At 61.5% G+C, this 57671-nt stretch carries 50 protein-coding genes and 1 pseudogene (1 of these 51 running past the window's edge); 24 read left to right on the plus strand and 27 right to left on the minus strand.

From position 1 onward, the window contains the following. Nucleotides 1–285: transposase (locus BM321_RS04825; RefSeq protein WP_139218362.1), on the plus strand; the 285-nt coding region annotated here is incomplete at its 5' end. Nucleotides 286–384: 99 nt separating this feature from the next. On the opposite strand, the gene BM321_RS04830 is transcribed toward BM321_RS04825, so the two are convergent. From BM321_RS04830 to BM321_RS04880, 11 genes are all read right to left on the minus strand, one after another. After that, a complete protein-coding gene (locus BM321_RS04830; RefSeq protein ID WP_092441714.1) occupies nt 385–1464 on the minus strand; it encodes a tartrate dehydrogenase in 1080 nt (359 codons plus the stop codon). 34 nt (nt 1465–1498) lie between these two features. Next, nucleotides 1499–2956, minus strand: coding sequence for an NAD-dependent succinate-semialdehyde dehydrogenase (locus BM321_RS04835; protein WP_092441715.1), 1458 nt, complete (start codon nt 2954–2956; stop codon nt 1499–1501). A gap of 207 nt (nt 2957–3163) precedes the next feature. Beyond that, a complete protein-coding gene (gene argE, locus BM321_RS04840; protein ID WP_092441716.1) occupies nt 3164–4321 on the minus strand; it encodes an acetylornithine deacetylase in 1158 nt (385 codons plus the stop codon). 69 nt (nt 4322–4390) lie between these two features. Then, a complete protein-coding gene (locus BM321_RS04845; RefSeq protein WP_092441717.1) occupies nt 4391–6232 on the minus strand; it encodes an ABC transporter ATP-binding protein in 1842 nt (613 codons plus the stop codon). 1 nt (nt 6233) lies between these two features. Further along, nucleotides 6234–7109: an ABC transporter permease gene (locus BM321_RS04850; protein WP_053121195.1), complete on the minus strand. Its 876-nt coding sequence runs from the start codon at nt 7107–7109 to the stop codon at nt 6234–6236. After that, complete coding sequence (locus tag BM321_RS04855; RefSeq protein WP_092441879.1) at nt 7106–8062, minus strand: ABC transporter permease; 957 nt, start codon at nt 8060–8062, stop codon at nt 7106–7108. The genes BM321_RS04850 and BM321_RS04855 overlap by 4 nt, the downstream gene beginning before the upstream one ends. A 40-nt stretch (nt 8063–8102) precedes the next feature. Next, entirely contained in the window at nt 8103–9749 is a 1647-nt protein-coding gene (locus BM321_RS04860; RefSeq protein WP_092441718.1) for an ABC transporter substrate-binding protein, read from the minus strand. Nucleotides 9750–9827: 78 nt separating this feature from the next. Further along, nucleotides 9828–11102: an NAD(P)/FAD-dependent oxidoreductase gene (locus BM321_RS04865; protein ID WP_092441719.1), complete on the minus strand. Its 1275-nt coding sequence runs from the start codon at nt 11100–11102 to the stop codon at nt 9828–9830. A 36-nt stretch (nt 11103–11138) separates the two neighbouring features. Then, on the minus strand, nt 11139–11807 hold the full coding sequence (locus tag BM321_RS04870; protein WP_072405582.1) for a haloacid dehalogenase type II: 669 nt from the start codon (nt 11805–11807) through the stop codon (nt 11139–11141). Nucleotides 11808–12163: 356 nt separating this feature from the next. Then, nucleotides 12164–13489: an NAD(P)/FAD-dependent oxidoreductase gene (locus BM321_RS04875; RefSeq protein WP_092441720.1), complete on the minus strand. Its 1326-nt coding sequence runs from the start codon at nt 13487–13489 to the stop codon at nt 12164–12166. Nucleotides 13490–13952: 463 nt separating this feature from the next. Further along, nucleotides 13953–14837, minus strand: a complete 885-nt coding sequence (locus tag BM321_RS04880; protein ID WP_092441721.1) for a LysR family transcriptional regulator — start codon at nt 14835–14837, stop codon at nt 13953–13955. A gap of 96 nt (nt 14838–14933) precedes the next feature. Between BM321_RS04880 and BM321_RS04885 the strand changes: the two genes are divergently transcribed. From BM321_RS04885 to BM321_RS04895, 3 genes are all read left to right on the plus strand, one after another. Next, nucleotides 14934–16070, plus strand: coding sequence for a DSD1 family PLP-dependent enzyme (locus BM321_RS04885; protein WP_092441722.1), 1137 nt, complete (start codon nt 14934–14936; stop codon nt 16068–16070). Continuing rightward, nucleotides 16060–16464 carry a RidA family protein gene (locus BM321_RS04890; protein ID WP_092441723.1) on the plus strand — a complete coding sequence of 135 codons (405 nt, stop codon included), beginning with the start codon at nt 16060–16062 and terminating at the stop codon, nt 16462–16464. Before BM321_RS04885 ends, BM321_RS04890 begins: the two co-directional genes overlap by 11 nt. Before the next feature lie 126 nt (nt 16465–16590). Then, nucleotides 16591–18078: an aldehyde dehydrogenase family protein gene (locus tag BM321_RS04895; protein WP_092441724.1), complete on the plus strand. Its 1488-nt coding sequence runs from the start codon at nt 16591–16593 to the stop codon at nt 18076–18078. Nucleotides 18079–18162: 84 nt separating this feature from the next. On the opposite strand, the gene BM321_RS04900 is transcribed toward BM321_RS04895, so the two are convergent. The 7 genes from BM321_RS04900 to BM321_RS04930 form a co-directional block, all read right to left on the minus strand. After that, nucleotides 18163–18663: a lipocalin-like domain-containing protein gene (locus BM321_RS04900; RefSeq protein WP_092326561.1), complete on the minus strand. Its 501-nt coding sequence runs from the start codon at nt 18661–18663 to the stop codon at nt 18163–18165. Between the two features lie 65 nt (nt 18664–18728). Continuing rightward, nucleotides 18729–20051 (minus strand): NTP/NDP exchange transporter, encoded by a 1323-nt coding sequence (locus BM321_RS04905; RefSeq protein WP_092441725.1) that lies wholly within the window; start codon nt 20049–20051, stop codon nt 18729–18731. A gap of 69 nt (nt 20052–20120) precedes the next feature. Next, a complete protein-coding gene (locus BM321_RS04910) occupies nt 20121–21176 on the minus strand; it encodes an oxidoreductase (RefSeq protein ID WP_092441726.1) in 1056 nt (351 codons plus the stop codon). Nucleotides 21177–21220: 44 nt separating this feature from the next. Then, on the minus strand, nt 21221–21481 hold the full coding sequence (locus tag BM321_RS04915) for a DUF2790 domain-containing protein (protein WP_092441727.1): 261 nt from the start codon (nt 21479–21481) through the stop codon (nt 21221–21223). Between the two features lie 130 nt (nt 21482–21611). Next, the gene (locus tag BM321_RS04920) at nt 21612–22985 is read right to left on the minus strand and encodes a heavy metal sensor histidine kinase (RefSeq protein WP_092441728.1); all 1374 of its coding nucleotides are present in this window, start codon (nt 22983–22985) and stop codon (nt 21612–21614) included. Beyond that, the gene (locus BM321_RS04925; RefSeq protein ID WP_092326553.1) at nt 22985–23689 is read right to left on the minus strand and encodes a heavy metal response regulator transcription factor; all 705 of its coding nucleotides are present in this window, start codon (nt 23687–23689) and stop codon (nt 22985–22987) included. Before BM321_RS04925 ends, BM321_RS04920 begins: the two co-directional genes overlap by 1 nt. Before the next feature lie 132 nt (nt 23690–23821). Continuing rightward, complete coding sequence (locus tag BM321_RS04930) at nt 23822–24754, minus strand: LysR family transcriptional regulator (RefSeq protein WP_092441729.1); 933 nt, start codon at nt 24752–24754, stop codon at nt 23822–23824. A gap of 124 nt (nt 24755–24878) precedes the next feature. On the opposite strand from BM321_RS04930, the gene BM321_RS04935 reads away from it, so the two are divergent. The 15 genes and pseudogenes from BM321_RS04935 to BM321_RS05005 all read left to right on the plus strand — a co-directional run. Then, on the plus strand, nt 24879–26591 hold the full coding sequence (locus BM321_RS04935) for a dihydroxy-acid dehydratase (RefSeq protein WP_218190440.1): 1713 nt from the start codon (nt 24879–24881) through the stop codon (nt 26589–26591). Continuing rightward, nucleotides 26588–27871 carry an aconitase X gene (locus BM321_RS04940; protein ID WP_092441730.1) on the plus strand — a complete coding sequence of 428 codons (1284 nt, stop codon included), beginning with the start codon at nt 26588–26590 and terminating at the stop codon, nt 27869–27871. The genes BM321_RS04935 and BM321_RS04940 overlap by 4 nt, the downstream gene beginning before the upstream one ends. After that, nucleotides 27868–28350, plus strand: coding sequence for an aconitase X swivel domain-containing protein (locus tag BM321_RS04945; RefSeq protein ID WP_175459438.1), 483 nt, complete (start codon nt 27868–27870; stop codon nt 28348–28350). Before BM321_RS04940 ends, BM321_RS04945 begins: the two co-directional genes overlap by 4 nt. Nucleotides 28351–28443: 93 nt before the next feature. Then, on the plus strand, nt 28444–29721 hold the full coding sequence (locus tag BM321_RS04950) for an FAD-dependent oxidoreductase (RefSeq protein WP_092441731.1): 1278 nt from the start codon (nt 28444–28446) through the stop codon (nt 29719–29721). Between the two features lie 82 nt (nt 29722–29803). Then, nucleotides 29804–31168, plus strand: a complete 1365-nt coding sequence (locus BM321_RS04955; protein WP_092326548.1) for an MFS transporter — start codon at nt 29804–29806, stop codon at nt 31166–31168. 113 nt (nt 31169–31281) lie between these two features. Beyond that, the gene (locus tag BM321_RS04960; protein ID WP_092326546.1) at nt 31282–32511 is read left to right on the plus strand and encodes an OprD family porin; all 1230 of its coding nucleotides are present in this window, start codon (nt 31282–31284) and stop codon (nt 32509–32511) included. Between the two features lie 51 nt (nt 32512–32562). Beyond that, entirely contained in the window at nt 32563–33927 is a 1365-nt protein-coding gene (locus BM321_RS04965) for an MFS transporter (protein ID WP_092326545.1), read from the plus strand. Nucleotides 33928–34259: 332 nt separating this feature from the next. After that, entirely contained in the window at nt 34260–36485 is a 2226-nt protein-coding gene (locus tag BM321_RS04970; RefSeq protein ID WP_092441732.1) for a type VI secretion system Vgr family protein, read from the plus strand. Nucleotides 36486–36501: 16 nt separating this feature from the next. Next, nucleotides 36502–36960: a DUF6484 domain-containing protein gene (locus BM321_RS04975; protein ID WP_092441733.1), complete on the plus strand. Its 459-nt coding sequence runs from the start codon at nt 36502–36504 to the stop codon at nt 36958–36960. Between the two features lie 14 nt (nt 36961–36974). Continuing rightward, a complete protein-coding gene (locus BM321_RS04980) occupies nt 36975–38087 on the plus strand; it encodes a DUF2169 family type VI secretion system accessory protein (protein WP_092441734.1) in 1113 nt (370 codons plus the stop codon). Further along, nucleotides 38084–39124, plus strand: coding sequence for a beta-ketoacyl synthase N-terminal-like domain-containing protein (locus tag BM321_RS04985; RefSeq protein WP_092441735.1), 1041 nt, complete (start codon nt 38084–38086; stop codon nt 39122–39124). The genes BM321_RS04980 and BM321_RS04985 overlap by 4 nt, the downstream gene beginning before the upstream one ends. Next, the gene (locus BM321_RS04990; protein ID WP_092441736.1) at nt 39124–40326 is read left to right on the plus strand and encodes a PAAR-like domain-containing protein; all 1203 of its coding nucleotides are present in this window, start codon (nt 39124–39126) and stop codon (nt 40324–40326) included. The genes BM321_RS04985 and BM321_RS04990 overlap by 1 nt, the downstream gene beginning before the upstream one ends. Nucleotides 40327–40613: 287 nt before the next feature. Beyond that, on the plus strand, nt 40614–41273 hold the full coding sequence (locus BM321_RS04995; protein ID WP_256573371.1) for a beta propeller repeat protein: 660 nt from the start codon (nt 40614–40616) through the stop codon (nt 41271–41273). Between the two features lie 33 nt (nt 41274–41306). Beyond that, on the plus strand, nt 41307–42566 hold the full coding sequence (locus tag BM321_RS05000) for a TIGR02270 family protein (protein WP_092441737.1): 1260 nt from the start codon (nt 41307–41309) through the stop codon (nt 42564–42566). 42 nt (nt 42567–42608) lie between these two features. After that, nucleotides 42609–42851: pseudogene (locus BM321_RS05005) on the plus strand (SDR family oxidoreductase); the annotation flags it as partial. Nucleotides 42852–42889: 38 nt separating this feature from the next. Here the strand turns inward: BM321_RS05005 and BM321_RS05010 are convergent. Next, nucleotides 42890–43771, minus strand: coding sequence for a LysR family transcriptional regulator (locus tag BM321_RS05010; RefSeq protein ID WP_092441882.1), 882 nt, complete (start codon nt 43769–43771; stop codon nt 42890–42892). Nucleotides 43772–43923: 152 nt separating this feature from the next. Here BM321_RS05010 and BM321_RS05015 point away from each other — a divergent pair, with 152 nt between their 5' ends. Continuing rightward, nucleotides 43924–45132, plus strand: coding sequence for an MFS transporter (locus tag BM321_RS05015; RefSeq protein WP_092441738.1), 1209 nt, complete (start codon nt 43924–43926; stop codon nt 45130–45132). A 20-nt stretch (nt 45133–45152) separates the two neighbouring features. On the opposite strand, the gene BM321_RS05020 is transcribed toward BM321_RS05015, so the two are convergent. From BM321_RS05020 to BM321_RS05055, 8 genes are read right to left on the minus strand one after another with little or no spacing between them, the layout of a single operon-like run. Next, nucleotides 45153–46478: an MFS transporter gene (locus BM321_RS05020; RefSeq protein WP_092326530.1), complete on the minus strand. Its 1326-nt coding sequence runs from the start codon at nt 46476–46478 to the stop codon at nt 45153–45155. Next, nucleotides 46475–47716, minus strand: a complete 1242-nt coding sequence (gene argE / locus BM321_RS05025) for an acetylornithine deacetylase (protein ID WP_175534901.1) — start codon at nt 47714–47716, stop codon at nt 46475–46477. Before argE (BM321_RS05025) ends, BM321_RS05020 begins: the two co-directional genes overlap by 4 nt. 22 nt (nt 47717–47738) lie before the next feature. Continuing rightward, complete coding sequence (locus BM321_RS05030; RefSeq protein WP_092441739.1) at nt 47739–48686, minus strand: EamA family transporter; 948 nt, start codon at nt 48684–48686, stop codon at nt 47739–47741. 46 nt (nt 48687–48732) lie between these two features. Beyond that, nucleotides 48733–50016, minus strand: a complete 1284-nt coding sequence (locus BM321_RS05035; protein WP_092441740.1) for an ATP-grasp domain-containing protein — start codon at nt 50014–50016, stop codon at nt 48733–48735. Nucleotides 50017–50025: 9 nt separating this feature from the next. Further along, nucleotides 50026–50883 (minus strand): TauD/TfdA dioxygenase family protein, encoded by an 858-nt coding sequence (locus BM321_RS05040; RefSeq protein WP_092326525.1) that lies wholly within the window; start codon nt 50881–50883, stop codon nt 50026–50028. Further along, on the minus strand, nt 50874–52043 hold the full coding sequence (locus tag BM321_RS05045) for an NAD(P)/FAD-dependent oxidoreductase (RefSeq protein ID WP_092441741.1): 1170 nt from the start codon (nt 52041–52043) through the stop codon (nt 50874–50876). The genes BM321_RS05040 and BM321_RS05045 overlap by 10 nt, the downstream gene beginning before the upstream one ends. Nucleotide 52044: 1 nt before the next feature. Continuing rightward, nucleotides 52045–53166 carry a pyridoxal phosphate-dependent aminotransferase gene (locus BM321_RS05050; RefSeq protein WP_092441742.1) on the minus strand — a complete coding sequence of 374 codons (1122 nt, stop codon included), beginning with the start codon at nt 53164–53166 and terminating at the stop codon, nt 52045–52047. Between the two features lie 26 nt (nt 53167–53192). After that, entirely contained in the window at nt 53193–53837 is a 645-nt protein-coding gene (locus tag BM321_RS05055) for an iron-containing redox enzyme family protein (RefSeq protein WP_256573372.1), read from the minus strand. Nucleotides 53838–54203: 366 nt separating this feature from the next. Between BM321_RS05055 and BM321_RS05060 the strand changes: the two genes are divergently transcribed. The 4 genes from BM321_RS05060 to BM321_RS05075 all read left to right on the plus strand — a co-directional run. Next, nucleotides 54204–54761, plus strand: coding sequence for a helix-turn-helix domain-containing protein (locus BM321_RS05060; protein WP_092441744.1), 558 nt, complete (start codon nt 54204–54206; stop codon nt 54759–54761). Between the two features lie 206 nt (nt 54762–54967). Next, nucleotides 54968–55987 carry a LacI family DNA-binding transcriptional regulator gene (locus BM321_RS05065; protein ID WP_092199789.1) on the plus strand — a complete coding sequence of 340 codons (1020 nt, stop codon included), beginning with the start codon at nt 54968–54970 and terminating at the stop codon, nt 55985–55987. After that, entirely contained in the window at nt 55971–56975 is a 1005-nt protein-coding gene (locus BM321_RS05070; protein ID WP_092164552.1) for an ABC transporter substrate-binding protein, read from the plus strand. The genes BM321_RS05065 and BM321_RS05070 overlap by 17 nt, the downstream gene beginning before the upstream one ends. 15 nt (nt 56976–56990) lie before the next feature. After that, nucleotides 56991–57671, plus strand: partial view of an ABC transporter permease gene (locus BM321_RS05075; RefSeq protein WP_092165015.1) — the 5' portion only. The gene runs 174 nt beyond the window's last position; the window shows 681 of its 855 coding nt (coding positions 1–681); its start codon is at nt 56991–56993; the stop codon falls past the right edge of the window.

The following is a 57671-nucleotide window of genomic DNA, read 5'->3' on the forward strand; positions in this document are numbered from 1 at the left end:
GATGCCTTCATCGCTTTTCTGGGCCTAGACCTGCGTATATCGGACTCAGGGAAAAAGAAGGGACGCCGCTGCCTGTCTAAGCGAGGTGACCCAGAGGCCCGTCGATTGATGCATAACGCCGCGATGTCGGCGAGGCGCACAGCGGCATGGAAGGGTTTTTATGAGGCACTAAGGGCCCGGGGACTCAGCACAACCGAAGCATTAGTAGCACTGGCCCGCAAGCTTGCCCGAGTGGTATTCGCCCTGCTGAAGAATCAGAGCGAATACTTACCGAAAGGCATTTAGGGGGTAGCCCTGCACCATAGAATCTCCCACAACAACCGGGGGAACCAGGGCGGCCATAAGGCCGCCTCGTGGTGGAGGTTGATCTCGGAACACCTCAGTTCAAAGCGCCATCGCAATAGCCTGACCAACATCCTGGGTCGAGCCCTGCCCGCCTAGATCAGGCGTGATCGGACCCTCGGCGATCACCTGCTCGATGGCCCTGAGAATCCCATCATGAGCCGCACGGTAGCGCTCATCGCCATTGCCGAGGAAGTCCAGCATCAAGGCGCCGGACCAGATCATCGCAATCGGGTTGGCGATGTTTCGTCCATAGATATCCGGCGCCGAGCCATGGACCGGTTCGAACAGCGAGGGGAACCGGCGCTCCGGGTCGAGGTTGGCCGACGGTGCAATGCCGATGGTGCCGGCGCAGGCAGGGCCCAGGTCGGACAGGATGTCGCCGAACAGGTTCGAGGCCACGACCACATCGAAATGATCGGGTTGAAGCACGAAGCGCGCGCAGAGGATATCGATGTGTTGCTTGTCCCAGGTGACGTCCGGGTACTGCTGCGCCATGAGCGCGGTGCGTTCATCCCAGTACGGCATGCTGATGGAGATGCCGTTGGACTTGGTCGCCGCGGTCAGGCGTTTGCACGGCCGGGTCTGGGCCAGGTCGAAAGCGAACTTGAGAATCCGGTCCACGCCGCGGCGAGTGAACACCGACTCCTGCAGCACGAACTCATGTTCGGTACCTTCGAACATCTTGCCGCCGATCGAGGAATACTCGCCCTCGGTGTTTTCGCGGATCACCACGAAGTCGATGTCCCCGGCTTCGCGTCCGGCCAGCGGGCACGGTACACCGGGAAACAGCCGCACCGGCCGGATGTTCACGTATTGATCGAAGTCCCGGCGAAACTTCAGCAGCGACCCCCACAGGGAAATGTGATCCGGTACCTTGTCCGGCCAGCCCACGGCGCCAAAGTAGATCGCGTCGAAGTCCTTGAGCTGCGCGAACCAGTCGGCGGGCATCATCTGCCCGTGTTCCAGGTAATAATCGCAGTGAGCCCAGTCGAGCACTTCGATGCTCAAATCCAATTGCCATTTCTTCGCGGCCTGCTCCAATACCCGCAGCCCTTCCGGCAGGACTTCCTTACCGATGCCGTCGCCGGCAATCGCGGCGATTCTGAATGGTTTGCTCATCAACCGTGCCTCCTCTCTTCAAATGCTGACCGGATCACAAGCCACCCATGTGGAAGGCTTTGACTTCAAGGAACTCGTCCAGGCCATACTTGCTGCCTTCACGCCCCAGGCCCGATTGCTTGATACCGCCAAAGGGGGCGACATCCATGGAGATGAGCCCGGTATTGAGCCCGACCATGCCGAACTCCAGCGCCTCGCCGAACCGCCATGAGCGGCGCAAGTCCTGGGTGAAGAAGTAGGCGGCCAAGCCGTAAGGCGTCGCGTTGGCCGAGGCCAGCGCCTCTTCTTCAGTGCTGAAGCGCATCAGCGGTGCAACCGGGCCGAAGGTCTCTTCATTGGCCAGCAGCATTCCGGCATGGGCCTCACCGAGTACCGTCGGCTGGACGAAGTGGCTGTTGCCCTTGGGGATTTCACCACAGAGTAGACGAGCGCCCTGACTCAAGGCCTCGTCGATATGTCGAGCGACCTTGCTGACCGCCGCCGTATTGATCAGTGGGCCTATGTTCACGCCGGCGTCCAGGCCATCGCCGACCTTGAGCTTGCCCACCTCCTCCACCAGGCGCTGGGCGAAGCGCTCGTAGATCCCGTCCTGCACCAGGATCCGGTTGGCGCAGACGCAGGTCTGCCCGGCGTTGCGGAATTTGCTGAGCATGATGCCGGTCACGGCCTGCTCCAGGTCCGCGTCGTCGAACACGATGAACGGCGCGTTACCGCCCAGCTCCAGGCTCAAGCGCTTGATGTGTTCGGCGCTCTGGCGCATCAGCAGGCGACCGACCGCCGTGGACCCGGTGAAAGACAGCTTGCGCACTGTCGGGTTGCCGGTCAGTTCTTCACCAATGGCGGTGGGCATGCCGGTCACAACGTTGAACACCCCGGCCGGAATGCCGACTCGCTCGGCCAACACCGCCAGTGCCAGGGCCGACAGCGGGGTCAGGTCCGACGGCTTGACCACGATCGTGCACCCGGCGGCCAGGGCGGGCGCGCACTTGCGGGTGATCATCGCGTTGGGGAAGTTCCATGGGGTGATCGCGGCGCAGACACCGACTGGTTGCTTGAGGGTCAGCAAGCGGCGATCAGCGCTGGGGGCCTGGATGGTTTCGCCGTAGACCCGTCGGGCTTCTTCGGCGAACCATTTGACGAAGCTGGCACCGTAGCGAATTTCGCCCTGGGCTTCCGCCAGCGGCTTGCCCTGTTCGCAGGTCAAGATCAACGCCAGGTCATCGAGGTTGTCGATCATGGCCTGATACCAGCGATCCAGCAGCGCCGCCCGCTCTGCCGCCGGACGTGCACGCCAGGCCGGCCAGGCACGGTCGGCGGCTTCGACGGCGCGCCGGGTTTCACTGCCTTGTATCGCGGGCACCCTGGCGAGCACTTCGCCGGTGGCCGGGTTGATAACGTCCACGGTCGCGGCGTTGTCGGCGCCGACCCACTGACCGTCGATGTAAGCGCGTTCGACCAGCAGGCTGGGGTCTTTCAGGCGATTCTTGAGCATGGTGTCGGGTCCTGTTTTGAGACAGCCTTCAGTCTATTGTTTCGCCCTGGACGAGGATGCTGAAAACGCCGGCCCTACAGCCGTGAATGCTGAAAATCAGCCTTCGACGGCATGCTCTACCGCGGGTGGGGATTGATCGCCGTGGGCCTCGATCAGGCGATGAAACCCATGGGGCTGCAGGTGTGACGGAATGTTCAATCAGGCAAATTAGCGGTGCATCGAGCCCACTACCCCTTGCAGGAAACGCTCGCCAGCGTCCATCTGGCTGATCTCGATGAACTCGTCAGGCTTGTGCGCCTGTTCTATCGAGCCTGGCCCGCAGACCACCACCGGCACATCCAGGCGTTGTTTGAACAAGCCGCCCTCGGTGCCGAATGAGACCTTGGCCGTGCCGGTGCCAGGCGCAGCAAAGTTTTTCAGGAAACGCACCGCTTCGACGCTCGGGTGGGTATCGAGGCCCGGATAGACGTTCAGGGTCTCGATTTCGATAGCGGCCACGCTGGAGAGCTTCCTGGCTTCGCCGACGATCAGTTCGGCGCGCTCACGCATCTGTTCCAGGAACCCGTCCAGGTCGTCCGCCGGCAAGTTACGCACTTCGAAGTCCAGGGTGCACAAGTTGGGCACGATGTTCAGCGCCTTGCCGCCGACAATCTGTCCAACATGCACGGTGCTGTAGGGCACGTCGTAATCGGTGTCCCGGGCGCCCTGCTCTTGCAACTGCTGCTGGCTCAGGCGCAGCGCGGCAATGAAATCGCAGGCCACGTGAATCGCATTGACCGAGCGCGGTGCCAGGGAGGAATGCGCTTCCAGGCCGCGACAGTAAGTCCGGTAAGAACCCTTGCCCTTGTGCCCGAGCACGAACTGCATATTGGTTGGCTCGCCGATCACGCACAGAAACGGCCGGACCGGTGCCAGGTGCAGCACATCGAGCAAACGACGCACCCCCACGCAACCGATCTCTTCGTCATGGGACAGGGCCAATTGCAATGGCCGGCTCAATGGCTGCTCGGTGGCCTCGAGCATGGCGTCGACAGCCAGTGCGATAAACCCCTTCATGTCGCAACTGCCACGGCCATAAATCCGCCCATCCTGCACCGTCGCCTCGAAGGCCGGAAAGGTCCAGGCCTGCCCCGCCGCCGGCACCACGTCGGTATGCCCGGACAGCAGGATCCCCGGCACGTCCCGTGGCCCGGTGCTGGCAAACAGATTGGCTTTCTTGCCGCTTTCATCCTGGACGATCAGTGACTCGATGCCCTTGGTCAGCAGCAGATCGCGCACGTACTCGATCAAGGCCATGTTCGATTCCGAGGAGACGGTATCGAAGGCCATCAGCCGTTTGAGAATGTCCAACACGCGGGGTTTCATGAGGCCTTGCTCCGTTGCTCGACTGAAAAGAAGAAACGCTTGATTCGACCAGCCTGAAGAAACGCCGGTTCATGCATACGCCGCCACGGTCACGTTGTTGGACTGCTGGGTCTTCATCAGTTCCGCACTGTCGTGGTGGCAGAGGATTTCACTGCCGCCCACGATCATCCGTCGTTGCGGCGCGACGCAATTGCACAAGCCGTCGACCCGCACCGGGCAGCGACTGAGGAAGGTGCACAGGCCGGGCACGTTGGCTTTGGGGCCAACGGACGGCAGCGTCTGGCAGGTTGTTGCCCCACAGGTTTCCAGCCAGCCCTGGCGCAGTTCCGGTACGCAATGGATCAGCAGGTCGGTATACGGATGGAACGGTGCCTCGGCATAGGATTGGCGCGTGCCGGCCTGGATCTTGTGGCCGCTGTACATCACCACGATGTCGTCACACAAGGCGCGCACGGTGGAGATGTCGTGGCTGATGAACAGATAGGACACCCCCAGTTGCTGGCGCAAATCGCGCAGCAGTTCGAGAATCGCCGCACCGACCACGGTATCCAGCGCCGAAGTCACCTCGTCGCAGAGAATCAGGTCCGGCTTGGCCGCCAAAGCCCGGGCCAAGTTGACCCGTTGCTTCTGCCCGCCAGACAGCTCGTTCGGACGCCGCTGCGCCAGCGCCCGCGGCAAACGCACCAGGTCCAGCAATTCGCCGATACGCTCGCGCAACGCCGCGCCCTTGAGACCGAAATACATCTTCAGCGGACGGCTCAGGATCGTGCTGACGCTGTGCATCGGGTTGAGCGCGGTGTCGGCATTCTGGAAGACCATTTGAATGCGTCGGAACTGCTCGGGGGTGCGCGACGACAGGCTGCCCCCCAGGGGGTGGCCATCGAAGGTCAACCCGCCAAGGGCCGGCATCAACAATCCGGCCACGACCCGTGCCAGGGTCGATTTGCCAGAGCCCGACTCACCGATGACACCGATGGCCTGGCCCCGGCGAATCGTCAGGTCAATGTCTTCCAGCACGCGAATCGCCGGCATGCCCTGGGCATTTTTGTTGCCGTAGCCGGCGGTCAGCCCCTGGATGGTCAGCAGTGGCGTCTCTTGGGCGATGTCGCTCGGCGGACGGATCGTCGTATCTGGTCGCGCCGCCGCCAACAAGCTGCGGGTGTATTCGTGGGCCGGGCCCTTGAGCAACGGTGCCGTGGCGCTGTGCTCGAAGATTTCACCGCCGTTGAGCACCACGATCTGGTCTGCCATCTGCGCCACGACCGCCAGGTCGTGAGACACATAGACGGCCGTGGCCCCACGTTCGCCGACCACTCGTTTGAAGGCCCGCAGCACATCGATCTGGGTTGTCACATCGAGGGCCGTGGTCGGCTCGTCGAGCACCACCAGCAACGGATCGCTGATCAGTGCCATGGCCGCCATCACCCGTTGCAGTTGTCCGCCGGACACCTGGTGAGGGTAGCGTCGGCCAATGCGCTCAGGGTCTGGCAGGGCCAGGTCGCGGAACAACTCGATGGCCTTGGCTTCAAGCACCGCCCGACTGCCCAGGCCATGAATCAGCGCGCCCTCCACCACTTGGTCGATCAGCTTTTTCGCCGGGTTGAATGCCGCTGCGGCGCTCTGGGCGATATAGGACACCCGGTTGCCCCGCAACTTCTGCAACTGGCTTTCGCTCGACGCCAGCATGTCATGCTCGCCGACCTGCACCACGCCACCCGCGAGGCGACAACCGCGCCGGGCATAACCGAGCAGCGCCAGGGCAATGGTGGTCTTGCCGGAACCGGACTCACCGATCAACGCCAACACTTCGCCCTTTTGCAGGGAAAAGCTGACACCCTTGACGATGTCCACTTCACCGCGCTCGCCACAGGCGACCACGCGCAGGTCCTGTACTCGGATCAATTCGCTCATTTCAATGACCTCCCGAACGTCGGCTACGTCGCGACGACAACCGGTCGATGAACAGATTCACACCGATGGTCAGGGTGCCGATGGCCAGGGCCGGAATCACAATGGCCGGCGCCCCCTGATTGAGGCCACCGATGTTCTCGCGCACCAGCGAGCCCAGGTCGGCATCCGGCGGTTGCACGCCCAGCCCCAGGAAACTCATGCCGCTGAGCAGCAGCACGATAAAACCGAAGCGCAGGCCCAGGTCCGCCAGGACCGGGTTGAGTATGTTCGGCAGGATTTCCACACAAGCGATGTACAGCCGGCGCTCACCACGGGTACGGGCCACTTGCACGTATTCCAGGGCTTCGATATTCACCGCCATGCTGCGGGCGATGCGGAAAGCGCCGGGGGTGTAGCTCAACACCGCCGTGCAGATCAGCAAAGTGACCGAGGAGCCGAAGGCCGAGACCATGATCAGCGCCAACATCTTGCTGGGGATCGAGATGAACGCGTCCATCAGGCGACTGATCAGCTCATCCAGCCACTTTGGCGACACCACCGACAACAGCGCCAGACTGGTGCCCAGGGTGCTGGACAACACCGCGGCCACCAACGCCAGGCCGACGGTGAAGCGTGCGCCGACAAGGATCCGGCTGAGCATGTCGCGGCCCAGGTAATCGGTGCCGAACGGGTACGTCGCGCTGAGGCTGTCGAAGACGTTGTCAGAGACCACCTCCCCCACCGGATGCGGCGCCAGCCACGGGCCGAAGATGGCCACCAGCAACCAGATCACACACATCGCGGCACCGACCAGGCCAAGCCAGGACTTTGCGTGGGCGTCTTTGCCCAGCCCCAGCGCAACGGCCGCCGTCGGGGACTTCACAATGAGATTGTTCATTGGTTTCTCAGCCTCGGGTTGGAAAGGATCGCGCACAGGTCGGCAATCAACACCAACGCCAGATACGCCGTACAAAACAACATGGTGCAGGCCTGCACCAGGGCCATGTCGCGGTTGGTCACGGCATCGACCATCAGGCTGGCGATGCCGGGGTAGTTGAAGATCGTTTCCACGATCACCACCCCGCCCAACAGATAGGACAGGCTCAGGGCGATGGCATTGGCGATGGGGCCAATGGCATTGGGCAAGGCATGGCGAAGGACGATCCGGATATTGCTGACGCCCTTGAGGCGGGCCATTTCCACGTAAGGGCTGTCGAGCTGATCGATCACCGCCGCCCGGGTCATGCGCGACATTTGCGCGACAATCACGCAGCACAGCGTCATCACCGGCAAGGCGTAGGTGCGCATGAATTGCCAGGGTGAGGTGATGTCACTGGCGTAGGACAGTGCCGACAACCAGCCCAGGTTCACGGCGAATATCAGCACCGCCAGGGTGGCGACCAGAAACTCCGGCACCGCCACCATGGTCAAGGTGAAGAAGCTCAGGAAACTGTCGATACGCCCGCCCCGTCCCATCGCCGAACCGATACCCAGGGTCAAGGCCACAGGCACCGACACCAACGCCGTGGCAGCCGCCAGCATCAAGGTGTTGGGGACCCGGCCGGCCATCAAGTCGACGACCGGCGTGGCATTGGACATCGACATCCCCAAATCACCGCTGAGCAGGCTCGTCAGCCAATGCAGGTAACGCAACACACCGGGCTGGTCCAATCCCATTTTCATCCGCAGGGCCGCCACCTGTTCCGGCGTGGCGAACTGGCCCAGCGCCTGTTGCGCCGCGTCCCCCGGCAGCACTGCCGTGATGGCGAACACCACCATGGAGACAATCAACAAGGTCACGACCGCCGCCCCCAGGCGGCGGCCGATCACCCAGAGTGTGTTGCTGTTCATCATCCGACCCTCACGCAATATGGCCCAAACCCGACGGTCATCAGGCATCCAGCCAGACTTGCTCGGCAAACATGTAGCCCATGAAACCGCCCAGGGGGTTGGCGCCGTAACCCTTTACGCGCTGATCGGCGCCATCGATGTTGCTGATGAATACCGGTACGCCGATGCCACAGTGCTCATGCACCAGCACCTGCATGTCGCCGTACATCTTGCCGCGCTTGACCTCGTCGGTTTCACCTCGGGCCTGCACCAACAGCTGGTCGAACTGTTCGTTTTTCCAAGCGGATTCATTCCACGGTGCGCTCGACTGGAAGAACTGCGAGAACAGCATGTCGGCATTGGGCCGCGGGTTGATGTTGCCAAAGCTCAATGGGTGCTTGGCCCAGTGGTTGGACCAGTAGCCATCGCTCGGCAGGCGGTTGACGTTGAGCTTGAGTCCCGCCTCCTTGGCGGACTGCTGCAGCAGCACCGCGACGTCCACCGAGCCGGTCGCCGCTGGCGAGCACATCAGCGGCATGCTGATGTCTTGCATGCCGGCCTTCTTGAGCAGGAACTTGGCCTGTTCCGGATCGTAGGCCCGTTGTGGCAACTCGGCATTGTAGAAGCGTGCACCAGGTGCGATCGGATGATCGTTGCCGACCCTGGCATAGCCCCGGAAGATCGCCGACTTGATCTGTTCCCGATCCAGCAGCAACTTCATGGCCTGGGTGAACTCCGGTTTTTGGCCCGGCATCTGGTCCTGACGGATGATCAGGTCAGTGTAGTTGCCCGACGGTGAATCGATGACCTGGTGCTTGGCGCTGGCCTTGATGCGGGTCGTCGAGCGTGGGTTGACCTCGTTGACGATGTGCACGTCCCCCGACAACAGGGCGTTGATCCGTGACGATTCGTCGGCAATGCCGATGAATTCGATCTCGTCCAGGTACGGCAAGCCGGGTTTCCAGTAGTTGGTATTGCGCACACCGATGGAGCGCACCCCGGGCTTGAACTCCTTGACCTTGAACGGACCGGTACCGATGCCCTGGCTGAAATCGCTGGTGCCCTCGGGAACGATCAACATGTGGGAGACGGCCAGGATCGACGGCAGCTCCGCGTTGGGACCGCTCAACTGTATCTGCACTTCGTGGGGGCCGACGGCTTTGACTTCGGCGAACTGCGACGCCAGCGACAGGACCTTGGAACCGGTGATCGGGTCCTTGTGCCGCAGCAGCGAAAACACCACGTCGGCAGCGGTCAGTGCCTTGCCATTGTGGAAGGTCACTTCCTTGCGCAGGCTGATCACCCAAAGCGTGGCGTCGGTGGTGTCGATACGCTCGGCCAGTTCCAGTTGCGGCACCATGTGGCTGTCGAAACGCGTCAGCCCGTTATAGAACATGTAATGGCGCACATAGTCGGTGGACGACGAACCTTTGGCCGGGTCCAGGGTGTCGGCGGTGGAACTGGTCGAGCCGGCGACGCGAATGCGCCCGCCAGGCTTGCCTTTGCCAGGGGCGGCGGGTTCCTCATCGGCGAACAGCTTGCCGGCGGCGCCGAACAGGCTGCCCGCTCCCGCCACGGCCACCCCGGCCAACCCCAGCATTTGCAATGCATTGCGGCGTGACATGCCGCGATTGAGCCCTTCGAAAATGCGCAGACTTTCCGTACCTGTTATCAGCTGGGTGTCGATACTGTTTTTTTCGTCAGTCATGTCAGTTCTACCTTTCGGAAATGGCTCGATTGCTCGCGATTAACGCAATGTGTTGAAACGTGAAGCGTCTCCCGCAACTCAGTGCAAATAGTCTTGAAGGCGGTAGTACGCACCGACCAGAGGCAAAAACCAGGGTTTGCCGAAATGACCGGGGATGGCCGGCCAATCGAGTTCGCGCCAAGGGTTGGCCTCGACCTTGCCCGCCATGACGTCGGCCATGACTTGCCCCATGTGCACCGACATCTGCACACCATGGCCGCTGTAGCCCATGGAGTGATAAACCCCTCCGTGCTGGCCGGCCCGGGGCAGCCGATCGGAGGTCATGTCCACCAATCCGCCCCAGCAATAATCGATCTTCACCCGGGCCAGCTGCGGGAACATCTGCACCATCGCCGCGTGCAAGACTTTGCCGCTCTTGGCATCGGACACGCTGTCAGACATGGCAAACCGTGCCCGCCCGCCAAACAGCAAGCGGTTGTCCGGGGTCAGGCGGAAGTAGTTACCGATCATGCGGCTGGTGACATAGGAACGGTGCGCCGGCAGCAAGCTGTCGATCAGCGCCTGGGGCAACACCTCGGTGGCGATCACGAAGCTGCCCACCGGCACGATCCGCCGCCGATACCAGCCCAACCCACCCTGCTGGGAGGTGCCGGTGGCCAGCAGGACCTGTGTGGCCTGTAGCGATCCCTTGGTGGTATTGACCCGATAGCCGCCGGCACTGGCTTTCCAGTCCGTGACGGAGACGCCCTGGAAAATCAAGGCGCCGTGACGGACGGCGGCCTCGGCCAACCCGACCCCGAAGCGCCCGACGTGCATCTGCACGCCGTTGCGCTGCAACAAGCCACCATGGAACTGGGCCGAGTTGACTTCAGCGCGGGTCTCTTGCGCAGACAGCAATTCGACCTCGGCATCGACCTCGCGCCGAATCAATTCGCAGGTGCGCGCCAAACCTTCGTAATGCATGGGCTTGGCCGCCAGCTTGAGCTTGCCATTGCGTGTGAAGTTGCAGGCAATCTGCTCCTGCTCCACCAGCGAGACGACGCTCTGCACGGCGCTTTCATAGGCCTGGTAATAGGCGCGGGCTTTATCGGCGCCGAGGCTGGCACTCAGGGCCGCGTAGTCCTGGGCCACGCCGGTATTGCACTGGCCGCCATTGCGCCCCGACGCCTCGCCAATGACCCGCCCGCCTTCCAGCACCACCACATTGGCCCCCTTCAAGGCCAGGGCCCGGGCCGCGGCCAGGCCAGTGAAACCACCACCGACGATGGCCACATCGACCTGCCCGGGCAACGCACCGAGCTGGGCACCGGTAAATGCCGGTGCGGTATCGAGCCAATAAGACTCACTGCCCATGTCTAACCCCTTATGCCTTGAAGAGTGCCCAAAGACTCAGAGACCGACCAGGCCGGCCAATCCGCCGATGTCCGGGATCTGGTGGTAGTTGTAGCCAGCGTTTCCAGGCAGTTCATGACCACGGGCCACGAACGCTTTGTGCTTGATCTTCATGTCGTGGGCCGACATCAGGTCATAACGGAAGCTCGAGGACACGTGCAGGACATCCTCCGGCCCGCAGCCGAGGTTATCGAGCATGAATTCGAAGGCCGCCAGGCGCGGCTTGTAGGCTTGGGCTTGTTGAGCCGTGAAGACTTTATGGAACGGTGCGCCGAGCTTGTCGACGTTGGACATGATCTGCTCGTCCATCGCGTTGGAGAAAATCACCAGAGGAATCTTATCGGCGATTTTCGACAGGCCGGCCGGTACGTCGGCATGGGGCCCCCAGGTCGGGACGGCATCGTAGTAGAGCTGACCTTCGCCTTTGTACTCGACACCCCAACGCTTGCAGACCCGGGCCAGGGCAGTCTTGAGAATTTCATCATAGGGCCGCCAGTCACCCATCACCTGGTCCAGGCGATAGGCCGAGAAATCCTTGACGAACTGGTCCATCTGCTCGGCAGGGACCCGATCGGCGAACAGTTCGCGCGTCATGGTCCCCATCTGAAAATTGGTCAACGTGCCGTAGCAGTCAAAGGTAATGAACTTGGGGCGAAGGAAGCTCATGAGTGCAGTCCTGAGTGATGGTTGAGGTCATGAGGGGCAAGCGGTTGCGCCGTTCCGAAAGCCCGGGTGCAACGCTGCATCACGGATTTATTACAGCATCATGAGACCGTGCATAAACGGTTAAAAGTATAGGCCCCTTGGCACAAACCACCGTTTTTCGGGGCCTGCTCAGCAGACTGTGCGGGATGCGCCATGCACGGGCATTTGCGCCGTTTTCAAGGCGTTTGCGGACATTTATGGTGCGTAAAAAACCACTGGAAACGCCACACACGGCAGAATCTACGCCTGCAAACGAAAACGGGCGCAGCCCCTTGGGATGCACCCGTTCAGTGTTTTGCCGGTGAGTTTCCGGCGCCTCAGAACTCCGCGACCTTGCCCCAGGCCGAAGATTGGAAACGGTCCGGGTGATAGGGACGCGGATCAACCAGTGGCGGCATGTCACAGACAATGTCGGCGATCAAATGGCCCGCACCCGGCCCGATGCCGAAGCCATGGCCACTGAACCCCGCCGCCAGCACCAGGCCAGGCAAGCTGGCTATCTCGCCGATGCCCGGGACCCCGTCCGGCGTGCTGTCCACATAACCTGCCCAGGCTGCGGTGACCGACGAGGTTTTCAGCAGCGGGATCAGGTCTACCGCGCGCTTGTAAGTCAACTCGACCGTCGAAGCGTCTGCCTTGGGATCGAGAATTCGCATGCGTTCCATCGGCGTCGGCTGGTCCAACCGCCAGCGCCCCAAGCCCTCGTGTCCCGATTGAAAGCCTTCCAGGCCGCCCGGGGCCAGCTTGCGCCAACGACGCTGGAACATCGGCAGGAACTGCGGGGCGAAACGCAGCAATTGCAAGGTAGGGTCAACACGCCCTCGGCCACTGATGGCCAGCGTGATCCCGCCATCGGAGCGACGGGTCATGGAGACTTCATCCGTGTGGAGCGCGTCCGGTATCTCTTGGGCACTCTTGGAAACCGACAGTATCGTCTGGCGAATGGACGCCTGGGGAAACCGGATGCCGTACTGACGGCAGAAAGAGGACGCCCATGCGCCACCGGCGAGCACCGCGAGCCTGGTGCGAATGGTGCCCTTCTCGGTGACGACGGCAGACAACCGGCCACCCTCGGTCTCGAGGCCACGGGCGGCGCAGCCCTGGTGCACCGTGCCGCCCAGTTTAATGATGGCCCGTGCGACCGCCGGGGCGGCACGGGATGGGTCTGCCGTACCGTCGGTAGGTGAAAAGACCCCGCCTTTCCAAGGCTTGCCGGTCACCCGCCCATGTTGAGCGGCCTGCTCCGCCGTCAGCATGTGGGTTTTCACATTGACGGTACGGGCGAACTCCCCCCATTTCGCCCAACCGGCCAGCTCTTTCTCGTTGTTGCTCAAGTAGAGCAAGCCACACCTTCTGAAACCTGTGTCCTCACCGGTCTCTGCCGCGAACTGCTCCCAAAGATCCAGGCTCTTGGTCGACAGCGGCAGTTCGCGAGCGTCTCGATTCTGCTGACGGCACCAACCCCAGTTTCGACTCGACTGCTCCGCACCCACGCGGCCTTTCTCCACCAGCGCGACCTTCATGCCGCGCTTGGCCAGGTAATAGGCCGTGAAGGTTCCGATAATGCCGCCGCCGATCACGACAACGTCAGCGTGCGTCGGAAGCTCAGAATTCGTCTCTACGGAAATTAACGGTGCTGGCATTTTAGGGATGTCCATGAAGGCCGGGGAATTTGAAGGTACGTCTTCTTCAGACGGTCGCGGGTGCATCGGCCATGCACTGAGGGCGGCGACCAGGGCAAGCCGCTACTTCGTTCTGGAAGCATCAGTGCCACGCTGAATCATGGTGTTATTACAACACCAAGAAACCGTGCATAAACGGTTAAAAGTATAGGTCGCCTGGTACAAACCACCGTTTTGCGGGATGTGTTCAGCAGACTTTGCGGAGCGCTTCGGATGGGAGGTTTTGATTATCTGTTTCACGGAACACATGCTGGCATTCATTTAGCTGGGCCATCGCTATCGCGAGCAAGCTCGCTCCCACATTGGATTTTCTGCAGACAAAAATAGGTGCTCAGTCCTCTGTGGGAGCGAGCTTGCTCGCGATGACGCCGGCCCATTCAACGTCCCATCGACGATGGAACCACCTTCGCGGGCAGTCTGCCGATCATGCTTTCAATGCCTCCTCCAGAAACGCCACCAAGGCCTGCACCCGCGGGCTACGCAGTTTTCGTGAAGGCACCAACAGGTTGATCGGCGCACTGTCGAATTGCCAATCCGCCAACACCCGAACCAGACGCTTGTCGGCAATGGCGTCACTGACATCCCATTGCGAACGCAGCACCAGCCCCAGGCCTTGCTCGGCCCAGCGTCGAGCCACGCTGCCATCGTTGCTCAGCATCGCGGGCTCGATGCGCAGGGTTCTGCGCCCCTGCCCCTTGCGCAGATGCCACAGCGTGACGTCTTCATCATTTTCACGGATGCAAATGCAACGGTGCTCGGCAAGTTGCTCAGGCGACGACGGCGTGCCGTGCCGCTCCAGATAGGCAGGGCTTGCGCATAACCATCGTTCATTTGACGTGAGGCGTTTGGCGACCCACAGGCTGTCATTGAGGTGACCGATGTGAATCACTGCATCGCTGTCGTGACGATCCGGCCATGGCGTTTCGCGTAAATCCAGGTGCAGGCACAACTGAGGGTGCAGCCTGGCGAAGCGCGTCAGCAGCGGTGCGATGCGTAGCCGCCCATAGCCGAACGGCGCCGCCAGCCTGAGGGTGCCAACCAACTGCTCGTCCCGTTGCTTGAAGGACTCCGGGAGCGCTTCCAACTGCTCCAGCAAACGTGCGCTTTCCCGGGAGAAACGCTCGCCATCGGCGGTGAGACTCAGGCGTCGGGCATCGCGATTGGCCAGCGTCAGGCCGAGCAGCGTCTCCAACTTGCGCAGACGCATGGACAGCGCGGGAGGTGAGACATTCAGGCTTCTGGCGGCGGCGCTCAACGATTCGGCGCGCGCCAGCGTCACGGCCAGACGCAGGTCCTCGATGGAGATCATTCAATTCTACTTAATGATTGATGACGCCTCATTGAACCATACCTTTACGACAGCTTTATAGAGTGGGCCCTGTACCCAGCCATTCGAGCCCTGCTTATGTCAGCCTCTCTTGCCACCCTCGATACCCCCGCCGCGATCGTGGATGTGCCGCGCATGCAGCATAATATCCAGCGCATGCAACAACGCATGGATGCCTTGGGTGTGCGTTTGCGCCCGCATATCAAAACCAGCAAATGCCTCCCCGTGATCCAGGCGCAGCTCGCCGCGGGAGCCAGCGGCGTCACGGTTTCGACCTTGAAGGAAGCCCAGTACTGTTTCGCTGAAGGCATTCGTGACGTTTTCTATGCCGTCGCCATCGCGCCAGGCAAACTGCCCCAGGCCTTGCTGCTGCGGCGCCAGGGCTGCCAGTTGAGCCTCCTCACGGACAGCCTTGCCGCGGCCCAGGCCATCGTCGCCTTCGGCCAGCAACACAACGAACGCTTCGACGTCTGGATCGAGATCGATTGCGACGGCCATCGATCCGGCCTGCACGTCGAAGATGATTCACTCGTTGCCGTCGCACGGATACTCAGCGAGGGTGGCATGCCGCTTCGCGGGGTGATGACCCATGCCGGGTCAAGCTATGAACTCGACACCCCTGAAGCGCTGCAAGCCCTGGCCGAACAGGAACGCGATCTGTGCGTCAACGCGGCCCAACGACTCCGCGAAGCCGGGTTCGCTTGCCCGGAGGTCAGCATCGGTTCGACGCCTACGGCCTTGTCGGCATTGAACCTGGAAGGCGTCACTGAAGTACGCGCCGGTGTCTATGTATTCTTCGATCTGGTGATGCACAACATCGGTGTCTGCCAGGCCGACGAGTTGGCGCTGAGCGTGCTGACCACTGTCATCGGTCATCAGAAAGACAAAGGCTGGATCATCACCGATGCCGGTTGGATGGCCATGAGCCGTGACCGTGGCACGCAGCGCCAACAGCGGGACTTTGGTTATGGCCAGGTTTGCAGCGAAGCCGGCGATTGGATCGAGGGCGCGTTGCTCACGGGCGCCAATCAGGAGCACGGTATTATCGCGCTTGAAACGGCCGAGGGTGGCGACATCACCGCGCGCTTTCCCATCGGTAGCCGCCTGCGCATCCTGCCCAACCATGCCTGCGCCACAGGCGCGCAATTCCCAGACTATCACGCGGTTGACGCCGAGGGTGGCGTGCACACCTGGAGTCGTTTGCATGGCTGGTAATCAAGCAGGCTCGATCCATTTGATCAGCACGACCAACGCCGCGGCGCCGGGTGGACATTACGCCCAGGCGGTCGTGCACCAGGGCGTTCTGTATGTGTCCGGGCAACTGCCCATACGCGCCGACGGCGTCCACAGTGTGGACCAACCGTTCGAGGTCCAGGTCGCCATCGCCCTCGATAACCTGGTGGCGATCCTCAGCGCAGCAGGCCGAAGCACACGCGATCTGCTGAAGGTCACGGTCTATGTCGCAGGTATCGAACACTGGCCCGCGTTCGATCGAATCTATGCCCGTTACCTGGGAGAGCATCGGCCAGCGCGAGCGGTAGTGCCCGTTCCGGCCTTGCATCATGGCTACCTGATCGAAATCGAAGCGATGGCCCTCGCCACGGGGTAATGCCAAGTTATCCCGGCAGATACGGCAGATTCTCCTTTGCGCACTCGAACAACGGCATCTTTCGTCTGGGCTGCTTTGTTAGCTTATTGAGCAGACTCGACAGACCGCTCTAAAGGAACAGCTTGGATGATGACTCAATCTTCGAATAGCTACAGCGTTGATCCGCAAACCGCCCAGCTGTTTTATATCAATGGCGGTTGGTCCGCGCCGGCAAGCCCGGCCAGTTTGCCGGTGGTCAACCCGGCGACCGAAGAGGTCGTTGCCCAGGTCGCCAGCGGGTCTGCCGAGGATGTCGATCGGGCGGTCGCGGCGGCGCGTGCCGCGTTTGCCGGTTGGTCGGCCACTTCCACGGCGGTGCGCGCACGGGTGCTGGGCAAGCTCCATGAGCTTATCCTTGAGCGCAAAGAAGATTTCGCCCAGGCGATCTCCCTGGAAATGGGCGCGGCCATTGGTTCTGCACGGGCGATGCAAGTGCCCCTGGCCGCCGAACACGTCCGGGTCGCCCGCGACCTGCTGTCCACTTATCGTTTCCAGACCGTCGAGAACGGGACCGCGATCCAACGCGAACCTATCGGCGTCTGCGGCCTCATCACCCCGTGGAACTGGCCGCTTTATCAAATCACCGCAAAAGTCGCCGCGGCGCTGGCGGCCGGCTGCACGGTGGTCCTCAAGCCCAGTGAACTGTCGCCGCTGAGCGCCCTTCTGTTTGCGCAAGTGGTCCATGACGCGGGCGTTCCAGCGGGTGTCTTCAACCTGGTGAACGGCAGCGGCCATGTCGTCGGCGCTGCGATGGCCGCCCATCCCGACATCGACATGATCTCGATTACCGGCTCAAACCGCGCGGGTGCGCTGGTGGCCCAGGCGGCCGCCCCGACGGCGAAACGGGTTGGGCAGGAACTGGGCGGCAAATCCCCGAACATTCTGCTGCCCGATGCCGACTTTGCCAAAGCCGTCCCACTGGGCGTGATGACGGCGTTGCGCAACGTCGGACAATCCTGCAGCGCCCCTACCCGGATGATCGTGCCCAAGGACCGGTTGGCGGAGGTCGAAGTACTGGCGATCGCCACCGCCAACGGGATCATCGTGGGTGATCCGCAATCACCGGAAACGGTACTGGGCCCCATCGCCAATGAAGCCCAGTTCAATCGCGTGCAAGCCATGATCGAGACCGGCCTGCAGGAGGGAGCAAAACTGCTCTGCGGCGGGCTCGGACGCGTGCCGGGGTTTGAAAAGGGCTTCTACACCCGCCCGACTGTGTTCTCCGAGGTGGATAACGCCATGCGGATCGCCCAGGAAGAAATCTTCGGGCCGGTGCTGTGCATCATTGCCTACGAAACCATCGACGAGGCAGTCGCTATCGCCAACGACACGATCTATGGGCTTGGCGCCCATGTTCAGTCACAGGATATCGAGCTGGCGCGTGCGGTGGCCGCTCGTATCCGTGCTGGGCAAGTGCTCCTGAATTACCCGGCTTGGAACCCCATGGCGCCATTCGGAGGCTACAAGCGTTCGGGCAATGGCCGAGAGTACGGCGTCTTCGGCCTTGAGGAATACCTGGAAACCAAGGCGATCGTTGGGTTTGGCGAACCGCCTGAAGGTTCTTCGCGTATCTAGGCACCCTTTTCTCGCAACGCCTCGGGCTTCGGTGCCAGCTGTCCACACGGCGATGGCAGATGTGCCCGAATGCCCTCGGGCACATCACTTCACACGCTCCCAGACGATGTGAACCTTCGCCCCATCGGGGCGGCGAAAATCCTCGACCATCTGGTCACCGTCGACCTTCAACTGCAGGTCGTCGCGGGTACGCACGGCGCCCACCCAGTTCGGGAACGTAGAGCCTAGGACAGTATTGCCCGTGAACTCACCGTTCTGGTCGACGGTGTATCGCCCGAAGAAACCGATGCTCCCCGCCATCGCGGCCCGGTTTTCCTCATCGGTGCCTTCGCCACGCGCATTGGATCGAAACACCGGCACGCGCGGATCAGTGAGTACTTCGACAAACGTCAGCTCTGGCGTGAAGACGAGCCAGCCATGGGGATTGGGGCCATAAGCCTCCGATCGGCTGCCCTGACTCTCAACGGTTGCGCTGACCATGCGCCATGTCCCGACCAAGGCATTTTCTTTGCCCGCAAACACGCTGGAGAATGCCAAGAAGGCAATCACCGCACCGACCGCCAGTACTTTGTTTTTCAAACTCATCCGTATCACCTTTCACGCGTCGCAACGATGCGACGGACAATAGATTAGTTGGGTTGGCACGGTCTTCATGCCCTGGCCGCGATGGCCGCCAAGCGCAGCTCCCGGGAAGCGGCGTTGTCTGCCCGCCGTCCCAATTGCCAGCCCAAGTAGCCCCACAACAACGCGCAACAGGCGCCAATCATCGCGGCCGGGCCGGCGCCCTGCCCTAGCAGGTCGAGCAGGCTCTTGGCCCAGCCGCTCATGGCGTCACCGGCGCGGTACACCACCGTGTCGATGAAGTTCTTGGCCTTGTATTTACTCTCGGCATCCAGGGGGGCGAACAGCATTTCCCGGCCCGGTCGGACGAACGCGTACTCGCCGATCCGTCGCACGATCATCAACGCTGCCAGCAGCGCGAACCCCGGCGCCAACGCCAGGCCGAGGAAGCCGATGCACATGAGCAGCGGCACGATGGCCAGCAAGGCACGCACCCCCAGCCTCGGCGCGATACGACCGGTGATGAACAGTTGGGACAGCAACGCACCGGCCTGCACGATGATGTCGATAGTGCCGAAGATGCGCACTTGCGCCGCGCGATCCGGATAGAGCTCGGCCACCAGGCGCGCCTGCTCGAAGTAGAGAAAGGTGCTGACCGTCGCCAACAGCACGACGAACCCGGCGATTCCCAACAGATAAGATGACCTGAGCACCGCCGTCAAACCACTGAACGGATTGCCCTGCAGTGGCTGCCGGGGGCTTTGCGTCGGCGCCGCACCGGGACGGCCAGCCCCACCCTTTTCGCGCCACCCCATCAACGCTCGTTTCAACACCAGCGTGGCCCCCAGCAGCAAGGCCGCCAGCAACATCAACCCCGAAGCGCCGAGAGGACCGATGAGCAGCGCGCTCAGGGCCGGCCCCAGCAGGCCACCAACGCTGGCTCCCGCGGCGATGAAGGCAAACAGACGCTTGGCCTGCTCGCTGTCGAATACATCCGCCATCAGGCTCCAGGCCACGGAGACGACGAACAGGTTATAGACCGAGATCCAGACGTAAAAGACCCGGGCCAGCCAGATACTGTCCGGCTGGAACTGGAACAGCTCGACGAACATCAGCAGGTTGAAGCCAAAGAAGCCGTACACCCAGTCGATCAGGCGCAGGCGCGGCACTCGGGCGCTGAGCCAGGCGAACAACGGTACGGCTGCCAGCATGACCAGGAAGGTCGCGGTAAACAGCCATTGCAGATTCTCCACCCCCGCTGCGATGCCCATCGACTCACGGATCGGACGCAGCATGAAGTAACCGGTGAAGAGGCAAAGAAACAGCAGGAACCCGCACAGCGCCGGACGCAACTCGCCATCGCGGGCGTTCAGGGCGAGACTCAGCCGATGCATATAGGAAGGCGTACTCATAGGGACTCCGGGGAGACGGCAACAAGGCAAAGGTCAAGCGCGGGACGGACGCCCGCGCCCAGGGTTACATCAGCGATAGGTCACGCCGGTCAGGCGCTCGGAGACCGACCAGAGTCGCTCGGCATCCGCCTCCGCGCTGGCGGCAGGCGGCGTCTTGGCGAACCCCAGCGGGCCGCGTCTTTCTCCGTCACCGGTCGGGCCGTAATATGCCCCGCCTACGGCTTGGGCAGCCGTGGCGGCATATAACGTGGGCAACGCCCCCTGTGCCGCTGAGTGGTACGCGTCGCGGTCCTTTGCCCAGCGCCGACCGAACTCGCTGTCGAGGCCTGGCCCTCGTTCGACCAACTCGGTCACGGCAACGCCGGGGTGCGCCGCGATGCTGCGAATGCCCCAGTTTTCGGCGTCACTGCGCCGCTGCAAGGCAAAGGCCCAGTGCAGCACGGCCAGTTTCGATTGTGCGTAGGCCGCGTAGGGGTCGTACTTCTGCTCGCTCTGAAGGTCATCGAGGTTCATCGCGCCACGCGCCGCGGCAATGCTTGACAGGCTCACCACACGGGCGTCCTCGCTTTGACGCAAGAGCGGCACCAGCAGGCCGGTCAGGGCGAAGTGCCCCAGGTAATTGGTAGCCAATTGAAGTTCAAAGCCATCGGCGGACGTACCTCGCTCGGGAGGCGCCATGACGGCGGCGTTGTTGATCAACACGTCGAGGCGCGGCAGCCGCTGATTGAGCCGCTGGGCCAGGCCGCGCACCGATGAAAGGTCGGCCAGGTCCACGGCCTCGAACTGCACCTTGGCATCGGGCACGGACTGGCGAATACGCGCAATGGCCTGCGCGCCGCGCTCCGGGTTGCGCGCGGCGATGATGACGTCGGCACCGGCGCAGGCCAAGGCCAGCGCATCCTCGTAGCCCATGCCACTGGTGCCACCGGTGATCAGGACAATCCGGCCTTTCTGGGACGGTATGTCGTCGGTCGACCAGTCTGGTTTCGGTGCGACGCGAGCGGACGCTTCGATACTCACCGCACTGAGCAGCGCGACGCCGGCGGCAAGGGTTTTCGCCAGTCTTCCAAGCCGGCTGATGTTGCTCATGCGGCCAATGGCGGGGGTTATTGTGCTATTCCACATGGTGATGGTCCCTGTCTGAAGAATGAACCGGCATCGCCGGACGGTCACTGTCTCGAGCACGCCTCGGCCAACTGCAGGAAGCTGAGGTGTTTCTTTGCCCCTTGGGTATTCAAGTAGGTCATCTTCGCTTGCACGACCTCGCACATCGGCGGTGTCGGTGCCTCGATACGGATGACCTTGGCGATGTCCAGCGGCATGCCATATTCGTAGGCCGGGACTTGCGTTTGTTCTTTGGCGAGCAGCGGCGAACCGCTCAGGGCGATGACGACCAGCAGGACGGCAATCGAAAGGTTTTGAGTGTTCATAGTGGACTCCACGACACTGTGTCCTCGGGGGACGGTCGTAGCACTCTAGGAGGGAGCGACTGACGTCAAGGTGACTGCTGGCTGACAGGAAGATGTCAAACGCGGGCGGACTTTACTCCCGAGGCGACGACTAAGACGTCGCCTGGTTCATCAAGGAAAATCCGAAGGTGTTGAGCCCATTCTCGCTGTGGGCGAACACGCGCCCACCGTGCATGGATGCCACCGCGCGCACGATGGAAAGGCCCAGGCCATGGTGCGCATCGCTTCGCGTCCGGGCGGCGTCGGCACGGTAGAAACGCTCGAACAAACGCTCCAGGTGCACGGTGTCGATGGGCTCGCCGGCATTGGAAACGCTCACCTCGACCTGCATGCCGTGGTTGACCAGGCTTACCGTGACAATGCTGGTCGGCACCGCGTACCGCGCCGCGTTCTGTAGCAGATTGGCCAGGGAACGGTGAAAAAGACGTCGGTCGATGCACACGCGCATGTCGCCCTGGATCACCACGCTCAGCTGTTTGTCGTGCAACACCGGCTCCAGATACTCCACCGTCTTCGCCGCCTCTTCATAAAGCGAGACATCGCTGAGCTCGGTTGCCCGTTGGCCGCTCTCCGCGCCGGCCAGGAACAGCATGTCGTTGACGATGGTGCCCATCCGCTCCAGCTCTTCGAGGTTCGACTGCAGCAAGTCCTGAAGCTCGCTCACCTCACGCCCGTGGGCCAATGCCACCTGGGTCTGTCCGATCAGGTTGGTCAAGGGCGTTCGCAGTTCATGGGCGACATTGGCATTGAACCCTTCGAGCTGGCACCAGGCCGCCTCCTGGCGAGCCAGGGCGCCGTTGAACGACACCGCCAGCTCCTGCAATTCGCCCGGCAGCGCCTCGGTGTCCAGTCGTTGTTTCGAATCCCCGGGCGGCAGGCTATTGGCTTGATGGCTCAAGCGCCTCACCGGCCCCAGGCCGAAACGCGCGATCCAGTAACCGAGCAGCGCAACCAGCCCGATGCCCAACGCCGAGGTCAGGATCAGTATTTTGGTAAAGTGGTCCAGGGTCTTGCTGAAGGGCGTTGTGTCCAGCCCTACGATAAAGCGCAGTTCCGGACGGTCGCCCATGGCCGCAATGGTCTTGAGCAACACCATCATGGGACGCTCGCGCTCAGGGAGATCGAGGGTAAAAAGCCCATCGGCGCGCGTCGACCAATCCTGGCCGTCCGGCATCGCCCCGCCATAACTGAAGGCCGGGTTATCAACCAGGATCCAATAGCGGACCCGTTCATCCGCGGGTGTCAGGTCATCGAGCTTCTGGCGCAAGCCGACCCAGAACGCTGGCGAATCGTATTTCGCCAGTACCGGGTCGAGCACGGAATGGCGCAGGATCAACTCGTTCTGCATTTGCTCATTGAGCGATTGTTTCAAGGAACAACGCAACAGCGTCGCGCTGATCGACATGATCAGCAGGACAGCGAGGGCGAACATCAGGGCGAGCCGCTTGGCGATCGATCGTTTCATCAAGGCGTACCGTTTTGTCTGCCATTTTCCTCTCGGCTTTCCAGTACATACCCCATGCCGCGAACGGTATGCAACAGCTTGCGCGGATACGGGGCATCCACCTTGGCGCGGACCCGCTTGATCGCGACCTCGACCACGTTGGCGTCGCTGTCGAAATTCATGTCCCAGACCTGCTCGGCAATCATCAGCTTGGAAAGGATCTCGCCCTGGTGCCGCGCCAACAGGCTCAACAGACAGAACTCCTTGGCCGTCAGGTCCAGCCGCAGCCCACCCCGGGTCACTTTGCGCGCTTGCAGATCGACCTCCAGGTCGTCGATGCGCAAATGCGTCAGGTCGGCCGTGTCACCCGCGTGACGACGGATCAAGGCCTGGACACGCGCGACGAGTTCGGCAAATGAAAAAGGTTTGCCCAGGTAATCATCGGCGCCCTCGCGCAGGCCGCGAATGCGATCATCCACCGTCCCCCTGGCCGACAACATGATGACCGGGGTTTTCTTTTGCAGGCGCAGGCCTTGCAGCACGTCGTAGCCGTCCTTGCCCGGCAGCATCACATCCAGGATCACCACGTCATAGTCCCATTCCAGGGCGTAATGCAGCCCATCGATGCCATTGGTCGCGACGTCGACAATATAGCCAAGCTCGGTCAAGCCACGATGGACGTAGGAGGAGGTTTTTTCTTCGTCCTCGACAATGAGCAAACGCATCAACTGGTTCCTCTGCGGCAACGGGGGCAACCCAATGAGTCTAGACAGCGAAAGTGTCTGGAGGCTGACCGCTTCCTGACATTCTTGTCAGAAACGGTTCAATGGCCAACCTCGACGTACGATAACCACGGCTCAGATGGATACCGTTTCCGCGGGAGAGAAATCGGCGAGCAATTCGATGAAGGACTGACGCAGCCAACGATTCGCCGGGTCATGGTGGAACCGCGTATGCCAGTAAAGATGAATGTCGTAGCCGCAAATGGCCCAAGGCAGCGGTACCAGGCGCACATCGGTGATTTCGGCGAAACGTCGGCCGACCGCCAGGGGGACGGTGGCGATCATGTCGGACTCGGCCACCAGAAACGGCACGCCCATGAACCGTGGCAGGCTGAAGCGCACTTGGCGCGTGACGCCATGGGTGGCCAGTTCACGGTCCAGCACGCTCATGCCTCGCTCTTCGGCCTGGACCGCGACGTGCACGGCCTGCTGGTACTGTTCGGCGCTTATGCTGTCGCCGATGGTGGGGTGATCGTTGCGCACGATGCACACGAATGAGTGACTGTACAGTGCCCTATTGCGGATCGAGGTGTTGAGCAGGCGCGGGAAATAGCCGATGGCCGCGTCCACCTCGCCGGCGTCCAGGCCCTCCTCCAATTGCTCCGACGACAATGCCTGGGTGCGAATTCTCAAATTCGGTGCGGCTTTGTCGAGCATGCGCATCAGCCGGGGCAGGAACACCATTTCGCCAATGTCCGACATGCACAGCACCAGTTGTCGGTCGGAGTGTTCAGGGATGAAGCCCGTGGACGGTAACACTTCGCTGCTGACCATCTCCAGGATCCGTTGCACCGGCTCGGCGATCTGCAGGGCCCTGGCGGTAGGCTGCATGCCGCGGGAAGTACGGATGAACAAAGGATCGTCGAACAGCGTGCGGAGCTTGGCCAAGGCGAAACTCATGGCAGGTTGGCTGAGCCCCATGAGATCACCGGCCAGGGTCACGCTTTGCTTTTTGCGCAGCGCATCGAAGACTTTCAGCAGGTTGAGATCGACGTCCTTGATATCCATATTTTGGATTTTATCTATAAGTGAAATAAGGTTTTCGGATTCTAGGTCGAAGCCTAGACTCGGTACAAGATCGTTAACTCGATTAACCGAATTGACAATCTCCATAACAATAACGGAGCACACCATGCCCAAGAAGCTGCGCAGCAATTTTCCCTATGGCTCTTATTTATGGGCTGTACGCGCCGCCCAGTGGCGTGCCTTGGGCATCGACGAAAGCGAGTTGGAGAAACCCAAGATCGCCATCGTGAACTCATCGTCCAACCTGGCGATCTGCTTCAGTCACCTGGATGGCATCGCGGACGTCCTCAAGCAGTCGATACGCGATGCCGGCGCCCTGCCCTTCGAAATTCGCACGGCCGCCCCCAGCGACTTCATCACCGGTGCCGGTGCCGGCGGCGCCTACATGCTCGCCGCCCGCGACCTCATCACCAACGACATCGAAGTCGCGGTCGAAGGGGCTCAGCTCGACGGCATGATCTGCCTGGCCTCTTGCGATAAAACAGTACCCGGCCAACTGATGGCTGCCGCCCGCCTGAATATCCCGACCCTGGTGGTGGTCTGCGGCTACCAGCCAAGCGGCGAGTACAACGGCAAGCATGTCGATATCGAAGACGTGTTCATCAGCTCCATGCACGTGGTGACCGGCACGCTGCCGGTCGAGGAACTGGCCGGCATGGCCCGCAATGCCATCAAGGGGCCCGGGGTTTGCTCGGGGATGGGCACCGCCAACTCGATGCACCTGGTGTGCGAAGCCCTGGGCATGTCCCTGCCCGGCAGCGCGCCGATTGCCGCCAACAGTCCGCAGATGTTCGATTTCGTGCGTCAGGCCGGCCAGCGCATTGTGGAAATGGTCGAGGAAGACCTCAAGCCTCGGGATATCCTGACCCCCAATGTCTTTGCCAACGCCGTCGCGACCATTCTCGCCGCGGGCGGCTCCGTCAATACCATCAAACATATGCAGGCGGTGGCCGCCGAAGGTGGCGTCGAGGTCGACGTCTATCAACTCTTCAGGGACCTGGGAAACAAGGTGCCGGTGCTGGTCGGTGTACGGCCGGTGGGAGAACACAGCATCGAGCAGATGGAGGCCGCGGGCGGTGGGCGTGGGCTGCTCAAGCGCCTGGAACCGCTGCTGCATGGCGACGCGCTGACGGTCACCGGGAAAACCCTGAAGCAGAATCTGCAAGGGGTGACCGTCAGCGATGACGCGGTGATACGCCCGCTGGACAACCCCTTCGCCACCCAGCCCGCCATCGTGATGCTCAGTGGCAACATCGCGCCCCAGGCGGGCATCGTCAAATACGGCATCGACCCGAACAAGATGCGCCGCTTCGAAGGCCCTGCGATCTGTTTCGAGCGCTCCGCCGATGCCATCCAAGCCTTGCAGGATGGCCGCATACAACCTGGCCACGTGGTGGTCATGCGCGGTGCCGGTGTGCGCGGGGGCCCGGCAATGGGCGGCGGCGCCTCGAAAGTGGTGTTCGCCATCGACGGTGCCGGGCTCGGCGACCACGTGGCCATGCTGACGGACGGCCATCTTTCAGGGTTGGTGTGCAAGGGGCTGGTAGTGGCCGAAGTCGCGCCTGAAGCGGCCGTCGGTGGCCCGTTGGCGTTGGTCGAGGACGGCGACATCATCACCATCGACCTGGACCACAACAGCCTCGACGCCCATGTCAGCGAAACCGACATGCAGGCGCGGCGCGCCCGTTGGCAGCCTCTGGCGCCGCAGTTCGGTGGCGGCTGGCTGGATATCTACCGCCATAACGTGTCCTCCATGGAGCGCGGTGCGGTACTGATCAAGCCGCGCGACATCACCCACGCCGGAGAACAACCGCAATGAGGTTGCGCGACGACGAGAAAGCCATGCTTGCCGGCGATCAAGGCCCGGCCGTGCAGAAAGCCATGGATCTGCTGGTGCGTTATGGCGAGGCCCTGGATGCGCAATGCCTGGTGGACACGCGGAATGTGGCCGGAACCATCGGCGCCACCACCCCTTTCCTGCGTCAGTACGCCGAACGTGAGGGCGGCATGGACGCGGTGTTCAGTGAGTTCAACCTCGACAGCGCCGAGGTGGTCCAGATCCCCAAGGTCAAGGTCTTCAGCAGTCACCTGCAACAAGGCATCGACCCTCGGCACGCCAAGCGCCAGGGCATTGGCGAGGACGTGGTGCGCATTTATGAAACCGGCCAGGCCTACAGCAGCGGCCTGGGCGTCCAACCGTTGAACACCTGTACGCCTTATCAAGTCGGCAACGTACCGGTGAAAGGCGAGCACTGCGCCTGGATGGAATCTTCCGCCGTGATCTACATCAACTCGGTGCTCGGCGCCCGAACCAATGCCGAGGGCCGGGAAAGCACCGGCGCGGCGATGCTGACCGGCAAGATTCCCTATTGGGGCCTGCACCTGGACGAGAACCGTCGCGGCACCCACCTGATCCAGTTGGACATGGACGTGAGCACCACGGCCGATTGGGGACTGCTCGGCTACTGGGTCGGTGAACAGGTGCAGGATTGCATCCCGGTCATCGAAGGTGTGAGCCACCAGCCCAATCTGGCTCGCCTCAAGCACTTCGGCGCGGCGGCAGCTTCCAGCGGTGGCGTGGAGATGTATCACTTGGTCGGGGTCACGCCGGAAGCACGCACCCGCGAGCAAGCGTTCGGCGCCTCCCGGCCTTCAGCCATCTTGCGCTTCGGTGAAGCCGAACGGCGCTGGGCCTACGAGCAAGTCAACGTCACGGCGCACGATGCACAAGTCGACTTCGTCATGCTGGGCTGTCCGCATTACAGCCTCGAACAAATCTGGGAAGTCTGCCAACTGCTGGAAGGCCAGCGCCTGAGTGCGAACACCGAGCTCTGGATATTTACCGCCGCGTCGATCAAGCAACTGGCTGACGTGGCCGGTTACACCCGCATCATCGAGCAGGCCGGCGGGCATGTGATGACCGATACCTGCTCGGCAATCGGCAAGGTGCTGCCCAAGGGCACGCGCGTGGCGGCCGTGGACTCGGCCAAACAGGCCCATTACCTGCCGGCGATCATGGGCATCCAGGCGTGGTTCGGCACCACCGCCGAATGCATCCAGGCGGCCATCGACGGCCGTTGGAAAGGAGTATTGAGATGAGCGCAACCTTTACCCTCCGAGGCCGCAAGGTCGTTGGCGGCTGCTTCGAAGGCGAAGCCCTGGTGACCCATGACCGCATTTCTGGCTGGGGCGGCATCGACCCACGCAGCGGCACCGTCATTGAGACCCGCCACGAACTCAAGGGCATCAGTTTCGCCGGCAAAGTCTTGGTGTTTCCGGGGGCCAAGGGCTCATCCGGCTGGTCCTCGCAGTTCCACATCGCGCGCCTCGCCGGCGTGGCCCCTGGCGCCATGCTGTTCAACGAAATGACCGCGAAAATGGGCCTGGGCGCGGTGGTCGTGCACGCACCCGCCATGACTGGCTTTACCGAGGACCCGCTGGAGCGGATCCGTACCGGGGACTGGGTGCGCGTCGATGCCGATGCCGGGATCGTCGAAGTGACCCCACGCTCATCGCGCAATGACCCGCCCCTACCGCAACAGCCCAACGGTCCGCAGCGAACGCCGGCGCCGTCGTAACCCGAAGAAACCTGCTGAAAACAACCGCTCCCCGTGGCCTCCGGCCAACGGGTTCGGGTTCGGCTGCCTTTTTTACCCCACAAAGGAAGTTTTATGGCTCATGTCATTCGCACGGTACGCCGTACCAGCGCCCCCACCCCGCAACGCCTGCAGGCTGATGTTTGCATCGCCGGCGCGGGTATTTCCGGTATTTCCGCCGCCCTGGAGGCCGCCGCGCTCGGCAAGCGCGTCGTGCTGTTCGATGCCCTGCCCATGCTCGGTGGCCAGGCGGTCGGCTCGATCATCGGGACTTTTTGCGGCTTGTTCTCCAATGGTCCGAACCGCCAGTTGCTGACCCATGGCATCGCTGACGGCATCCTTCGCGACCTGGGCGCCTCGGGCGATTTGCACCAGGCCATCGGTCCCTTGACCACCGTGGTTTACTACGACGAAGTGGCCCTCGGTCGCTGGATTGGTCAAAAGGTGCTCGACGCTGGCATCACCGTGGTGCTCGGTGCGGTGTTGCGTGAGGTGGTGCGCGAAGGCTCGCGGGTCCAGGAAGTGGAGTTGGCCACCCGTTATGGCGACGTGCGCGTGGCGGCCAACGGCTTTATCGATGCCAGCGGCGATGCGGCACTGGTCTGGAACGCCGGGCTCGCCTGTCGCGAGCCGGACACGCCCATCTACGGCACCCAGATGTTCGTTCTCGAGCATATCGATGAAGCCCACCTGCCGACGCGCGCGCAATTCACCGAACGGGTCAAGGAAAAAGCCAGGCACTACGGCATCGAGCGCGACGACGGCCTGTTCTTCCAGTTCCCCGGACGCGGCACGGCAGCGTTCAACATGACGCACATCGAAACGCCCCTGGATCCGGTCGCCGCGTCTCACGTCGCCCTCGCCGGGCGCCAACAGGTGGATCAGGTGATCCGTTTCCTCAAAGCGGAGTATCCCCAGGCCTACGGCAGGGCCAAGGTACGGGCGTATGCACTGCCCGGCATTCGCCAGACCCGCTGGATTGTCGGCCAACATCACCTGACCACCGATGAAGTGCGAGCCGCTACGATGTTTCCGGATGCGGTGGCACGCACCTCCTGGCCGGTGGAGTTGCACGGTGAAAGCACCGGTTACCAGTGGGAGCCCTTTGGCGACGATCATGTCCACAGTGTGCCGTTACGCAGCATGCTTCCCGAAGACAGCGACAACCTGGTGGTCGCGGGTCGCTGCATTGACGCCGACGCGGCCGCGCTGTCGAGTGTGCGCGTGATGGGGCCGTGTATCGCCATGGGGGCCGCGGCCGCCCATGCACTGGATTTGGCTGGCCCGGACGGGCGCCTGAGTGATATACCCGCGCAGGTGTTGCGCGAACGGCTGGCGTTCAATCTGGAATAGGTTTTCAAGCAGTTCGATGCGCCCGCCATGTGAACGGGGGGCGCCACTCCGACAACAATAAAAAATGCAGTGGAGAACGCACATGTCACAGTCCCGTACCCTGGATGTCGCGGCGCTTATAGAGGCGCGCAAACTGTCACGTTTCAACTACGTGGTGATTCTGGTTTCGGTCTTGATCACCTTCCTCGACGGCTTCGACTTGTTGGTGCTCTCCCACACCGCCTCCTACATCGCCGATGAGGTCGGCCTGGACAAGATCCAACTGGGCGAAATCTTCTCCATCGGCCTGTTGGGCATGATGCTGGGTGGGTTCTTCTTCGGTTACCTGGGGGACCGCATCGGACGGCGCCCCACCATTCTATTTTCCACCTGCTCGTTCGGCCTGTTGACGTTGCTGTTTGTCATGGCCGACAGCTACGCGTCGCTGATGGTCCTGCGTTTCTTCAACGGCTTCGCCCTGGGCGCCATGTTGCCGTTGTGCTGGGCCTTGAACATCGAGTTCGTTCCCAAGCGTTATCGCTCCACGGTGGTCACCATCATCATGGTCGGGTTCAGCCTCGGCAGTGCGATGGCCGGCCCGCTGACGGTGTGGCTGGCGCCGCATATCGGTTGGCAGGGCGTGTTCGTGTTCGGCGGCGTGGTCACGTTGTGCGCCTGGGTGCTGTTGTTGTTCACCCTGCCCGAATCGGTGCGTTTCCTGGCCAGCAAGCGTCAGGCACCGGAGAAAATCGCGGCGATTCTCAAGCGCATGGACCCGAACCTGGACGTGCGTCCCACTGACCAATTCGTCCTGCTGGACGAGCCGGACATCGGTCGCCAGGCATTTCGGGTCAGCCAGTTGTTCATCGGCCGCTTGAAGTGGATCACGCCCATGATCTGGCTGGGCTACTCCGCCAGCTCCATGGCCATGTATTTCCTCGCCTCCTGGAGCCCGCTGGTCTATCAATACGCCGGCTTCGATCGCGCGACAGCGTCGTGGGTCAGCTCGATCGCATCCTTCAGCGGTGCGATGGCGGGCCTGGCGATGATGCGCTTCGTCGATACCCGTGGACCGTACATGGTGATGATCTACCCGTTGCTGGCCTTGCCTTTCCTGCTGGTACTGGGCATCACCGGCATGCAAGGCACCGCGTTCCTGATGTTGAGCCTGGTCGGCGGCGTGTTCGTCAAAGGCTCCCATTATGGAATCCTCAGCATCGCCGGGGTGTTCTATCCCAGTGCCATTCGCGCCAATGGCGCCGGCTGGGCCACCTCCATCGCCAAGATCGGTTCGATCCTCGGCCCATTGCTGGGCGCCTATGTGCTCAATAGTGGCCTGCCGGTGGTCAAGAGTTTCCTGGTCCTGGCGATCTGCCCCGCCGTGCTGGCGGCCTGTGCCTTCGTCATCGGCCACCTGACACGCCGCCATCGCGGGGCAGACCCACTGCCCGCCCCATCACAAACCTGAGCACCTTTCTGCCGGCTTACCGCGCCTGACCCAGGCAGCCCGTACCGCGTCGCTATCGACGCGGTCAGGCAAAACTCGTCCTGAAAATCCTACTGATCCTGAGACCAATAAAAATGAACAGGAACCTTCTTCTCGCCGCCGCCCTGACGCTCTGTGGTTCAGTCACCTGCGCCCATGCGGACTTCATCAAAGACAGCAGCGCGACGCTGACGACGCGCAACTTTTACTTGAATCGCGATTTCCGCCAGAGCGATGCGCCTCAGGCCAAGGCCGAGGAATGGACCCAAGGCTTCATTGCCGAGCTTCAGTCGGGCTACACCGAAGGCACCGTTGGCTTCGGACTCGATGCCCTGGGTGAACTGGGGATCAAACTCGATTCCGGTGCGGGCCGCCGTGGCGGTGGGCTGTTGCCTTATGGCCCCGACAGCAATCAACCGGTGGACGACTACAGCGAACTGGGGCTGACCGCAAAAATGCGCCTGTCCAAGACCCAGCTCAAGGTCGGAACGTTGATGCCGATTCATCCGCTGGCGTATTACAGCGATACCCGACTGCTGCCATCTACCTTCACCGGTGCCTACCTGACGTCCGGCGAACTCGACAACCTGACCGTCACCGCGGCAAGACTGACCAAGGCCAATGGCCGTGACTCATCCAGCAACGACGACATCGGTTATGCCGGCCAAAGCAGTGATCACCTGGACCTGCTCGGCGGCGATTACACCGTCGGCAAGCAACTGACCCTGCGCTACCACTACGGTGAGCTGCAAGACATCTACCGCCAGCAGTTCGCCGGCCTGATCCATGTACTGCCCCTGGGTGAAGGCGTGAGCCTGCGCTCCGACCTGCGCTACGTCGACAGCGACGATATCGGTGTTGGCAAAGCCGGGAAAATCGATAACCGCAACTTCAATGGCATGTTCACCCTGACCGTCGGGGCCCAGCGCTTCTCCGCGGCGTTCCAGCGGCTGTCGGGCGAGAGTGTGTTTCCGGTCATCGATACCGGCACGCCCTACGTGGCGAACCTGGTCACCTACAACTCGTTCATCAAAGCCAACGAGAAGTCCTGGCAGTTGCGCTACGAGTATGACTTCGCCGCGCTCGGCGTACCCGGCCTGACGTTCATGACCCGTTACGTGAAAGGCAGCGATATCCACACGCGCACCGTCAGCGACGGCAGTGAGTGGGAGCGCGACACCGACCTGGCTTACGTGTTCCAAAGCGGTGCCCTGGAAGGCCTGAACGTGCGTTGGCGCAACCTCACCTTCCGCTCCGGAAACGGCCTGACCCAGCAACTCGATGAGAACCGCCTGATCGTGGCCTACACCTGGAAACTGTGGTGAGCCCCGCCCACCGGAACACTCGCTCGCATACGTCTTACCGGGAGAACACCCATGACGTCGTCACGCGCCATTGATGTCGCCGCCCTGATCGAGGGGCGCAAACTGTCGGGCTTCAACTATCTGATCATCTGCGTGTCGGTGTTGATCACCTTCCTCGATGGTTTCGACTTGTTGATGCTGTCCCATACCGCCGCCTATATGGCCGAGGACATCGGCCTGGACAAACTGCAACTGGGCAACATTTTTTCCATCGGGTTGTTCGGCATGATGCTGGGCGGGTTCTTTTTCGGTTATCTCGGCGACCGGATCGGGCGCCGTCCGACCATCATTCTGTCCACCAGTGCCTTTGGTGTGCTGACGCTGCTGTTCACCTTCGCCGACAGCTACACCTCGCTGCTGGTGCTGCGTTTTCTCAACGGTTTCGCCCTGGGCGCCATGCTGCCGCTGTGCTGGGCACTGAATATCGAATTCGTGCCCAAGCGCTACCGTGCCAGCGTGATCACCCTCATCATGGTCGGCTTCAGCCTGGGGGGCGCGGCAGCTGGTCCACTGACCGTATGGCTCGCACCTCAGTACGGCTGGGCCAGTGTGTTCGTGCTGGGCGGCATCGCCACGCTGCTCTCCAGCGTCCTGTTGTTTTTCACCCTGCCGGAGTCGGTGCGGTTCCTGGTGAGCAAGCAGAAGCAACCGCAAACCGTGCTGCGAATCCTCAAGCGCCTGGATCCCGCCATCGATGTGCGCGCCGGGGATCGCTATTTCCTGGCCGATGAAATCGACATCGGCCGCCAGCCATTTCGGGTCGGCCAGTTGTTCATCGGCAAACTGAAATGGATCACGCCCATGATCTGGATCGGCTTTGGCGCAAGCTCCATGGCCATGTATTTCCTCGCGTCATGGAGCCCGCTGGTGTATCAGTATGCGGGCTTCGACCGGGCTACCGCGTCCTGGGTAAGCTCCTTCGCGTCCTTCAGCGGTGCCATGGCCGGGCTTGTGCTGATGCGCGTCGTCGACACCCGAGGGCCCTATGCGGTGATGATCTATCCCCTGCTTTCATTACCCTTCCTGCTGGCGCTGGGCATTGGCGACCTGCAAGGTAACGCCTTCATTGCGCTGAGCATGGTCGGCGCCATTTTCGTCAAGGGCAGTCACTACGGCATCACCAGCATCGCCGGGATTTTCTACCCCAGTGCCATTCGCGGCAACGGCGCCGGCTGGGCCGCCTCCATGGGCAAGTTCGGCTCGGTATGCGGGCCGCTGCTCGGTGCCCATGTGCTCAACAGCGGCATGCCTGTCGTGAAGAGCTTCGCGGTATTGGCCCTGTGTCCCGCGGTGCTGGGTGTGTGCGCCTACACCGTGGCGCGCATCGATAGACGTTCAGCCATGGAAACCGAGCTATTGAACCCGGCGAAACCCTAGAAGAACAGCAGTGGGTACGCAGCTTCACGCCCCTATGGCCAGGGTGTCTGAGTCAGCATTCATTTTCATGGTTATTCGATTAAGGAATCAGATATATAGCTAATGAAACTAAGCAAACGACCTTTCAGTCACCTATCTTGACCTCAGCATCTGCCAATCTGGCCGCATGCTAAAGACCGCAAGACTGATAAGGAGATCACCTCTGTGGTGGATGTGCAGCAGACGTTGAGCTTGATTTCCCTTCACGTTCCTTTTGGCGGCGCCTTTGCCTACGGCGCCACCTTTCTTACGACGGCCAACTGACGCCCGAACCCGAGCCAAGGAAGCCGCTCATGGCAATCACCCAAAACAACCGTTTGGTACAGGTCGACAGCCCTCTGGGCGGCGATGTCCTGTTGCTGCAAAGCATGGAAGGCAGCGAAGAGTTGGGGCGGTTGTTCCACTACGAATTGGACCTGACCTCCGAAGACCGGGCGATCACGTTCGACCAGTTGCTGGGCAAGCCGATGGGCCTGACCCTGGAGCTGTACGACGGCGCGAAACGCTATTTCCACGGCATCGTTTGCAGTTGCCGGCAGTTGACCGGGCACGGCCAGTTCGCCGGTTACCGCGTCAGCCTGCGGCCCTGGTTCTGGTTGCTCACGCGCACCTCCGATTGCCGGATTTTCCAGAACAAGACGGTGCCGGACATCATCAAGCAGGTGTTCCGCGACCTCGGCTTCTCCGATTTCGAAGACAGCCTGAGCGGCAGCTACCGCGAGTGGGAATATTGCGTGCAGTACCGTGAAACCAGCTTCGACTTCGTCAGTCGACTGATGGAGCAGGAAGGCATCTATTACTACTTTCGCCATGAAAAAAACCGTCATGTGCTGGTGCTGGCCGATGCCTATGGTGCCCACTCCACGGCGGCGGACTATGCCTCGGTGCCCTTCTACCCGCCCGATCGGCAAATGCGTGAGCGCGATCATTTCTACGACTGGCAACTGGCACGGGAAGTCCAACCCGGCTCGCTGGCGCTGAACGACTACGACTTCCTGCGCCCGCGCGCCAGCCTCGAGGTGCGCTCCAGCGTCGCGCGCAACCACACCAACGCCGACTACCCGCTCTACGACTACCCCGGTGAATACGTCCAGAGCAACGATGGCGATCACTATGCGCGTACTCGCATCGAAGCCATTCACAGTCAGTTCGAGCGTGTGCAATTGCGCGGACGCGCCCGCGGAATCGGTTGCGGTCATGTGTTCACGCTGACGGGATACGATCGCGCGGACCAGAACCGCGAGTATCTGGTGGTGGCCGCCCGTTATCAGATTCGTCAGGATGCCTATGAAAGCGGGCAGTCGGACGTCGCCGAACAGTTCGTCAGCGAGCTGGACTGCATGGATGCCAGCCAGGCCTTCCGCCCTCTGCCCCTCACGCCGATGCCCATCGTCCGCGGCCCCCAGACCGCCGTGGTGGTGGGCCCCAGTGGCGAGGAGATCTGGACCGACCAATATGGCCGGGTCAAGGTGCATTTCCATTGGGATCGCCATGACCAGTCCAATGAAAACAGCTCCTGCTGGATTCGCGTCTCCCAGGCCTGGGCCGGCAAGAACTGGGGATCCGTGCAACTCCCGCGGATCGGTCAGGAAGTGATCGTCAGTTTCCTCGAGGGCGATCCGGATCGGCCGATCATCACCGGCCGCGTCTACAACGCCGAACAGACCGTGCCCTACGGGTTGCCTGCCAATGCCACCCAGAGCGGGGTGAAAAGCCGTTCAAGCAAGGGTGGCTCACCGGCCAACTTCAATGAAATCCGCATGGAGGACAAGAAAGGCGCCGAGCAGCTGTTTATCCACGCCGAGAAAAACCAGGACATCGAGGTCGAGAACGACGAGACCCACTGGGTTGGCCATGACCGCCGCAAGACCATCGACAACGACGAGACCGTGCACGTCAAACACGACCGTACCGAAACCGTCGATAACAACGAAACCATCACCATTGGTGTGGATCGCAAGGAAAAGGTCGGCAATAACGAAACCATTTCCATTGGTGTGAACCGCACCGAGGATGTCGGCAGCAACGAGAAAATCACCATTGGCGCCAATCGCACCGAGCGCGTGGGCAATAACGAGACCATCACCATCGGTGCCGACCGCACGGAAAAAGTCGGTGCGAACGAAAAAATCTCCATCGCCAGCAACCGGACCGAGGACGTGGGTGGCAACGAGACCATCGGCATCAGCGGCAACCGTAACGAAACGGTCCAGGGCAATGAAGGCATCGAGATCAACGGCAACCAGAGTACCCAGATCGGCCAGAACGAATCCCGCGACGTCGCCCAGAACCGCAGCACGGGCATCAAGCAGAACGACAGCCTGGACGTGGGCAAGCACTTCTCCCTCAACGCTGGCGACTCCATCAGCCTGACCACGGGCGCGGCCAGCATCACCATGAAGAAGGACGGCACCATTGTGATCAGCGGCAAGAACATCACCATCGACGGCTCCGGCGCCATCAACATCAAGGCGAACAAGAACGTGGTCGTCAAAGGCCAGAAAATCCTGCAGAACTAGCCACGGAGTGGGCGCCATGACCGTTGAATATCATTTCCCCGTTTCCCCCACCGCCACGCCCGCGCGCGTGGATGGCGTCGTGATCGGGGTGCTGCTGGATGTGCCCGGGGCGGACGCCCCGGTGGTGGCCTTCCCGGGCTGCCCCGGCGAAACGGGCCTCGCCGCGCGCACCACCACCCCGCTCTCCCGTGACGACATCGGCGCTCAGGTCGCGCTGATGTTCGAGGCCGGCGACCTGACCCGGCCGCTGGTGATCGGTCGCATCCAGCGCCTGCCGCAAACCGCAACGCCAACCGCCGCCCACCTGGACGGCGAGCGCCTGGAGTTCACGGCAGAGCGGGAAATCGTCCTGCGCTGCGGCAAGGCGAGCATTACCCTCACCCGTGAGGGCAAGGTGCTGATCCGTGGGACCTATCTTTCGAACCGGTCATCCGGCGTGAACCGCATCAAGGGCGGTTCGGTGCAGATCAATTAGAAGGTAGGCGATCCATGGAACTGCTCAACGCCAGCAAATTGGTGGTTGCCTACACCCTGGGCATGGCAAGCGACGGCCGCGAGTCCCTGGTTGTGGTGGCCAAGGGCACTTTCGATCTTCCGTTGGACGGCCGCGCCGCGACCCTCGCTGACATCCAGCAACCGCTGTTGATGGCCGACACTTTTCTTGGCGAACCGGGCCTCAGCGCCCCTCGGCAGGAAATGAACTTCGCCCCGGTCAAGCCATTTTGCGATGTACTGGTGTGTGGCAAAGCCTACGCACCAGGCGGCCGGCCCGTGACGCAGTTGACCGCAGGCATTCGGGTGGGTCAGATGACCAAAGCCTTTTCCGTCCTTGGTCCCCGGCAATGGCAACCAGGACTATTGGGCGCTTCTCCTGGCTTACCCCAGCCCTTCTCCGAGCAGGACATCTCGTATGCCCAAGCCTTTGGAGGCAGCCATCCGATGGCGAACGAGCCCGACATGCGTCACTGCTACCCAGCCAATCCGGCTGGTTGCGGCTGGTATCCGCACCGTCTGAGTAGTGCTGACATCCTGGGCATGCCAATGCCGAACACCGAGGAATTGGGCAAGCCAATCGACAGCCCCTCTGGCGACTTTCGCCCCATGGCCCTCGGCCCCCTTGGCCGTAGCTGGCCGCAACGCGCCCGCTTCGCCGGTACTTACGACGATGCCTGGTTGGCCGACTGCTTTCCGTTTCTGCCAGGGGATTTCGACAATCGCTACTTCCAGGCGGCCCCTGACGACCAGCAGGTTCCTCACCTGCGTGGCGGCGAGAACGTACAACTGCTCAACCTCACGCCCCAGGAGCGCGCAGGCTTTCGCATCCCCGAAATGGATGTACCGGTGACTTTCTTCCTGAAAAAAGGCGGTCATGAAACGGTGTCGGCGGTGATCGACACCTTGCTGATCGACACCGACGCTCGCCAGGTGCAGTTGACGTGGCGTATCGCTCGTCCGCTACGGCGTAACATTTTCGAGATTGCCCAGGTGCTGGTCGGCACGATGTCCACTGCGTGGTGGCGTGCCCGTGAGCTGGGCAAGGATTACTACCCGTCACTTGGCGCCTTGGTGAAAGCCAAGCGCTTCCCCGAGGAGACGGGCTGATGACCGCGCTTTGCATCATTGGATCGGGAATGATCAGCGCCGTCGGCCTGAGCGCGCCGGCGAGCTGCGCGGCGATCCGCTGTGCCATCGACAATTTCCAGGAAACCCGCTTTATCGATGGCGCCGGTGAATGGCTGATTGCCGCGAGCGTGCCTTTGGAGCAACCCTGGCGCGGCCGCACCAAGCTGATCAAGATGGCGGCCCGCGCCATTGCCGAGGCACTGCAGAGTGCTCCGGGGCTCGACCCGGAAAAGACCCCGCTGTTGCTGGGGCTTGCGGAAGCTGAACGTCCCGGTCGCCTCGCCGGTCTCGATCAGGGACTGCTGCAGGCCATCGAAGCCGAACTGGGCATCCGTTTCCATCCTGGTTCCTACGTCATCGCGCGGGGCCGGGTCAGTGCCGCCGTGGCCCTGCTCAACGCGCGTGCGTTGATACATCAGGATGGCCATCGTCACGTGATCGTTGCCGGGGTCGACTCCCTCCTTAATGGAGCGACCCTGACCGCTTTCGAACAACGCGAACGCCTGCTTACCAGCGAGAATTCCAATGGCTTTATCCCCGGCGAAGGTGCCGCAGCGGTGGTGCTGGCCGCTCCCGTTGCCAATGAACAGCCGCAATTGATCTGCATCGGTCTGGGTTTCGGTGTGGAGCAGGCCACGGTGGAATCCGAAGACCTGCCTCTGCGCGCCGAAGGCTTGACCCAGGCCATACGGGCCGCCCTGGGCGAAGCTGGCTGCGGGTTGGAGCAGATGGATTATCGGCTGACGGATATTTCCGGCGAACAGTACTACTTCAAGGAGGCCTCCCTGGCCCTGAGCCGCAGCCTGCGGGTACGCAAGGAGTTTTTTCATCTGTGGCACCCTGCCGACTGCATCGGCGAAGTCGGTGCCGCCATCGGCCCGGTGATGCTCGCCGTGGCCCTGGCGGCCAGTCGCAAGGGTTACGGCGAAGGACCGAACATCTTCTGCCACCTGGGCAACGACGCCGGCCAACGCGCCGCCGCGCTGCTCAGTTACCAGATTGTGAGGGCCGCCTGATGGCCAACGAAGTCTTCGCCAATAATATGGAAGTGTCCTGCAAGGCGGCTTACGGCAAGTCGATCGCCTGCTTCCCGGATGTCTGTTTCACCCCACCCCAGGCCCCGCCCACCCCGCTCGGTGTGCCCATTCCCTACCCCAATACCGGCATGGCCAAGGACACCACCAAGGGCAGTCGCACGGTGAAGATCAGTGGCAAGGAAGTGATGCTCAAGGACAAGAGCCACTTCAAGACCAGCTATGGAGACGAGGCTGGGAATGCGCCGAAAAAGGGGATCGTCACGACCCGGAACAAGGGGAAGGTGTATTTCACTTCCTGGTCGATGGACGTGAAGTATGAAGGCAAGAATGTTGTCCGGCATATGGACCTGACCACCCATAACCATGCTTCCCAGCCTGGCAATACCGTGCCCTGGCCCTATACGGACAGAATGGCTCTTGCCAAGGATCTGGCCCAATGCGAAGGCGAAAGGAAACGAGCCAACACCGCTTGCGAAGGCACCAATAAAGAAACGAGCTGCCCGGATACCGACAAGCTGAAAAATGCCATCAAAGCCCGCAGCGCCGCAAAAAAAAATGCCGGTGATGCATTTAAAACGGATCCGGCCTATCTGGCTGCACACGCCGGGGTCCAAGGCGAGTATTCGTCCTTGGCTACGAGTATCAACGCAAACGCTTGCCAAAAGGCGCTGCGTTGCTTTCTCGCCCCGTATAAACCCAACAGATGTTGCCCGGGACAAACCGGAGACCACCTCATAGATTCGGCTTCCTTTACGGACGGCCCGGCCTCCGTCGGTCAACCCAGGAACCAGCATCCGACGAAAGCCGGCTGGAGCAAATACAAGACAGACAAGGCCCCGGTAATGTGCGTCGAGGGCCCCAATCAGACCACCGCCACCCACGGGCAGATGCATACCCGGCGTGGGGTGGTGGCCTTGCGTGAGGCCGATGCAAAAGGTGAGTGGTCAAGGGCCAAGGCCACAGAGACAGGGGCCAAAGCGGCCAGGAAAACCTTCCCGGACTCTGATTGTTCTCAGGAGTGCCTGGAAGGCCAGTTGAATGAGTATCACAACGGGGCAAAGGACGCTGGGGATGAGCAACCGATCAATGCCAGCGCGTCCATGACTAGTAGTCAACATGAGCGCGACAAGGCTATGGCCGAGATGTGCCCTAGCGATAACAATAGCGATAGTGGCCGTTAATTTAACCTCAGGAGACCAACATGGACCCTCAAGACCGACGATTCAGCGGACTCAGCGTTGGTACTGGAGCCGTACGTTACTCAGACTTAAGCTATTTGATTACCACGAACGATCTTTCTATCAGCGAAGGTTATACCGGTTCAATATTGTACACACTGGATCGCGGAACATGGTACGCGGGCACGGTGCCATGGCTTGCCTGTTCTGGAACAGTCTGCCATAAGCCCGCCGAACGTTACCTGGCGTTGGGCACCGATGGATCGGTACGAGCCAGTGGTGGTGGAGCGGTGAAGGAAGAAGCCCCCATCGCAAACTGCGGAGTAGACCCCAAAAAACGCGGCCCTCTGCGCGAAATCCGCGGCATCGCCAAAGGCCGGGCCTACGCCGTAGGCACCTGCCGCCAGGCCTACGTCCGCGATGACGAGGACCAGTGGCGTTGCATCGACCAGAGCGCCCAGGTCGGCGATACCCCCATCACCGACACCAGCTTCGAATCAATCGACGGGTTCAGCGAACAGGAAATCTACACAGTCGGTTGGGAAGGTGAAATCTGGAAATACGACGGTTCCGTCTTCACCCAGCAGAACAGCCCGACCAACCTGGCGCTCTACAAGGTTCGCTGCGCGCCGGACGGTTTTGCCTATGCCTGCGGCCAGCTCGGCACTTTGTTGCGAGGACGCGATGACCAATGGGAAGTGATCGAGCATGACAGCACCCGGGAAGACCTCTGGGGCATGGAGTACTTCGATGGGCAGCTGTACGTGTCGTCCACCCATTTTGTCTATCGCCTCGAGGACGGCAAGCTGATCCCCATCGACTTTGGCGACGACGCACCGCGCACGTGTTATCACCTGAGCGCGGCCGACGGCATCATGTGGTCCATCGGGCCCAAGGACGTCATGGAGTTCGATGGTGCGAACTGGAAACGGTGCCTGCAAATTGACTGACCCTGCCTGCCCGTACATCAGGATCGATGGCTGATGAAAACACTGCCCATCGTCCTTGACCTGCATGTCGAGGAAGCCAGTTTCCTGGCCGTCCTGCGCGATGATGCATTACGCGCTCCCCACTACGACCTGGACGATCTCCGCACACTCGACGAGCGCATCGACGCACATCTCGACGGCCTGCGGATCGCCGGCCCCACAGGCTTGGAAATCCTGCTGGCCCAGCTCAGTCCTCACGCCATCGGCGAGATGTTCGCTAGCGTGGTGCTGGCTTTCGAGGCGGCTAACGGCAAAGTGCTGTCGCAGCTCAGCGAGCATTTGCGCAGTGCCTTGGAAACGGAGCGCGGTTATCTGATGGCCCTGGGGTGGCTCGACTGGGAACGGGTGTCGCCCTGGATCGAGCGCATGCTCGCCTCCCCCGACCCACTGTTTCGCCGCCTCGGCCTGGCCGCCTGCGGCATGCATCGCCACGACCCCGGCCCCGCCCTGCTGGCCGGACTTTCCGATGCCGACCCGAGCGTGCTGGCACGTGCCGCCCGTACGGCTGGCGAACTGCGCCGGCGTGACCTGTTCCCGACGATTCGTGCCCTCCGCCAGCATGCAGACACCGCCACGCGCTTCTGGGCCAATTGGGCCACTGTCCAAATGGGCGACCAGCAGGCCTTGGAGCCTCTGCGCTCATTCGCCGAGCAACCGGGCGATTTCCAGTACCGCGCGCTCTGCGTACTGCTGGCTTGGCAAGAGCGCGAACCCAGCATCGCCTGGATACGCCAGTGGGTACAGGATCCCCGGGATCGGCGCGTCGGCATCCAGGCCCTTGGAATACTGGGCGATCCGGTCAGCGTGCCCTGGTTGATCCAGCAGATGAGCGACCTGCCCTATGCCCGCGTCGCCGGTGAAGCCTTCAGCCTGATCACCGGCGCTGACCTGGCGTTGCTTGATCTGGAATTGCAGGACCTGCCGGATTTCGATGCAGGCCCCAACGACAACCCTGAAGATCCCAATGTGGCCATGGACCCCGATGAAAACCTGCCCTGGCCCGACCCGCAGGCAATCGAACGATGGTGGCAAGCCAACGGCGGACACTTCCAGGAGGGGACTCGTTATATGCTGGGATTGGCCCATAGCGAACACAGCTTTCAGCAAGCCCTTGTCCGCGGTCAGCAACGCCAGCGCATCGCCGCGGCCTGCGGTCTCGCCCGCTTCCGGCCAGACGAGGTGCTTTTCCCTACCAGCGCACCGGCTTGGCGGCAAAAGCGGTTGTTGGGGATGACGGCGGTGTTCGGGCGTTGATCAGGATGTTTATATAGCGCTCCGGCACCTGGCAATCACCCGGCGCTGGAAGTCGCCCAGCAAGGGGCCACTGTAAACAGCGTCGCGCCCGGCTGGATCACCCCAGGGTCGACCACTGCCGAGGAAGCCACGGCGGCAGGCTACACGCCGATGGGCCGGGCGGGACGCCCCGAAGAGGTGGCGGCACTGGTGGCTTTTCTGGCGTCTTCAGAGGCGAGCTACATCACGCGCGAAGTCATCGTGGTGGATGGCGGCAACTGCCTGGTGGAGAACAAGGCCCCTTGACCTGAATCCATGGCCAGCCCCTTTTCCCTGTGGGCCAGTCACTTGAATAACTCACTGCTCATGAAATCAATGAACACCCGCAGTTTCGGCGCCAGGTGTTTGCTTGAGGGCCAGAGCATACGGAAGGTGCTCTGATGCCTGTTGAAGTCGTCCAGGACGGTGACCAGCTCACCGGCCGCGATGGCCTTGCGCACAGTGAAATCCGGCACGCAGGCAATCCCCAGCGCATCCTGCACCACGTGCAGCAACGCCTCGGTGGTGTTGCAGACCAGGGTCGCCGGCAGGTTGAGTTCCGGCTCCCCGTCCCCGGTTACCGGCCAGACTTGCATCCTGCCAGTACTGGGAAATTTGTATAACAGGCAGGCATGGCGCAGAAGATCCGTTGGTACATGCGGTGTGCCGTGTTCGGCGAAGTACCGGGGCGAACCGACCACAACCAGCTTGAACGGGCCCAACGGACGGGACATCAGCCGGGAATCGTTCGGCTCTCCGGTCCGAATGACTGCATCGAAACCCTCCTCGATGATGTCCACCAGCCTGTCGGAAAAATCCAGGTCCAGTTCAATACTGGGGTAGCGCCGCATGAAGGCGATCAGCGTCGGCATGACCAGGTCCGCAACGAGGGGCAGGCTCACGCGCAGTTTGCCCCGTGGCGCTTGGCGGGTTTGCGACAGTTCCTGTTCGGCCGCTTCGACTTCGCAGAGAATGCGCCGGCAACGTTCGAGAAACAGCGTCCCTTCCGCCGTCAGCGTGATACTTCGCGTGCTGCGATGAAACAGCCGCACACCCAGCCGTTCCTCGAGCCGGGCAACGCTTTTGCCCACCGCCGAAGACGAAATGCCCAGCGCCCTGCCCGCCTCTGAAAAACTGCGGGTTTCGGCCGCGCGTACAAAAAAATCAATCCCGCTCAGTGATTCCACGCCAGCTCCCATTGCGGACATTTTTTCCGATGTGTTGTGCACTCTAGCATTCTTGTCTCGCCAAAGAGGGGCACCTACCGTAGTCGACACTTATCAATCCGCGATTGACCGCGCCGTCCCGGCGGGTCAGGAGCGCTCCAAGCAGGTGACACATGACGATTGCCAGCCCCCCTATCGATGCAGATGCCGAGGTTGTTCAGGACACTGCGCCGCTCCCCATCGGATCACTGTTTGCCCTCGCACTGGCGGCGTTCGTGACCATCCTCACCGAAGCCTTGCCCGCCGGTCTTCTTTCTCAGATCAGCGACGGGCTGGCGATCTCCGAAGCCCTCGCCGGCCAGTTGGTCACGGTCTACGCGATAGGCTCCTTGCTGGCGGCCATTCCATTGACCGCAGCGACCCAAGGCATGCGACGCAGATCGCTCTTGCTGACGGCCATCGCCGGTTTCGCCGTTGCCAATACCGTCACGACGTTTTCTACCCATTATGGTTTGACGATTGTCGCGCGCTTGCTGGGCGGCGTATCGGCCGGGCTGCTGTGGGCCTTGTTGGCCGGTTATGCCGCCCGCATGGTGCCCGAAAGCCAGAAAGGTCGGGCGATTGCAATTGCCATGGTGGGCGCGCCCTTGGCGTTATCCCTGGGCGTGCCGGCTGGCACGCTGCTCGGCAATCTGGTCGGCTGGCGAATGAGCTTCGCCCTCATGAGCCTGTTCGCCGTGGCCTTGTTGGTCTGGGTACGACTCAAGGTGCCTGACTTTCCGGGGCAGTCCTCCAACAAACGTCTTGCCTTGGGCCAGGTCTTCACCCTGCCGGGGGTTCGCTCGGTGTTGTTCGTGGTACTGGCTTTTGTCCTGGCGCACAACATTCTCTTTACCTACATCGCTCCGTTTTTGACGGCGGCGGGCCTGGGCGAGCGGACGGATCTGCTCCTGTTGGTCTTTGGCGTTGCGTCGTTACTGGGGATCTGGGTCGTCGGCGTGCTGATCGATCGCCATCTGCGGGCGTTGACGCTCGCAGGTACGGTGCTGTTCGCCCTTTCGGCAATGATGCTAGGGGCAATGAGCGACAGGCCTGCGGCGGTGTATATCGCCGTGGCCGCTTGGGGAGTCGCTTTCGGAGGGGCTGGGACGCTGTTCCAGACGGCCATTGCCAAGACAGCCGCAGAGGCGGCGGATCTCGCCCAGTCAATGCTGGTCACGGCCTGGAACCTCGCCATTGCCGGCGGCGGGATCGTCGGCGGCATTCTGCTCGACCACCTGGGGGTCGTGGCGTTTGCGCCGGTCCTGGTCGTTCTCTTGCTGCTGGCGTTGGCGGTGGTGTGGTCTGCCAGGCAGTACGGGTTTGCGCAGAGCGTTCAATGAGGAGCGTGAATCAACGTCGCTCAAGTCTCATGCTCTGCAGTCAGCGCCGGGGTGGCGCTTGCCCGGTATTTCGACAGGCTTACCCAGACCAGTGGAATCGCACTCAGGCAAGCCGCCGCGAACAGCCAATGAGCCGCCGCCAGAGCATCCCCGCTCTGGCGGTAGATCAGGGTAATCAGCGAAGGCGTGGCGCTGCCGAAGAGGGTCACCGACAACGCGTAGGCCAACGAGACCCCCAGGGCCCTGACTTGCACCGGAAACAGCTCTGCCAATGCCGCCGAAGCCGGTCCGGTGTAAAGCACCATCAACACTGCCAGCCCGCACTGGAAGCTGATCAATGTCTGGAGACTGGGGCTGTTGTTCAGCCATACGAACCCCGGGTAAGCACAGAGCGCGACCCCCACGGCACCGATGAGCATGACGGTGTAGCGCCCGATACGGTCCGACAGCAGTGCGGTCAAGGGGCACAGCAGCGTGATGAGACCGACCAGTACCAAACCCAGGTATGCCTTGTTGCGTGGAAGCTCAAGGACCATCGACGCATAGGTCGGCATGAAATTGATCAATTGAGTCGCGACCGTCCAGAGAACGACGATCAACACCCCCATCACGAGGCTGGGCAGATAGGGGCGAAGGCTAGGCCCCTTCCCTGCCATCGCTTGCTTATCTTGATTATCGAGAAAGCGGCGCAGCGGTTCGCTTTCCTCGAGACTGCGGCGAATTTTCAGGCCCGCCACCACGACCAGCAGTCCGAAGAAATAGGGCACGCGCCAACCCCACTCATCCAACTGGGCTGGCGTCAGCGCGCTCGACAATAGACTCGCACTTAACCCACATAGCAGGAATGATCCGGCTTGCGCTACTTGTTGACTGGACGCAAACAGTGCGCGACGGTCCGCAGGGGCCGTCTCGACAAGGTAGGCCAGCGCGCCGCCGATCTCTCCCCCCGCTGCGACCCCCTGCAATATGCGCGCGACGACAATGCTCAACGGTGCCCACCAACCGATGGCCTCGTAGGTCGGGCATACGGCGATGATCAGGGTCCCTGCGCCCATCAGCATGATGGACAGGGTCAGCGCCGCCTTGCGCCCCTGGCGATCGGCATAGCGCCCCATCAGCAACGCGCCCAACGGTCGGGCCACGAAGCCGACGGCGAGCGCTAGGTAAGAGGCGAGCAACGACATCAATGGGTCGGATGCCGGGAAAAACGCTGCGGCAATCTGCAAGGCGAAGATCGCAAACAGGGTGAAGTCGAACCATTCCAATGCGGCACCTACGCTCACCGCCAGCACCAGTTTTCTGCGTTCTCGCCCGCGACCCTGGCGATCCAGGGCGGTGGTGTTCATTGCTCACCCCCGGCGGGAAGCGGAGGCAATGATTCACAACGTGCCAGGCGACGCAGGAACTGTTCACACGCCTCGAGCTGAGCCAGGTCCACATACTCGTTCGCCTTGTGCGCTTGCTTGATGCTCCCTGGGCCGCAGACGATCGTGGGGATCCCTGCGGCCTGGAACAATCCGGCCTCCGTGCTGTAAGCCACTCGCTGTCGGCCATGGACCATTGAGCTGGCCTCGCGGACCCACTGTGCGAATGCCTGATTGCCCCTCTCATCCAAACCCGGGGTATGCAGCGTGTGGGAGAACTCGATGGACGCGACCGCGGCACGATCATTCATCTCACTGTGCATGGCCTGCTTGGCATCGTCCTCGATCTGTACCAGCAGTTGCTCGGCATCGCACCCGGGCAGGTAGCGAATCTCGAAGTCAAAGCTGCATTGACCGGGAATGACATTGCCAGCGACACCGCCATTGACCCGGCAAACCTGAACGGTGGTGTACGGCACATCAAACCCGTGGTCCAACGGCCCCTGTGAAAGCCGCCTGGCCACTTGCTGAAGCTGCATTTGTACCCGCGCGGCGTAGTCGATGGCGTTGACCCCCTCGCCCGGTAACGATGAGTGCGCCACCTTGCCATGGACACAGCAATTGATTTCATGACGCCCTTTGTGGCCGATTACCAACACCATTGAAGTTGGCTCGCCGATAATGCAACCGGCGGGTTCCAACTGTGCCTGGGTGATAAAGGGGGCCAGATGTTTCGCCCCCATCGCGCCCACCTCCTCGTCATAGGACAAGGCCAGGTGAAAGCTTTGCCGTGTAGACGCCATCAGCTCCGGAACCATCGCCAGTACCACAGCGATGAACCCCTTCATGTCCGAACTGCCGCGACCGTACAGCCGATCCTGAACCAGGTGGGCACTGAACGGATCTTGCGTCCAAGTCTGGCCAGCGACAGGCACAACGTCGGTATGCCCGGACAGGATGATGCCTCCAGGGCGCGGCGGCCCAAGGCTGGCAAAGAGGTTCGCCTTGCGCCCGGAGGCATCCGGTAGGATCTGGGCCTGTACCCCGATGCCATGCAGGTAGCCACTCACCCACTCGATAAGGTCCAGATTGGAGCGGTCGCTGACCGAAGGGAAACCGATCAAGGTACGTGCGATTTCCAACGTGCGTGCCAGCACGCTGCGGCCGTCATTCGGGCAAGCGTCTGCCGCCCCCTGCGCATAGGCCAAGGAAAGAGTCATCGGATGCTCCAGCAAACAGAATCTATTTTTGAAGGGCAACAGGCATGGGCCCTGAGCGAACAACGTGTCTGTCTCGCGAAAACCAGACGTTTGACAACAACACCGCCACGCACACCACCGTCACCAGGACAGGTACCCAAGGGCTATGCCAGGTGGAGAGCACGAACTCGGCGGCCAGGGCAATGACCGGCACGCAAGGCGTGAGAATGGATACCCGCCCGCCTCCCAGGTGCTGAATGGCAAATTGCAGGGTGAACACCGGAATCAGCACGCTGACGAACGCCAGCTTGATCAATTGGACGAGCATGGCGGTATCCAGCGTGAGCAACTGGTGCAAGTTTTCCCGGCCGACCCACCCCGTGACAATCAAGAGCAGGAAGAACCTGACGCACAGGATATCCATGGCGCTGTATTTGCTGTCGCGGTTCAGCCGAGCCGAGCAGAACACATAGATCCCGCCGGTGATCCCGGCGACGGTGGCCAGGGCAATGCCCTCATGCAAGTTGACCAGGCTTACCTGGGCCGTGACGCCAAGCGCCAGACGCATAAGGACCAGCGCCATCAGCGACAACAGGATCAGCAGCGCGCCCAGCCACCGCGATCGACTGACCGAGGACCGCGCCACCAGCCTTTCACAGACCACCACCACCAACGGCATCCAGCCCTGATAGATGGCCGACTCCACCGAAGCCTCGATGCGCTGCAACGCCATGAACATCAGCCACCAACTGAACAGCGTCAGGACATTGAGCAGCAACACGCCGCGCCATTCCTCGCGCAGCAGGCGAAACGGATCATGACCACGCAAGGTATGCACCAGGAAAAATACCGCCCAGGCCATCAGGAAGGTAATGAATGTCAACGCCGCCCCACTGATACGGGTAAACGCCACCATGACCCAGACGGCCGAAAGCGCCGTCGAGATGCAGTAGACCGCCATGCTGACGGCACCGAGTATTCCTGTCTTCATGCCTGCTCCTTGAGAAAAACCTGTGCTTGCCGCGCCACCTGATCGATCAAGCGGTTCCCGGCTCCAGCACTTCCACCTGGGTCGGTACGTAGTGCTGCAAGGCCTCGAAGTCGGCGCGAAGTACCTTTGGATCGGTGTTGTACAAAGTCAGGATGCCCGCGGTATCGGCCAGGGACCGGGAATCCACCGTCATTCCGGGTGCGACCCGCCAGTCGATGGTGTAGGTACTTGAGATGGGAGGCTCGTTGAGCTGGCTGATCCGGCCTTTGCGCAAGGGCAACAAGGCGGACACCACGTTGTTTTTCTCGTTGGGCTTGATGTCATCGAGCGCTGCGGCGCCGGCTATGAGATAGAGATTGGCGTCGATCAGGTTGATGTCGCTGTTTTTCTCGTGGTAAGGCACCCCGATGCCACCCGGTACGCGTGCAGCAATTTCCAGGAACACCGGATAACCGCGCTTGCGGTCCACGAAGACCTCGTGGTGCGTCGAACCGTTGCGAAAGTTCAGGGCCGCAATCACATCCCGGTTGAATGCTTCCAGGGTCGCCTTGAGCGTGGGGTCGGCGACGGGAATCACACTCAAGGGTTTGCCCTGGACAAAGTCGAAGTTGGTGCAGCCCAGCTCCAGGACGCCGCAATAACGGATTTGGCCGTCGACTACAAACGAGTCGCATTGGAACATGGCGCCGTCGATGAACTCGTCCACCTCGTAATCGAAATGATAGGGTGAGGCCAACACTTGTTCGCGGGCCTTGAGGAATTCGGCCTCGTTGCGAATGATCGACACCTCGAAACTGCCCGCTGCGTTCACCGGCTTGAGGACCAGGGGCAAGCCCAGTCGCGCCGCCAGCTCGGCATAGTAAGCCTGCGGTTCAGCCGATAGCCGTACGTGATCCAGTGGCGCAAAGTCGGGAATGCGTATCCCCTTTTGGCTGACGGCATGTTTCATCAGCACTTTGTCGCGAAAATTCGCCACGATCGCCTGTGTATCGCCCTCTAATCCGAACTCCTCGCGCAACTGAGCCGCCAGCTCAACGTGGCATTCTTCCTGGCAGAAAATACGCAACGACGATGTATTGCCCTGCACGGCCCGCAGCTCATCGCTGATGATGTTGCGACATTGGTCATGATCCAGCAGCGGGCGGATGTTGCGCTGCAGGTCGGCATCGACGCGCACAATCTGCGAGACATTGCGCTCGAGCACGGGTGGCAGGACGTCGGCATGATAGGCGATCAGCACGGTCCGGCAATCTCGCCCCAGCGTCTGCAACGCCTTCTCGGAGGCGAAGTTGAGGTAATGGGGCGTCAGGAAAACGATGGTCTTGATCATGGTAATGCCTCACTGGAAGTCGACGTTCATGCGATAGAGAAGGCGCGCATCGGCGCCCCCTTCACTTTTGGGTATTGGCGGACCTTTATGCAGCGTTGAGAGGTTGTCCCAGATCACGATGTCGCCTGGGCGGTAGGCATGCCGATAGCGCGGCGCGTGCCGGACAAGGAAGTCCACCAGGCTGTCGAGAATCCGATGGGACAGTGCAGGCGCTACCCCTTCTATCTGCATGGCCGTGGCAGCCGGTGCATACAGCGACGCCGTGCAAGCGAGCGGGTGTTTGTACACCAAGGGGTGAACCACGGTGTTTTCCAGTGCGCCCGCCTCCTGGGAATTGAGCGGTTGCACCGCGGCGTCGGCATTGCGCAACGCGTCACGATTACCAAAGCGGTGGTGAATCCGCAGGTTTTCCAGGTCAAGATTCTTCAGGTGCGGCGGGCAGGCAGGACTTTCCAGCCACCGGCGAACCTGATGCAGGCCCGCGACACAGTCGATGAACTGCGTCTCGCCGTGTCGGTCCGGTACACGCACCGACAGCAGCGACGTAAACACCGTGTTCGCCGATTTGTACGACATGTCAGTGTGCCAATACCCTCCTCCTTCATGCACGCCCAAGGCCTGGCCGTCCCGATGGAGATTGGTCACGGTCAGCACTTCGCGATAATCCTCGAGACAGTACTTGGCCAACACATGATGGACAGGCGAGCCCAGCCTGCGCATCAACTGCACATAGGGGGCAACGCTGACATCCTGGTTGGCGATGACCAGCACCTTGGCTTGTGCGATGGCCTGCTTGAGCTCGGCTGCCGACTGCCCGAGCACATCGCCCAGCGTCAGGCGCAGCGGCTGGAACACGCTCACGCCCATGACCGCAGCCCTTCTTGCAGCGATGTGGCGGCACTCATTTCTGCCGCGGCGGGCACCATCGTGTTGATCGACGCATAACCTGAGGCAGCCCCGGCGAAATACAAGCCTGCCACAGGACTTTTCCCGTCCCGGTGGCAGGTAAAGCCGGTTTGCTGGTTGAGCAGTTGTGGCCAGTCAGTGACGGGGAGTTGTGCGATGACGCCGATGGCCGAAACCAGGCATTGGTCCTTCGCCGACACCTCCACGTGCAGTTCATACCCCTCGAATGTCTGGGCGGCCACCAACCGGCCAGCCTCTTGAGCCTTGCGACAGGAGGCCTGGAGCAGCGAATGGCCGTTGAGTGACGCCGGCACGTCCAGCACGACCTTGTCGCCATCCTGGCGAATGCGGTTGTAGGCATGCAGCCAGATATTGGCCCGGCCCGTGCTGTGGATGCTGTTGAGCGGCCCTTGGAAGGAACTGGACGACGTTTTTGCAATCATTTCCAACGTGCGCTGGCTCAGGGACCTGAGGGCAAAGCGATCATCGGTCTCTTGGGGATACAGCCCCAGATAGGATTTGATCAGGATCGACACATTACGGGCGAACGGGGCCAGCAGCAGTGCGATTTGAAACGCACTGTTACCGCTACCGAAGATGACCACGTCCTGCTGCTGAAAACGGTGGCCCTGGCCCCGCGCAACCATTTGGTAGACTTCAAAGCAATTCAACCAGCGGACACTGGGCATTTCGAAGGGCGGCGCCTTCGGGCGAATCCCGGTTGCCAGGATAATCTGCCGCGCACGCAAGGCACGCTGCTGGGAGCCCGGCTCCAGGCTCACCTCGAACAGCCCCTGGACCTTGCTGACGGTGACCACCCGTTGCTGGATCCGGGTCAATGGCAAGGCTTCGAAGTTGCTACGGATATAGGCTGCGTATTCCTCACCGGTGGGGCTGACGCACAGCTTGCGCATGAAACGGTGCAAGGGATGGGGCGCGCCTTCGATCTCCAGTTCATTGCAGTATGACTGCAATGGATGGTCTCCCATCATGCCCATGCACCCTCCGAATACATCGCTGATGACAGCGACTTCCAGGCCCAGGTCGATCAGCCGGATACACTCGCCAAGCCCTGCGGGGCCGCCGCCTACCACAATGACGTCGAACACATGCTGTTCCATTTCAAAAATCCTCCAGGCGGGCACAAGCTTGATCAACAATGGGTTTGGCTACCGAGAAAGAGAACCTGACAAAGGTGGGGCACTGCCCCAGGTAGAAGGGCGTCGCAGGCAATGGCATGACCCCGCAACGAACGGCCAGGTGTTGGCTGAATTCAACGGCGGACAATGAAGGCGCCCGCCGTGAATAGTCGGCCATGATGTAATGGCCGCCCGCCGGTAACCGGATATCCAGCCCGGCGGCCATCAGTGCACCTGCCAGGTGATCGCGTTTGTGCTTGTAGTGCTCACGCAAGCGATCGAGTCGCCCGGCGGTCAACTCATCCAGCAAAACAGCAACGGCGGCCTGTATGGGGCTGGGTTGGCAGTAGCTCAGGTAGAGGTGGTGGGCATACGCTCGTTCCATGAAAGTGGCTTGTGCGCATAACCAGCCGATCCGGACGCCTGTCATGGACAACAACTTTGAAGCGCTGCCGGCCACCATCATGGGAATCTGCCGATGGGGGTACGGCACCGGTGTGTCTGTGTCGTACTGATAGTGACGATAGGCTTCGTCAACAATCACCATGAAGTCATGGTTTTTGGCCAACGCCACCATGTGCTGCCAATCATCAGCGGACATGCACCACCCTGTCGGGTTGTGGGGCGTATTGAGCAGCAGTATGCGAACACCCGCGCGCAATTGCTGCTCGAGCATTGCCCAATCGGGGCCGATCGACGCCCCCACCGACAACGGCACGGCAACAAACTCCACCCCCAGCAACGTGGCCATTCCCGGGTAATAGGGATAAAAGGGTTCAAAGAACGCGACCTTGCTGCCGTACTGCATGGAGGCAGCGTACAGGGCCAAATACAAGGCTTCGGTACAGCCGCTGGTCACCAGCACTTCGCTGTCGGGCGCGTAGCCGGCAATGTGGGCCGCAACGCTTTCGCGCAGGATCATCTCGCCGCGAGGGTCGGCATACTGCCAACCCGCCCGGACCTGGCGGGCCAACGCCGCATTCATGGCATTGTCGAACAAGGGTTCAGGAAGTCCTTGGGACAGGTTCAACGCCCCTGAGGATGCGGCATATGCACTGGCATCCCTGAAGGGCGCCACGCGACCAATCAATGTCAAATCATCCATGACTTCCCGCCCCCTTGCATGACCGGTCAGGCGTGAGTGGCTACTCGGTTGAGTCCTTGCCAGAATCGGGTCAACAAGTTCAGAACATCGGCAGCGCCCTCGAGAATGTCGTTGCCGTTGTCAGTGTCCCGGGCGGCCTCCATGACCGCGTCGCTGATCCATTGCACATGATCGGTTTCTACCAGCATGTGCAAATAGAAGTAGGTGAAGTCTTCGTGTTTCCAACCGTCGTAGAGACGGAAGCCCTCGTACAGGTTGGCGATCATCGGAAAGCCGAATTCTTCGATAACGTAATGAGCGCCAATGGCATGTTCTGTCGACCCTTCGAGGAAAATTCGACGCAGGCCATCGACCAGATCACTGGCTTCGGGAATGTATTCAACCTTCTTCCAGTCATCCAACGTGATGCCGACGCCGGCCAGTACACGCTCGAACATGATGAAGTGGGCTTCGCCTGCCCCATCGCCCAGCTCTGATACAACCGTTCGCGCCAACTTCATCCGAATCACTTCGCTGTCGGTGCGATGCGAAGTACCTGCCAGGATCTGCGGAAAGGTCCGAATGTAATAAAAGTACTGCTGGAACACTTTCTTCAGGGTTGCCTTGGGCAGCGGGGCCTGTCGAAAGGTTTTATAGAACGCATTGGTATTGATCCCCGAAGCCGTGATCATTCCTTTAATCGAATGGATGATTTGCTCACCCGTCAGACAGGCTTGTTCCATTTGCTGAGCCGGCATAGATCCCCCCAAATACGATAAGGTAGCTTGGACAGCAGTGACAGGATGTCGCTGCGTGTTTCAGATAGTAAACAAGCCGCGCAAGCAAACAAATTGATACTTTTAATCGACGAAGGCACAAACCATAGATTTATTTTGAAACATTAAAATGGCGTTATTAATTCTATTTAAAATCAAAGCCATATAAATCAAGATGGTTTTTGCGCACAAAAACAGAGCGTTATTTATTTTTTGCACCAGCAAGATGCATGTCGGGCGCTAAGCTCAAATTAAATCACCCCGATTTGGAAGTCTTCTATAGTGAACAACCAACCCATCGATATAGCCCTCACCATCAAAACCGAACGAACGGCGCGAGAATGGTCAATCGGCGAGCTTGCCCAGTTATCGGGCGTATCAAAGGCAATGATCAGCAAAATTGAGAACGCACAGGTCAGCCCGACCTCGACCATCCTGGGCCGGTTATCGGGGGCTTTCGGCTTGCCCCTCTCCACCCTGCTGCATCGAGCCGAGGGACGCTCGGGACTTCTTTCAAGGGCGGCGGAGCAGCCGCGCTGGGTAGACCCGGAAACGGGCTACGCGCGCCAGCAAGTCTCCCCGCGGGAGGGCTGGCCGCTGGAGCTCATCAGCGTGCAACTGCCCCCGGGAGTGCGCATCAGCTACCCCGCCACGGCCTACGCGTTCCTTCATCAGCAGGTGTGGGCCACGCAAGGCACGCTGACGTTTACCAAGGGCACCACCACCTACATCCTGGAGCAAGGCGACTGCCTGCAATTGGGGCTGCCTGAAGAAGCCTGCACGTTCGAGAACACCACCTCGCAGGTGTGCGAATACGTCATAGCCCTGATTCGCAAGTAACAACCGTCCCATCGGCACCCGCCTGCGACATAGGCTGGTGCCAGCGTCCATTTCGCCGACCTTCAACCAGGTACGACGTGCGCTCCCGGATGGTCGCCAGAGCAACCGTCGCCAAACCGACATCCAATCGTCATCCCACTGTCGCTGAAATGCCATGACGTCTGGGTACTGTGCTCGCCAATGAGATCGATCTCAAGCGAGTGACAATGACTGATTTGAAAGAAGTGGCCCGTTTGGCAGGGGTTTCCCGGGCAACCGCGGCCCGCACCTTTGCCTCCCCTGAAGTGGTGCGTCCGGCGACCCGCGAGCAGGTGTTCGCCGCCGCCCGCCAGTTGGGTTTTCGGCCCAATCGTCTGGGTCGTCAGCTGCGCCTGCAAGTGACCAAGCTGATCGGCGTGGTGGTGCCCAATCTGCTCAATCCCGTGTTCGCCGAACAATTCCAGGCCATGGAGCGCGCTGCGCGTTTGCGCGGCTACAACCTGCTCCTGGCGACGACCGACTACAGCAGCGAGCGCGAAAGCCTGGTGGTCGAGGAGTTGTTGCGCCAGCGGGTCGATGGCCTGGTCCTCACGGTAACCGACGCCGAAAGCAACCGCGTGCTGCAAAGCCTGGACAGCGAGGACACACCTTTTGTCCTGGCCTATCACCAGCCGGGCAATCCGCACTACAGCGCCGTGTCGGTGGACAACCGCGCCGGCATGGCCCTCGCCACTCGCTATCTGCTGGAAGCCGGGCATTGGCGCATTGGCATGGTTGCCGGTCCGGCCCTGCAATCGGACCGTGCTCGCCTGCGTTACGCCGGTTATTGCGACGCCATGGGCGAGGCCGGCCTCGACAGCCTGCCGGTGATTGAAATGCCCGCCCATACCCAGGCTGACTTCGCGGCCATCGCCCCCTTCCTGCAAGGTCCGCAGGCGCTCAGCGCGCTGGTTTGCTCCAACGATCTGTTGGCCATCAGCCTGATCGCGCAACTGCGTCGCAACGGCTGGCACGTGCCCCAGCAGCTCTCGGTCATGGGGTTCGATGGCATCGCCCTTGGCACTCAAATGCACCCAACGTTGTGCAGTGTGGTGCAGCCCATCGAGACCTTGGCCTGTACCGTAATCGATCAATTGCTCGCGCAGATCGCCGGCGCCACACCGGTTTCCCATTGCCTGCCCTGCCATATCCGGCCGGGCGAAAGTACTCAATCCTACGAGGAGACACTTGATGATCCGCTTCAGTAAAACCCTGGCGACGTTGCTGTTTTGCGGCGTTGCCAGCCTGGCCCAGGCCGCCGAAACGGCGATTTGCTACAACTGCCCACCGGAGTGGGCCGACTGGGGCACACAGCTCAAGGCCATTGCCGATACCACTGGCGTGCAGGTCCCGCTGGACAACAAGAACTCCGGGCAGGCACTGGCGCAACTGGTCGCCGAGCAGGCCGCGCCTGTGGCGGATGTGGTGTATTACGGCGTGACCTTCGGTTTGCAGGCACAAAAAGCCGGGGTGGTCGGCACCTATCAACCCAAGGGTTGGGAACAGATTCCGGCAGGCCTGAAAGATCCACAGGGACACTGGTTTGCCATTCACTCCGGCACCTTGGGCATCATGGTCAACGTCGATGCCTTGGGTGGCTTGCCTGTCCCGCAAAGCTGGGGCGATCTGCTCAAGCCCGAGTACAAAGGCATGGTCGGTTACCTTGATCCATCCAGCGCATTTGTCGGTTACGTTTCCGCGGTGGCGATCAACCAGGCCATGGGCGGCAGCCTCGACGACTTCACGCCAGCGATCGATTACTTCCAGAAACTGGCGAAAAACTCGCCCATCGTGCCCAAGCAGACCGCTTATGCGCGGGTGCTGTCCGGGGAGTTGCCGATTCTGGTGGATTACGACTTCAACGCCTATCGGGCACGTTACAAGGACAAGGCCAACGTCGCTTTCGTGATCCCCAAGGAAGGCAGCATCAGCGTGCCCTACGTCATGAGCATCGTCGGCAACGCACCGCATCGGGCCAATGCCGAGAAGGTCCTGGATTTCGTCCTGTCCGACCAGGGCCAGGCGCTCTGGGCCAAGGCCTACTTGCGACCGGTACGGGCGACGAAGATGCCTGCCGACATCGCTGCGCAGTTCCTGCCAGACAGCGATTACGCACGGGCCGGCGTGGTCGACTACCAGCAGATGGCGGCGGTACAGGAAGCCTTTTCCGCACGTTATCTGAAAGAGGTCAAGTAAGTGACCGCCTCGGTAATAAAAGCCCGGGGAGTCCCTTCGGGCCAGGCCACGGCGCCGCGTTTGCGGCTGACCGCGGCCTGGGCCCTGGCGCCTGCGGCGGCGGTACTGTTCGCATTCTGGTTATTGCCGCTGGCGCACCTGATCGTGCTGGGCGGGCAACATCGCGATGGCGGCGAAAGCGGCTATTGGCAGGTACTGAGCAGTGCGCAATACCTGGGCAGTCTGGCTCAGACCTGCCTGCTGGCCTTGGCGACGACCCTCGCGGCACTCCTGGTGGGCGGCATCAGTGGCTTTTTTCTCAGCCGCCAACGCTTCTTCGGCCGTTCGCTGCTGGTCGCCTTGTTGACCTTCCCGTTGGCATTCCCCGGCGTGGTGGTCGGTTTCCTGGTGATTCTGCTGGCCGGGCGCCAAGGGTTGTTCGCCAGCCTCGGGCTCGAGCTGGCGGGTGAACGCTGGATCTTCGCCTACTCGCTGATGGGGTTGTGTCTCGGTTACCTGTACTTTTCGATTCCGCGGGTGATCCTCACGGTGATGGCCGCTTGCGAAAGCCTGGATCGCAGCCTGGAAGAAGCCGCTCAATCCCTGGGGGCCGGTCACTGGCGAGTGGTCTGTGATGTCATCGTCCCCGGCCTGGCACCGGCATTGGTGTCGTGCGGGGCGATCTGCTTTGCGACCTCCATGGGGGCGTTCGGCACG

Source organism: Pseudomonas sp. NFIX10 (assembly GCF_900111955.1).
GTDB lineage: Bacteria > Pseudomonadota > Gammaproteobacteria > Pseudomonadales > Pseudomonadaceae > Aquipseudomonas > Aquipseudomonas fluorescens_AA.

Coding starts and splice junctions, on each gene's coding strand:
- BM321_RS04830 (WP_092441714.1), bottom strand. CDS start 1,464: ATGAGCAAACCATTCAGAATCGCCGCGATTGCCGGCGACGGCATCGGT.
- BM321_RS04835 (WP_092441715.1), bottom strand. CDS start 2,956: ATGCTCAAGAATCGCCTGAAAGACCCCAGCCTGCTGGTCGAACGCGCT.
- argE (WP_092441716.1), bottom strand. CDS start 4,321: ATGAAACCCCGCGTGTTGGACATTCTCAAACGGCTGATGGCCTTCGAT.
- BM321_RS04845 (WP_092441717.1), bottom strand. CDS start 6,232: ATGAGCGAATTGATCCGAGTACAGGACCTGCGCGTGGTCGCCTGTGGC.
- BM321_RS04850 (WP_053121195.1), bottom strand. CDS start 7,109: ATGAACAATCTCATTGTGAAGTCCCCGACGGCGGCCGTTGCGCTGGGG.
- BM321_RS04855 (WP_092441879.1), bottom strand. CDS start 8,062: ATGAACAGCAACACACTCTGGGTGATCGGCCGCCGCCTGGGGGCGGCG.
- BM321_RS04860 (WP_092441718.1), bottom strand. CDS start 9,749: ATGACTGACGAAAAAAACAGTATCGACACCCAGCTGATAACAGGTACG.
- BM321_RS04865 (WP_092441719.1), bottom strand. CDS start 11,102: ATGGGCAGTGAGTCTTATTGGCTCGATACCGCACCGGCATTTACCGGT.
- BM321_RS04870 (WP_072405582.1), bottom strand. CDS start 11,807: ATGAGCTTCCTTCGCCCCAAGTTCATTACCTTTGACTGCTACGGCACG.
- BM321_RS04875 (WP_092441720.1), bottom strand. CDS start 13,489: ATGCCAGCACCGTTAATTTCCGTAGAGACGAATTCTGAGCTTCCGACG.
- BM321_RS04880 (WP_092441721.1), bottom strand. CDS start 14,837: ATGATCTCCATCGAGGACCTGCGTCTGGCCGTGACGCTGGCGCGCGCC.
- BM321_RS04885 (WP_092441722.1), top strand. CDS start 14,934: ATGTCAGCCTCTCTTGCCACCCTCGATACCCCCGCCGCGATCGTGGAT.
- BM321_RS04890 (WP_092441723.1), top strand. CDS start 16,060: ATGGCTGGTAATCAAGCAGGCTCGATCCATTTGATCAGCACGACCAAC.
- BM321_RS04895 (WP_092441724.1), top strand. CDS start 16,591: ATGATGACTCAATCTTCGAATAGCTACAGCGTTGATCCGCAAACCGCC.
- BM321_RS04900 (WP_092326561.1), bottom strand. CDS start 18,663: ATGAGTTTGAAAAACAAAGTACTGGCGGTCGGTGCGGTGATTGCCTTC.
- BM321_RS04905 (WP_092441725.1), bottom strand. CDS start 20,051: ATGAGTACGCCTTCCTATATGCATCGGCTGAGTCTCGCCCTGAACGCC.
- BM321_RS04910 (WP_092441726.1), bottom strand. CDS start 21,176: ATGTGGAATAGCACAATAACCCCCGCCATTGGCCGCATGAGCAACATC.
- BM321_RS04915 (WP_092441727.1), bottom strand. CDS start 21,481: ATGAACACTCAAAACCTTTCGATTGCCGTCCTGCTGGTCGTCATCGCC.
- BM321_RS04920 (WP_092441728.1), bottom strand. CDS start 22,985: ATGAAACGATCGATCGCCAAGCGGCTCGCCCTGATGTTCGCCCTCGCT.
- BM321_RS04925 (WP_092326553.1), bottom strand. CDS start 23,689: ATGCGTTTGCTCATTGTCGAGGACGAAGAAAAAACCTCCTCCTACGTC.
- BM321_RS04930 (WP_092441729.1), bottom strand. CDS start 24,754: ATGGATATCAAGGACGTCGATCTCAACCTGCTGAAAGTCTTCGATGCG.
- BM321_RS04935 (WP_218190440.1), top strand. CDS start 24,879: ATGCCCAAGAAGCTGCGCAGCAATTTTCCCTATGGCTCTTATTTATGG.
- BM321_RS04940 (WP_092441730.1), top strand. CDS start 26,588: ATGAGGTTGCGCGACGACGAGAAAGCCATGCTTGCCGGCGATCAAGGC.
- BM321_RS04945 (WP_175459438.1), top strand. CDS start 27,868: ATGAGCGCAACCTTTACCCTCCGAGGCCGCAAGGTCGTTGGCGGCTGC.
- BM321_RS04950 (WP_092441731.1), top strand. CDS start 28,444: ATGGCTCATGTCATTCGCACGGTACGCCGTACCAGCGCCCCCACCCCG.
- BM321_RS04955 (WP_092326548.1), top strand. CDS start 29,804: ATGTCACAGTCCCGTACCCTGGATGTCGCGGCGCTTATAGAGGCGCGC.
- BM321_RS04960 (WP_092326546.1), top strand. CDS start 31,282: ATGAACAGGAACCTTCTTCTCGCCGCCGCCCTGACGCTCTGTGGTTCA.
- BM321_RS04965 (WP_092326545.1), top strand. CDS start 32,563: ATGACGTCGTCACGCGCCATTGATGTCGCCGCCCTGATCGAGGGGCGC.
- BM321_RS04970 (WP_092441732.1), top strand. CDS start 34,260: ATGGCAATCACCCAAAACAACCGTTTGGTACAGGTCGACAGCCCTCTG.
- BM321_RS04975 (WP_092441733.1), top strand. CDS start 36,502: ATGACCGTTGAATATCATTTCCCCGTTTCCCCCACCGCCACGCCCGCG.
- BM321_RS04980 (WP_092441734.1), top strand. CDS start 36,975: ATGGAACTGCTCAACGCCAGCAAATTGGTGGTTGCCTACACCCTGGGC.
- BM321_RS04990 (WP_092441736.1), top strand. CDS start 39,124: ATGGCCAACGAAGTCTTCGCCAATAATATGGAAGTGTCCTGCAAGGCG.
- BM321_RS05000 (WP_092441737.1), top strand. CDS start 41,307: ATGAAAACACTGCCCATCGTCCTTGACCTGCATGTCGAGGAAGCCAGT.
- BM321_RS05015 (WP_092441738.1), top strand. CDS start 43,924: ATGACGATTGCCAGCCCCCCTATCGATGCAGATGCCGAGGTTGTTCAG.
- BM321_RS05020 (WP_092326530.1), bottom strand. CDS start 46,478: ATGAACACCACCGCCCTGGATCGCCAGGGTCGCGGGCGAGAACGCAGA.
- argE (WP_175534901.1), bottom strand. CDS start 47,716: ATGACTCTTTCCTTGGCCTATGCGCAGGGGGCGGCAGACGCTTGCCCG.
- BM321_RS05030 (WP_092441739.1), bottom strand. CDS start 48,686: ATGAAGACAGGAATACTCGGTGCCGTCAGCATGGCGGTCTACTGCATC.
- BM321_RS05035 (WP_092441740.1), bottom strand. CDS start 50,016: ATGATCAAGACCATCGTTTTCCTGACGCCCCATTACCTCAACTTCGCC.
- BM321_RS05040 (WP_092326525.1), bottom strand. CDS start 50,883: ATGGGCGTGAGCGTGTTCCAGCCGCTGCGCCTGACGCTGGGCGATGTG.
- BM321_RS05045 (WP_092441741.1), bottom strand. CDS start 52,043: ATGGAACAGCATGTGTTCGACGTCATTGTGGTAGGCGGCGGCCCCGCA.
- BM321_RS05050 (WP_092441742.1), bottom strand. CDS start 53,166: ATGGATGATTTGACATTGATTGGTCGCGTGGCGCCCTTCAGGGATGCC.
- BM321_RS05055 (WP_256573372.1), bottom strand. CDS start 53,837: ATGATCACGGCTTCGGGGATCAATACCAATGCGTTCTATAAAACCTTT.
- BM321_RS05065 (WP_092199789.1), top strand. CDS start 54,968: ATGACTGATTTGAAAGAAGTGGCCCGTTTGGCAGGGGTTTCCCGGGCA.
- BM321_RS05070 (WP_092164552.1), top strand. CDS start 55,971: ATGATCCGCTTCAGTAAAACCCTGGCGACGTTGCTGTTTTGCGGCGTT.